42 protein-coding genes and 1 pseudogene (2 of these 43 cut by a window edge) are annotated in these 57,671 nt (G+C 45.3%); 22 read left to right on the forward strand and 21 right to left on the reverse strand.

Annotated elements, in window-relative coordinates:
* Window positions 1–1,081: pseudogene (locus L3V31_RS11445) on the forward strand (HAMP domain-containing sensor histidine kinase); it begins 200 nt to the left of the window's first position.
* Window positions 1,082–1,198: 117 nt separating this feature from the next.
* The gene (locus L3V31_RS11450) at window positions 1,199–2,095 is read left to right on the forward strand and encodes a 1-aminocyclopropane-1-carboxylate deaminase/D-cysteine desulfhydrase (protein ID WP_237316177.1); all 897 of its coding nucleotides are present in this window, start codon (window positions 1,199–1,201) and stop codon (window positions 2,093–2,095) included.
* A gap of 25 nt (window positions 2,096–2,120) precedes the next feature.
* Here the strand turns inward: L3V31_RS11450 and L3V31_RS11455 are convergent, their stop codons facing one another.
* Window positions 2,121–2,663: an isochorismatase family protein gene (locus L3V31_RS11455; RefSeq protein ID WP_237316178.1), complete on the reverse strand. Its 543-nt coding sequence runs from the start codon at window positions 2,661–2,663 to the stop codon at window positions 2,121–2,123.
* A gap of 543 nt (window positions 2,664–3,206) precedes the next feature.
* Between L3V31_RS11455 and L3V31_RS11460 the strand changes: the two genes are divergently transcribed.
* A complete protein-coding gene (locus L3V31_RS11460) occupies window positions 3,207–3,752 on the forward strand; it encodes a hypothetical protein (RefSeq protein ID WP_237316179.1) in 546 nt (181 codons plus the stop codon).
* A gap of 55 nt (window positions 3,753–3,807) precedes the next feature.
* Here the strand turns inward: L3V31_RS11460 and L3V31_RS11465 are convergent, their stop codons facing one another.
* From L3V31_RS11465 to dalD, 7 genes are all read right to left on the reverse strand, one after another.
* A complete protein-coding gene (locus L3V31_RS11465) occupies window positions 3,808–4,323 on the reverse strand; it encodes a protein disulfide oxidoreductase (protein ID WP_237316180.1) in 516 nt (171 codons plus the stop codon).
* Window positions 4,323–6,431 carry a protein-disulfide reductase DsbD domain-containing protein gene (locus tag L3V31_RS11470; protein WP_237316181.1) on the reverse strand — a complete coding sequence of 703 codons (2,109 nt, stop codon included), beginning with the start codon at window positions 6,429–6,431 and terminating at the stop codon, window positions 4,323–4,325. The genes L3V31_RS11465 and L3V31_RS11470 overlap by 1 nt, the downstream gene beginning before the upstream one ends.
* A gap of 790 nt (window positions 6,432–7,221) precedes the next feature.
* Window positions 7,222–8,127 (reverse strand): 30S ribosomal protein S6--L-glutamate ligase, encoded by a 906-nt coding sequence (rimK, locus tag L3V31_RS11475; protein WP_237316182.1) that lies wholly within the window; start codon window positions 8,125–8,127, stop codon window positions 7,222–7,224.
* A 557-nt stretch (window positions 8,128–8,684) separates the two neighbouring features.
* Window positions 8,685–9,365, reverse strand: a complete 681-nt coding sequence (gene hxpB / locus L3V31_RS11480; RefSeq protein WP_237316183.1) for a hexitol phosphatase HxpB — start codon at window positions 9,363–9,365, stop codon at window positions 8,685–8,687.
* A gap of 59 nt (window positions 9,366–9,424) precedes the next feature.
* Entirely contained in the window at window positions 9,425–10,699 is a 1,275-nt protein-coding gene (locus L3V31_RS11485; RefSeq protein ID WP_237316184.1) for an MFS transporter, read from the reverse strand.
* 106 nt (window positions 10,700–10,805) lie between these two features.
* The gene (gene xylB, locus L3V31_RS11490; RefSeq protein WP_237316185.1) at window positions 10,806–12,266 is read right to left on the reverse strand and encodes a xylulokinase; all 1,461 of its coding nucleotides are present in this window, start codon (window positions 12,264–12,266) and stop codon (window positions 10,806–10,808) included.
* Window positions 12,267–12,275: 9 nt separating this feature from the next.
* Entirely contained in the window at window positions 12,276–13,643 is a 1,368-nt protein-coding gene (dalD, locus tag L3V31_RS11495; RefSeq protein WP_237316186.1) for a D-arabinitol 4-dehydrogenase, read from the reverse strand.
* A 234-nt stretch (window positions 13,644–13,877) separates the two neighbouring features.
* Here dalD and L3V31_RS11500 point away from each other — a divergent pair, with 234 nt between their 5' ends.
* The gene (locus L3V31_RS11500; RefSeq protein WP_237316187.1) at window positions 13,878–14,819 is read left to right on the forward strand and encodes a sugar-binding transcriptional regulator; all 942 of its coding nucleotides are present in this window, start codon (window positions 13,878–13,880) and stop codon (window positions 14,817–14,819) included.
* A 486-nt stretch (window positions 14,820–15,305) separates the two neighbouring features.
* Window positions 15,306–15,485 (forward strand): hypothetical protein, encoded by a 180-nt coding sequence (locus L3V31_RS11505; protein ID WP_237316188.1) that lies wholly within the window; start codon window positions 15,306–15,308, stop codon window positions 15,483–15,485.
* Between the two features lie 204 nt (window positions 15,486–15,689).
* Here L3V31_RS11505 and L3V31_RS11510 read toward each other — a convergent pair whose 3' ends face one another.
* The 3 genes from L3V31_RS11510 to L3V31_RS11520 form a co-directional block, all read right to left on the reverse strand.
* Window positions 15,690–17,246: a sensor domain-containing diguanylate cyclase gene (locus L3V31_RS11510; RefSeq protein ID WP_237316189.1), complete on the reverse strand. Its 1,557-nt coding sequence runs from the start codon at window positions 17,244–17,246 to the stop codon at window positions 15,690–15,692.
* A gap of 356 nt (window positions 17,247–17,602) precedes the next feature.
* A complete protein-coding gene (locus tag L3V31_RS11515; RefSeq protein ID WP_237316190.1) occupies window positions 17,603–18,211 on the reverse strand; it encodes a response regulator in 609 nt (202 codons plus the stop codon).
* A gap of 19 nt (window positions 18,212–18,230) precedes the next feature.
* On the reverse strand, window positions 18,231–20,066 hold the full coding sequence (locus tag L3V31_RS11520; protein ID WP_237316191.1) for a sensor histidine kinase: 1,836 nt from the start codon (window positions 20,064–20,066) through the stop codon (window positions 18,231–18,233).
* A 179-nt stretch (window positions 20,067–20,245) separates the two neighbouring features.
* Between L3V31_RS11520 and dsrO the strand changes: the two genes are divergently transcribed.
* The 5 genes from dsrO to L3V31_RS11545 all read left to right on the forward strand — a co-directional run bounded on the left by dsrO (window position 20,246) and on the right by L3V31_RS11545 (window position 27,102).
* Complete coding sequence (dsrO, locus tag L3V31_RS11525) at window positions 20,246–21,013, forward strand: sulfate reduction electron transfer complex DsrMKJOP subunit DsrO (protein WP_237316192.1); 768 nt, start codon at window positions 20,246–20,248, stop codon at window positions 21,011–21,013.
* Window positions 21,010–22,140 (forward strand): NrfD/PsrC family molybdoenzyme membrane anchor subunit, encoded by a 1,131-nt coding sequence (gene nrfD, locus L3V31_RS11530; RefSeq protein WP_237316193.1) that lies wholly within the window; start codon window positions 21,010–21,012, stop codon window positions 22,138–22,140. Before dsrO ends, nrfD begins: the two co-directional genes overlap by 4 nt.
* Before the next feature lie 17 nt (window positions 22,141–22,157).
* The gene (locus tag L3V31_RS11535; protein ID WP_237316194.1) at window positions 22,158–25,250 is read left to right on the forward strand and encodes a tetrathionate reductase subunit A; all 3,093 of its coding nucleotides are present in this window, start codon (window positions 22,158–22,160) and stop codon (window positions 25,248–25,250) included.
* Window positions 25,251–25,477: 227 nt separating this feature from the next.
* Window positions 25,478–26,041 (forward strand): c-type cytochrome, encoded by a 564-nt coding sequence (locus tag L3V31_RS11540; RefSeq protein ID WP_237316336.1) that lies wholly within the window; start codon window positions 25,478–25,480, stop codon window positions 26,039–26,041.
* Between the two features lie 8 nt (window positions 26,042–26,049).
* Entirely contained in the window at window positions 26,050–27,102 is a 1,053-nt protein-coding gene (locus tag L3V31_RS11545) for a c-type cytochrome (protein ID WP_237316195.1), read from the forward strand.
* 79 nt (window positions 27,103–27,181) lie between these two features.
* Here L3V31_RS11545 and melB read toward each other — a convergent pair whose 3' ends face one another.
* Window positions 27,182–28,555 carry a melibiose:sodium transporter MelB gene (melB, locus tag L3V31_RS11550; RefSeq protein WP_237316196.1) on the reverse strand — a complete coding sequence of 458 codons (1,374 nt, stop codon included), beginning with the start codon at window positions 28,553–28,555 and terminating at the stop codon, window positions 27,182–27,184.
* Window positions 28,556–28,916: 361 nt separating this feature from the next.
* Window positions 28,917–31,037, reverse strand: a complete 2,121-nt coding sequence (locus L3V31_RS11555) for an alpha-galactosidase (protein ID WP_237316197.1) — start codon at window positions 31,035–31,037, stop codon at window positions 28,917–28,919.
* Window positions 31,038–31,832: 795 nt separating this feature from the next.
* Here L3V31_RS11555 and L3V31_RS11560 point away from each other — a divergent pair.
* The 8 genes from L3V31_RS11560 (at window position 31,833) to L3V31_RS11595 (ending at window position 42,757) form a co-directional block, all read left to right on the forward strand.
* The gene (locus L3V31_RS11560; RefSeq protein ID WP_237316198.1) at window positions 31,833–33,074 is read left to right on the forward strand and encodes a carbohydrate porin; all 1,242 of its coding nucleotides are present in this window, start codon (window positions 31,833–31,835) and stop codon (window positions 33,072–33,074) included.
* A gap of 70 nt (window positions 33,075–33,144) precedes the next feature.
* Window positions 33,145–34,020 carry a MalM family protein gene (locus L3V31_RS11565; protein WP_237316199.1) on the forward strand — a complete coding sequence of 292 codons (876 nt, stop codon included), beginning with the start codon at window positions 33,145–33,147 and terminating at the stop codon, window positions 34,018–34,020.
* A gap of 82 nt (window positions 34,021–34,102) precedes the next feature.
* Complete coding sequence (locus L3V31_RS11570; protein WP_237316200.1) at window positions 34,103–37,195, forward strand: beta-galactosidase; 3,093 nt, start codon at window positions 34,103–34,105, stop codon at window positions 37,193–37,195.
* A gap of 187 nt (window positions 37,196–37,382) precedes the next feature.
* On the forward strand, window positions 37,383–38,387 hold the full coding sequence (locus L3V31_RS11575) for a substrate-binding domain-containing protein (RefSeq protein ID WP_237316201.1): 1,005 nt from the start codon (window positions 37,383–37,385) through the stop codon (window positions 38,385–38,387).
* A 214-nt stretch (window positions 38,388–38,601) separates the two neighbouring features.
* A complete protein-coding gene (locus L3V31_RS11580) occupies window positions 38,602–39,942 on the forward strand; it encodes a paraquat-inducible protein A (protein ID WP_237316202.1) in 1,341 nt (446 codons plus the stop codon).
* The gene (gene pqiB, locus L3V31_RS11585) at window positions 39,935–41,581 is read left to right on the forward strand and encodes an intermembrane transport protein PqiB (protein WP_237316203.1); all 1,647 of its coding nucleotides are present in this window, start codon (window positions 39,935–39,937) and stop codon (window positions 41,579–41,581) included. The genes L3V31_RS11580 and pqiB overlap by 8 nt, the downstream gene beginning before the upstream one ends.
* Window positions 41,581–42,150 carry an ABC-type transport auxiliary lipoprotein family protein gene (locus L3V31_RS11590; RefSeq protein WP_237316204.1) on the forward strand — a complete coding sequence of 190 codons (570 nt, stop codon included), beginning with the start codon at window positions 41,581–41,583 and terminating at the stop codon, window positions 42,148–42,150. Before pqiB ends, L3V31_RS11590 begins: the two co-directional genes overlap by 1 nt.
* Before the next feature lie 367 nt (window positions 42,151–42,517).
* On the forward strand, window positions 42,518–42,757 hold the full coding sequence (locus L3V31_RS11595) for a hypothetical protein (RefSeq protein ID WP_237316205.1): 240 nt from the start codon (window positions 42,518–42,520) through the stop codon (window positions 42,755–42,757).
* Window positions 42,758–42,829: 72 nt separating this feature from the next.
* Here the strand turns inward: L3V31_RS11595 and L3V31_RS11600 are convergent, their stop codons facing one another.
* From L3V31_RS11600 to sohB, 8 genes are all read right to left on the reverse strand, one after another.
* Window positions 42,830–44,668, reverse strand: a complete 1,839-nt coding sequence (locus L3V31_RS11600) for an extracellular solute-binding protein (protein WP_237316206.1) — start codon at window positions 44,666–44,668, stop codon at window positions 42,830–42,832.
* 595 nt (window positions 44,669–45,263) lie between these two features.
* On the reverse strand, window positions 45,264–45,965 hold the full coding sequence (gene pyrF / locus L3V31_RS11605) for an orotidine-5'-phosphate decarboxylase (RefSeq protein WP_237316207.1): 702 nt from the start codon (window positions 45,963–45,965) through the stop codon (window positions 45,264–45,266).
* 98 nt (window positions 45,966–46,063) lie between these two features.
* Complete coding sequence (gene lapB / locus L3V31_RS11610; protein ID WP_237316208.1) at window positions 46,064–47,239, reverse strand: lipopolysaccharide assembly protein LapB; 1,176 nt, start codon at window positions 47,237–47,239, stop codon at window positions 46,064–46,066.
* 18 nt (window positions 47,240–47,257) lie between these two features.
* Window positions 47,258–47,551, reverse strand: a complete 294-nt coding sequence (locus L3V31_RS11615; RefSeq protein WP_237316209.1) for a lipopolysaccharide assembly protein LapA domain-containing protein — start codon at window positions 47,549–47,551, stop codon at window positions 47,258–47,260.
* 274 nt (window positions 47,552–47,825) lie between these two features.
* Window positions 47,826–48,107 carry an integration host factor subunit beta gene (ihfB, locus tag L3V31_RS11620; RefSeq protein WP_014232466.1) on the reverse strand — a complete coding sequence of 94 codons (282 nt, stop codon included), beginning with the start codon at window positions 48,105–48,107 and terminating at the stop codon, window positions 47,826–47,828.
* Between the two features lie 213 nt (window positions 48,108–48,320).
* A complete protein-coding gene (gene rpsA, locus L3V31_RS11625) occupies window positions 48,321–49,991 on the reverse strand; it encodes a 30S ribosomal protein S1 (protein WP_237316210.1) in 1,671 nt (556 codons plus the stop codon).
* Between the two features lie 110 nt (window positions 49,992–50,101).
* On the reverse strand, window positions 50,102–50,782 hold the full coding sequence (gene cmk / locus L3V31_RS11630) for a (d)CMP kinase (protein ID WP_237316211.1): 681 nt from the start codon (window positions 50,780–50,782) through the stop codon (window positions 50,102–50,104).
* A 210-nt stretch (window positions 50,783–50,992) separates the two neighbouring features.
* On the reverse strand, window positions 50,993–52,054 hold the full coding sequence (gene sohB / locus L3V31_RS11635; RefSeq protein ID WP_237316212.1) for a protease SohB: 1,062 nt from the start codon (window positions 52,052–52,054) through the stop codon (window positions 50,993–50,995).
* Window positions 52,055–52,309: 255 nt separating this feature from the next.
* Between sohB and L3V31_RS11640 the strand changes: the two genes are divergently transcribed.
* The 4 genes from L3V31_RS11640 to L3V31_RS11655 all read left to right on the forward strand — a co-directional run.
* On the forward strand, window positions 52,310–53,056 hold the full coding sequence (locus L3V31_RS11640) for a YciK family oxidoreductase (protein WP_237316213.1): 747 nt from the start codon (window positions 52,310–52,312) through the stop codon (window positions 53,054–53,056).
* 130 nt (window positions 53,057–53,186) lie between these two features.
* Window positions 53,187–53,879 (forward strand): translesion DNA synthesis-associated protein ImuA, encoded by a 693-nt coding sequence (imuA, locus tag L3V31_RS11645; protein ID WP_237316214.1) that lies wholly within the window; start codon window positions 53,187–53,189, stop codon window positions 53,877–53,879.
* A gap of 4 nt (window positions 53,880–53,883) precedes the next feature.
* Complete coding sequence (locus L3V31_RS11650; RefSeq protein ID WP_237316215.1) at window positions 53,884–55,287, forward strand: DNA polymerase Y family protein; 1,404 nt, start codon at window positions 53,884–53,886, stop codon at window positions 55,285–55,287.
* 3 nt (window positions 55,288–55,290) lie between these two features.
* Window positions 55,291–57,671: the 5' portion of an error-prone DNA polymerase gene (locus tag L3V31_RS11655; protein ID WP_237316216.1), read on the forward strand. 697 nt of this gene lie beyond the right edge of the window; 2,381 of the gene's 3,078 nt are visible here — the first part of the coding sequence; its start codon is at window positions 55,291–55,293; the stop codon falls past the right edge of the window.

Genomic DNA, 57,671 nt, shown 5'->3' on the forward strand with positions numbered 1-57,671 from the left:
TAAGGGTGAAGTAAAGCTGGATCTTCTGACGACGGCGTACAATGACATCAATCTGGTCCCTTCCTTTTACCGCCCTTTCCTACAAGATAAACACTATTTTTTAGGTGAAGTGGGCGAAGAACCCTACACTCGCATGATTTACATGAGTACCTACACGCAAGATGGTGAGGCGCACCTCATCATCTTGATTTCGTTAATTGATGAAATCGAGATTACATGGAGCGAGTTTTTCTACGTTATCGGATTAGTACTGGCAGTTGTTCTTGTTCTGATGTTGGTATTTGGCAGTTTATTACTTCGTTTGTCTCAACGATTAATTGAGCCGGTTAACACCCTGAAAACTCAACTGGATGAGCACCAAGGTGACACAACGAAGAAGTTTGTTGTTCCCCAAGGCTCTGCGCAAGAGTTCGAAGCCCTTGCCACTCAGCTTAATGAGTATCGCTACGAAGTAGATCAAGTCATCAAGCGTGAACAGGCCTTTGCGCGCTACGCCAGTCACGAGCTCAGAACTCCGCTGACGGTCATGAAAGGCTCCAGTAGCTTATTAGCCAGAAACTCCAGCACGCCATTTCAGGAACGCCAGATTAGTCGTATCCAAGACGCCACACAGCAAATGTCTACCATGGTCGACGCATTACTTGGTTTAGTTCGTTATTAGCGAAATACGGATGATAGCCCCGTACGTCGAATTTCTGAGCAGGAGTTACGTCACATTGTTTCGCTTAGCCAGGCACAGGCTAATGAAAAATCTCTTGAGTTTGAAGTTACCGTGACAGGCAGTCCACTTACGAGAGCAACAACCGCTGTGCTTAATATCATTCTGAGTAATCTGATACGGAATAGTATTGCCGCGACTTCCAAAGGCAAAATATACGTTGAAATGAGCGACGATGCTTTGTCTGTCCGAGATGAAGGAGAAGGCTTTTCTTCTGTACCAGACTCTGACGGACACGGCTTGGGCCTCATGATCGTGGATGACTTATGCCGCCGATATGGCTGGCAGTTTTCGATCAATACACTCCCAGAAGGGGGATGCGAAGCTTTGATTAATTTAGCAGCCGCACATACAAACGAATAACCCCTAAAAATTAAAGGTAATTTCAAGTCTTGCCACTTTTGTTCTCGTAGCGATAACGGTAAACTGTGCCACCTTTTTAAATGACCAGGTGACACGGTTTATTCCGTCAGGCATCACATGAAACTCTCTGAAAGCCCAATCACTCAACACAGCTTTAACGGTCAGAAATTTTTTCTAAAACGCGATGACTTACTGCACTCCCACTTTTCCGGGAACAAAGCGCGTAAATTCATGATGCTTTTGGAAGAGCAGGATCCAAACATTACGACTCTGATTAGCTATGGCTCAGCCCAGTCTAATGCGATGTATTCTCTGGCTGCACTCGCAAAAGTCAAAGGATGGGCATTCGAGTTTTATGTCAGTCATATCCCGGAGTGGTTAAAAAGCACGCCCATTGGTAATTATCGGGGAGCACTCGATTTAGGGATGCAGATAACAGCGATGAAAGACGTTGGCAGCGAACTTCACCCTAGCCAATACATCACGGATATACGTGGATTGGATGATACCACGCTGTTTATGCCTGAAGGCGGACGCTCTCAAATCGCAGAAGGTGGCGTGAAACAACTCGCACGTGAGATTCTTGACTGGACTCGCTTCAGAGCAAAAGAACAGTTTGCGGTAGCTCTTCCTTCCGGCACTGGCACCACAGCATTGTATCTGCACAAGTATCTCAGCCCTCATGGAATAGACATCTTAACCTGCCCGTGTGTGGGAGATGAAAGCTATCTAACTGAGCAGTTCAATATGCTGGGAGAAACGAGTCATCCGCAGGTTTTATCGCTACGGAAAAAACACCATTTCGGCCGCCTATATAAAGAAGATTACGAGACATGGAAAAACTTGTACGAACAAACGGATCTGGAATTTGATCTCCTTTACGACCCCTATATGTGGCAATGTCTGGCTCCATGGCGAAAAGAGAACCCAGACAAGACACTGATCTACGTTCATCAAGGTGGGATACTTGGCAACGAGTCAATGCTGCCAAGATATCAACGAGAATTTGACTAAACACACTCGGTGGCTTGTTCAACGCCTATTTAATCAACGCCAGAATATCTTTAAACTCTGGCGCTCGACAATCTTCCACCATTTCGTAAAGGCACATTTCCAGACCCGTTAATACGACACCGTTGGCGGTTAGCTTCGCCAGAGCGAGCGCTTTGTTCGCAGCCGTACGCGACGATACACAATCGGTGACAAGTTCAACTCGGTAGCCAGATTGACACAAAGAAAGCGCAGTTTGATACACACAAATGTGGGACTCGATACCACAGACGAGCCATGTATCTACTTTGGCATTTTCTACCGCCAGCTTAAACCGTTCCTCTTTGCAGCCATCAAATGTGTACTTAGTCATCGGCAAGTATGTTTTCTCTAGCTCTTTTCGAATGGGCTCAGAGGTTGGCCCTAGCCTTTCTGGGTTCTGCTCCAGCCAAAGAATTGGCAAGTTCAGTGCCTTAGCACCTTTGACCAACTTAGTGACATTTTCAATGAGCTGGTCACTTTCATGCACTAATGTCGCGAGCTTGCCTTGTACATCCACGACGACCAAGCCTGTGTTGCCTTTATCGAGCATTCCTATCTCCTTTACTTAACGCTGACTAGTAATGAAACCAACTGAATATTGATAATGGCTTAATATTCACTTCTGTTGGAGCGTCTAATTTTGAAAGATAAGGCTTGCTCACACTATTTACCTTCAGCCTGAATTTACGTTTCACCTGAGAAGTACCGCTTAGATGATCAGACAGACAACATTTCTGCAATCAGCTAGCACTAATTGTACCAAAAGATCCTGCATTGGTTTTTGTTATATCGAGGCGTTGTCAGAAAATAGATCGTAAATAACTCATAGTGGTGATTAATAAATGTATTTTTAGACATTAGTCTAGATAAAAACACAATCAAAATCTCGTAGTAAATATTTACTACAAATAATATAGAATGATGATTTTAATAATAAACATGATATTTCATATGTATATATGTACAATATTTAAATTTACATAATAAACTCGTTACTTATAAATACGTTTTAAAATTATGTCACCAATATCTAATATTAATCTATAATTAAGTCACTCTCATTCTCATGTTGTATTAACTTGAGGCCATTTTTATGAAGTCAGCTATTTATATTTCCACTCTTATTTCGGTAAGCTGCTCCTTTGGCGTATTTGCAGCTGTTGATTCACAAGCACTATTGGAAGATGCACTGAGTGCCGCTCCTCCATCACTTCGCGATAAAGTGACGGTGATGGACTGGGACAAAAACGTTCTTCAAGAAGGTTCCAGTCAATATACCTGCTTCCCTACTCCTCCTCAACTTGAAGGTGAAGGTGTCGCAGCACCAATGTGTATGGATGGTCCTTGGATGGAATGGGCAGATGCCTGGATGAATAAGAAGCCTTTCCAAGCTAAATCGTTGGGTATTTCTTATATGCTGGGTGGCGATGGCGCCGGAGCAAGTAATACAGACCCGTATGCAGAAGGTAAAACCGATGATAATCAGTGGATTATCGAAGGTACGCACTTGATGATAATTACCCCTGATCAAGCGTTACTCGATTCATTGCCAACCGATCCCGATTATGGTGGTCCATATGTCATGTGGAAAGGTACACCGTATGCTCATATTATGATTCCTGTTGGAGCCAGACCATAAATCTATAATTAAACCCGATATTTCCAAAATGAAATATCGGGTTTCTTTGAAAGAATTAACTGGCTAGCCAAAGTCTGGCTAATATTCCCACCGGTGTTGAGATACCAGTAGTAATAGAAGAAATTTCACCATCTTTAATAATATAGATGGTTGGCGTTACACCTACTTTCCACGCTTTCATTATCTGGCTTTTTGGATCATTGATATTATCAAATTTATAATCTTTCGAACGCATAAACTGTTCAACTCGCTCATTATTTCCTGAAGAACCAGAAACGCCAATTACCGAGTAGTGTTCACTCAGCCAGTTCACACTTGGGCTAACAAATTTACATGCCGGGCACCATGTCGCCCAAAAGTATACAGCGACAGGTTCTTTATGGCTTTTCTCTATTACATCAACATATTGACCATTGCTCATGAGCGCACTCAACGCTGGCGCATTTTGTTTGGGGATATCTTTGGTACGGAACCAATCCATACCAACTGAAACGACCGTAACAATGATCACAATTTGTAGGAGTTGGATTAGCCAATGTTGCCACGATTTACGATGGCTCCTAGCGCTCATTAACTGTTTCCCCCACTCGCTTGTTTGATAGCATTGACAACGACATCCTCAGTAAGAATGACGGGCAGCGGGATGCCTTGGGGTGCAGCAGGCCCATAGACTATGTTAAAAGGCACACCGTAACGTCCATACAGACGTAGGAAATCCGTTACGGAACTCTCAGGATGAGTCCAGTCGCCCTTCAATGTCGCGATACTTGGACTTTGTAATAACGAATACACCGGTTCTTGCCAGATCACCCCAATCTTGTTGGCTTTACAGGTGATACACCAATCTGCGGTGACATCCACAAATACGACTCTTCCATTTGCAACATGAGAATCAATCGCGGTGCTCGACAGTCTCTGCCATGCAAGGTCTTGTGGAAGTGGTGTTGCCCACTTACTGGCGGTCACACTACCAAGAAGCAACCCACCCGCAATCAAAAATACCGAGATGGAACCCGTTATCGCCAGCACTCTTGCACCGTAAACGGTTTTAACTCTCGCCATCATAAAAATAAACCCGATCAAGCCAACCAGAATGACCCAGAACAGCGGTAAGTGATTAGCAATCAAGGTCAGTAACCAAATACTAGTTGCCAGCATCATCACACCAAAACCAACTTTAACCACATTCATCCACTTACCTGGCTTTGGCAATTTAAGCGCAATACTCGGAAACGCCGCGACCAGAATCCAGGGTAGCGCCATACCTATCGCCAACGCAGTAAAGACTGCAAACAGCGTTAACACATCAGCGCCGAGTGCAAAGGCTACAGCGGTCCCAAGGAATGGTGCAGAGCAAGGCGTCGCAAGTAAAGTCGCAAACATACCCTGAACATAGTGGCCAATAAGAGTGTTATTCCCTTTGGAAGCCAGCCAAGTATTCGTGCTTGATGAAAGACGGATTTGAAATAGCCCAAGCATATTGGCACCAAACAACCCAGTGACCAGCACCATCAGGCCAAGAAACCAAGCACTCTGGAACTGTACGCCCCACCCGATCGCATTGCCTGTCATTTTAAGCGCGGTGATAAAACCCGCCAGAATCCAGAACGACGTCAAAATACCGAATGAAGAAGCGATGAACTGCGCGCGAATCTGACGACGTTCGATCCCATGGGCAGAGACGATACTGCTCAGCTTCATTCCAAGCACTGGCAGAACACAAGGCATAATATTAAGAATCAAACCACCAAGCAGAGCGAAAACAAACACGCTGGTTAAAGACGTATTTGGCAACGAATCCACAATCGCTGCTGCTTGCGCTTGGGTTACCTCTTCCGCCAATAAATTATCATCCTTTATCGAGACAAACAGCGGCTGGTTATTAAGGTCAACCTCTCCCAACCAAGTATTCACTTTATAGCTAGCCGTCAGAACATTGCCTTCTAGATAAGTCCCCTTTAACTTGAAACTGTAATCTCGCGTGGAGTCATCGACACCATCTACTAATACCTGTGGATGATTCCAACCTTGGGCATTTGTCAGTTGTATTTGCAGTGTCGATCGATTGGCATCCCAATCTGCCTGCGTGACTTCAATAAATGGCGAAGGTTGAGGGACATTACTCAGTGCTTGTGCATAACGAAACATCACGTCTTCATCAACCTGTAAATCTGCAGGCAAAAACGTCAGTTGAATCGGATAGTCCGTCAAAACACAAATCGTCGTACAGGAAGACAAAGTTAAAACCGCATCAATAATGACTGGCTTTGACATATCTTCGATGTGCAGCGTGATCGGAAATAAAGTATCGCCTTTGTAACCCTGCGTCTCTATGCCCAGCAGTTCGAACTTTTGTGGGTATGGCCAGAGCCAATCCACTTTGCTCAAATTTTGCGACGCTTTCCAATCAATCGAGGGGGCAACGCCACCTTCACCCGGTGAGCGCCAATAGGTTTTCCAATCTCCTGACAAATTTACATCCAAATAACCCGTGACCGTTTTGGCTTTAGCGTCTTGCAAGCCAGTCAGTACGAATCGCGTTTGTACAGGCGGATGTTGAGGATTGGTCATCCAGCCCGTATCGGGTGTCTGGGCGGAAAGTTGGAGAGAAAACAAACTTAACAACAGCGTCATGATGAGCATCGACACCGCGTGAGTCATTTTAGTCATATCGTTCATAGTGATTCCTGATTAAAAACAAGTGTAAAAGTTCACTGGCCACGTAAGCCAGAAACCACTTGTCATTCACGGAAAACACAAAACGTAAGATGAGCCCGATGTTTATACGGTATTGGTTCGGTCCATTGCCTTAACTGCGCAAACGCACCAGGTCGACAAACAGCCACCAGCGCAATACCGACAAACAAAACGACAATGAACAACCCGCAATGATGTTTGGCAAACTGAATAAGCTTCTCAGATAACTCACACTTGTTGGTACTTTTGGCCTCAATATCATGAGATTTTTCTGCTGAGACGAATGAGCTCTCGGTCTGTTCTCCACTCATAGAGCACGATGATACAAAGCCGGAGTTTTGCATCAGGCACACGACAATAACCCAAGCAACTACAGCTAGGAGCCATTTCACCTGCTTTTGCGGTGCGCGATGTCGTGAACCCAATAAGATCATAAAAAGTAGAATGACAACAGAAACGCTGAAAATAATACGCGAGTCGAGCCAAAGCTCAAGTTAAACTGAGTCATCTTCATCAGGCAACTAATCTGTCTCAACTTAGCCTGACGACTTTGCTAACAAAAATGCCGCTATATTAAAGCGGCATTGTTAAAGCTAGTAACTCAGAAATTATGCGATATCGAGTTGGCCTTAATAGATCGGGGAACCGATATAGCCTTTTCGTCACCAGCATAAAAGTGTTCACGCTGAGCTTCCATTTCCATTTGAGGGATTTTTAAGGACACCCATGCGTAGACTATATCCATTGTTGATCCGTCACGAGATAAACAAAATTAACCTTTGCCTAACGTTCTCGTTCTGTAAGGTTTCGCGTTTTTTTCGATAAACTGAAAAATCATATCCGCGACATCTTTTTTTGTAGCTGTCTCGATGCCTTCAAGTCCAGGTGAAGAATTGACTTCCATCACAACAGGCCCTCGTTCCGCTCTTAAAATGTCAACACCACACACCTTGAGTCCCATAACTTTAGCTGCAGCGACCGCAGTAGAACGTTCTTCTTTAGACAGTTTTACTAACGTCGCTGATCCGCCTCGGTGTAGATTTGATCGAAACTCGCCTTCTGCACCTTGTCGTTTCATTGCGGCGACAACTCTTTCACCGATAACAAAACAGCGTATATCGGCACCACCCGCTTCTTTGATAAATTCTTGTATAAGGATATCTGCTTTCAACCCCATGAATGCCTCAACGATAGCCTCAGCAGATTTAGCGGTATCAGCTAACACAACGCCAATGCCTTGAGTCCCCTCTAAAAGTTTTATAACACATGGGGCACCACCAACGTTTCTGATTAAATCTTTAACATTGTCCGGTCGGTTAGCGAACCCTGTCCGCGGTAACCCTATACCTTTGCGAGAAAGTAGCTGCATAGAGCGCAATTTATCTCGTGAGCGGCTGATAGCGACAGACTCATTGACACTAAAGCTGCCCATCATCTCAAACTGCCTGACAACAGATGTGCCGTAAAACGAAATACTCGCACCGATTCGAGGAATAATCGCGTCGTAATGCGGTAACTGTTCACCTTTAAACCTCACCGCGGGTTTACTGCTGGTGATATCCATGTAGCAGTGCAATGTGTCTATGATGTCTACTTCGTGGCCGCGCGCTTCGCCCGCTTCCTTTAATCTACGCGTGGAGTAAAGGTTCTTATTCCTTGATAAAATGGCAATTTTCACTTTTACATCCTTCTTATTGTAGAAATTGATGATTCTATGTCGATTCCAGTCAACCTATAATTAAACACCCTTTAAACTTTCCAAAACTAAGTATGTTCAGCATACCCGACGAACAAACTTAAAAGGTTATATTAAACAATAGTCCACCCAGAGAAGCATACAACATCGTTGAACTTTATGAGACTAAAGTATTCCCTCTATGCCACTGACTTAGCGAGAATTTATATTGTTGCAAATTAGTATGAAGCAATTGTGCCTGACTTCGACAACCTGCAACTAACCTTTCAGGCTTCTCACTTTACGTTAGCAAGTTATAAACCAGCAGAATATAGGATTATGACACGCTTATATTAGAGGTTCTTTTAAAAGCTAAAAACGCGAAGAAAATAAAATTAACAGGCGGGAATAGTGCAAAGGTAAATGAGAAAATAGCGCCTAGCTTGCCATTGTTCACTTTACTTTTTCCCAGGCGATAGCCAATAACTCGTTAACAAATAAAAACAGTCCGTTCCTAATAAAACTTAATACCGTCTGGGAGTTGAAAAGAGAGTTCTCGATCATTGGGGGAAAGCTAAAAGAGTCGATTCTGAAACCAGGCTTGCATAGTTTTGTACAACACAATCTAAATTGACATAACGTCCATCTGCGATAGAGAACTTACTTTGTTCACAATATGGAGAAACCAAGTAAGTCCTCATGTTCGCTCTCTTCGCAGCAGTCAAGCCAGTAAAACTGTCTTCAATCACTAAGCATTCAGTCGTAACGATTTGCAGCTTACGAGCCGCAGTTAAGTAAACATCTGGATGGGGTTTGCCATACTCTTCATCTTCGGCGCTGCAAACAACACTGAATTTTTCCCACAACTGTAGGCGATCGAAGACCGCTTTAATCACTACGTGGTTAGACGATGTAGCTAATGCAATCTTTAACCCTTGGCTGGAAAAATAATCTAACGCTTCGTAAACGCCGATCATCGCCGCTCCATCAGTGGAAATACGCTGACACAGCTTAGTCAGAATCATGGTTTCCAAAGCTTGGACTGAAACGGACAAAGAATAAGCCTCACACCAAGTTCGCGCTATTTCATCGACACGCTTCCCCATCGTCATCTGTTCACAATCTTGACGGGTTATCCCAACACCGAAACTGGCGAGTGATTCGATCTGTGCCTCTTGCCACATTGGCTCAGAGTCTATGAGTACCCCATCCATATCAAAAATAACTGCTTTTATATTCATACTTACCTCAAGACTAGAAAAGGTATGGCAACCAAAACCATTGCCATACCCTAAATTTGTTACACTACGGTCGCTTTATCTGCATCAACAAATGTCGGTTCAAATCCTGGTTGCTCTACCTTAATTAAATAGGTGAAGAAAAAGGCCAGTACGTACAGCACTGTATAGGCAACGACCACACCTATTGTGCTGAAATACGGTAGCAAGACCACCGCAATGGCTGGCGCAAGGAAGTTAGACAATCCGGCCGACAAGTTATAAACCGAAATCGCCGCACCTTTGTGGTTTGGCTCTAGCGCAGGAAATACCGCCGCCATCGGAACAAAGGCCGCCACAAAGATCCCCAAAGCAATAGCCGGTATCAACGCCATATAAAAGTTATTACCGAAATGCTGAGGAATGTAATAGAACGCCAGACTAGAGAGTGCCATTCCTATACAGCCAAACCAGCGCACCACTTTCATCCAGCCCAGTTTTTCACCCATGATGCCCCAGAAAACGTTAGAGAAAATGGTGGTGAAGAAGAACACAGCCCACACCTGAAGCCAGTCGGATGTGGTAAAGCCGAGATCATCAACAAACATCATTGGCATTATGACCGCAAAACCAAAAAGTGACAGAGTGTTAATGATGCGTACAAAACATGAATAGAGTACGTTTTTGTTGGTATAGAGCAACGTCACTGCACGGCTCAGTTCGGTTAGCTTCTGCTTTGTGGTCAGGTTATGCATGTGCGTCGGCGTTTTTACATTACGCAAAGCAATCATCGCGATTAGACCGCCCGCAGCACAAAATGCCAGCGATAACCATAAGGTACCAAACTCTCCAATCCAAGGAATGGTAAAGCTAGGGATGTAACTACCCGCAACACCGATACCGATCGAATACACGGTCCAGAACCAACCAAGTGCCGAGCTTACACCATCACTGCGAACGTTATGTACTATCACCACGATAAACGAATAGAGGAACAGTGGATAAGCAAGGCCACGAATACCGTAAAATAGCAAAATCAGCCCATAGTTTGACTGGCTTAATCCAAGCGTTAAGAACAGTACGTGGAAAATACACCAGAGCATAAAACCAATTTTCATCGTTTTCTGTGGTGTAATGATTTCCGCTACGACACCGGATACCCAGGCGGCCAAGGCTGCAGCTAGCCCGTAGAGTGTGAACGCGAAAGACGACTGAGCCGGAGTAAAACCAAGCTCGGTAATGTAGTGCGACAGGAATGCCAGTTCAAAACCATCACCCGTCATAAAGATAGCGATAGCGATGTATCCCCATATCAGATTAAGCGGCAATCCAAGCCACTGCTTACTTGCGTTTTCCATATATTCCTCGTTTCGTAGGGTAAAGGAATCCCACGCCCCCTTTTTGGGGGGCGTAGTCCATTTTTAGTCGTGATTATCTTTCTAAGGAGGCTCTTAACGGCCGCTGTTACGAGCGCAGAGCCAAATCGTTTTGGTAAAGGGCGCGAAAACGTGAATATCGCTCGGAGAGTCCTGATTCACGATCGACATTAGGTTGATAAACGCGGTGAATTTCAGGCTTTTTACATACTTCGTCCACCGATTTTCCTGAGGCCAGGCAAGCCAGTCGAGCCGCTCCTAACGCGCCACCCGTTTCACCACCTTTGTGAGTAACAGTTGGTAAGCGAAGAATATCGGCGAGTAACTGTGCCCAGAACGAACTTCGGGCACCGCCCCCCACCAAGGAACACTGCTCAATGTGAGTACCACTTTCCTGCAGCACACGCAGACCATCCGCAATGCCAAAGCTCACCCCTTCGATCACCGCATAGCCTAGTAAGGCGCGGTTGGTGGAATGGGTCATGCTGTGGAACATCCCCATGGCATCCGGATCATTATGCGGTGTGCGCTCACCAGACAGATACGGTAAGAAAAGCGGCGCTTTGGCTTTATCTTCTTCACTGAGCTGTTCAATCTCAGCCAGCAGCTCTACTTCCGTTACACCGACTATGCGGCAGAACCATTGAAGGCAACTGGCAGCACTTAACATCACACTCATTTGATGCCATCGTTGTGGCAATACATGACAGAACGCATGCACTGCAGACTCAGGTGCAGGACGATACTGGTCGTTGACCACAAACAGCACACCGGAAGTACCGAGAGAAATAAACGCATCCCCCGGACTCACTGCGCCAACACCGATAGCACTTACCGCATTATCACCACCGCCACCAGCGACGATGACTGATGGGCTTAGCCCCCATTTGTGGGCTATCTCTGCGGACAGCGAAGCCGACACCTCACAGCCCTCGACCAGTTGCGGCATTTGCTCCCGGGTTAACTGGCACTTGTCGAGCAAAGAATCTGACCAATCACGCTTAGCGACATCCAACCACAAGGTGCCTGCGGAATCCGACATATCGGAGACCTTTCGTCCGGTCATTTTGAAACGCAGATAATCTTTAGGCAGCAACACCGTGCTAATGCGGGAAAAGTTTTCCGGTTCATGCTTACGAACCCAAATTAACTTGGGTGCCGTAAATCCCGGCATCGCTAGGTTTCCCGCAATTTCATGCAGATCCGGTGCTGCTGCTTCAAGTTCGGTGCACTCTTCGTGACAACGAGTGTCGTTCCACAAAATAGCAGGACGAATCACATCATCCCCCTCATCCAGAAGCACTGCGCCGTGCATTTGCCCAGACAAACCAATCGCTTTAATTGCCCCCCAGTGCTCAGTGCATTTCTCACGAAGTGCCCCGATCAGATAGTTCGTTGCTTCCCACCACTCCTGCGGCGCCTGTTCAGACCAATGAAGATGCGGACGTTGAATCGTCAGTGGCGCGCTGTGAGTAGCAATAGTTTCACCCTGTTCATCAATCACCAGCGCTTTCACTTCTGAGGTGCCAAGATCTATACCTAGATACATGCTCACTCCTTATTGAATCATTGAGTAAGCGGCTGCAATTTTCTCTCGCAGCAGTGCTTCAAAATCCGTACGACTTGCCAGTTCACCAAACAAGGCAGTATCCTGCGCGTAGACAGCGATTGGGTCTTCAGAATCAAACATGCTATGCACGGCATTTTCATCAAGAATGCCATCCTGATACTCATAAGGCAGCAGACCTTTGTGCCACTGATGCATAAACACAAAGAACAGTGCTGGCAGCATCGCGGTCGCATCAGGCGTAACACCACGCTGATAACATTCAATCATCGTCGGTGTGATCATGGCCGGAATTTTAGAGAATCCATCCGCTGCCACTCGTTGGTTGGTGTCTTTGATGTATGGGTTGGTGAAACGCTCTAAGACCACCTCAAGATAGTTCGGAAGGTCAATACCATTGTCACCCAAGCAAGGAATCACATCCTGACTCACGTAATCATGGGCAATCTTGTAGATATAATCCGTCAACGTACTCTCGTGGATAAACGATTGACCAACTAATGTTCCGGCCCAGGCGATGCAGCTGTGCGAAGCGTTCAAGATGCGGATTTTCGCTTCTTCGTAAGGGATGACCGACTCCACCATTTCCACACCCACGCTTTCCAGCGCAGGTCGAACGTCTTTGAAACCATCTTCAATTACCCACTGAATGAAAGTTTCACCCATCACAGGCGCGTTGTCTTCAATGCCGGTTTGTGCTTTAACGCGATATGGAAGATCGTCAGCTGGACGAGGTGTAATGCGATCAACCATAGTGTTTGGACACGTTGTGTTTTCCTTTACCCACTGCAAGACTTCCGCTTTATCGGTCAAAGTCAGAAATTCCATCAGGCCATCTCGGAATCGCTCACCATTGTGGCGCACGTTGTCACAGTTCAGCAGTGTTACCGGTCCAGCGTTGTCCGCCATACGGCGTTCAAGTATTTTCGTCACCGTACCGTAAATAGTTTGGTTACCACCGCACAGGTCTGCTTTTAGTACTTCATTATCGACATCCAGAGTGTGATCGGTTTTCAAGTAGTACCCACCTTCAGTAACAGTAAAGGCGATCACTTTCGTCTGCGCTTTCGCACCTTCATTAATCAGTGGTGCCAAATCTTCCTGCCACGGGAGTAACGTCTGAATCGACTTGATGACTTCATATTCACGCTCACCCGCAGGACTGACCGTCTCTAACACATACTCACCATTCTGCGCACTCAGAGTTTCAACGGTTGATTCTGCATCATTGCGAATGTTACCGGCCGCGATATGCCAGCTTTGGTCACCCGTTTCTAGCAATTTGTGTAGGTACCAGGCTTGGTGTGCGCGGTGAAATGAACCCAGACCGATGTGAAGCCACGTATATTGATTTTTCATTATATTTCCTCGTTTTTGTTTGATGTAGCTACTCTATTCAATCAAAACATCAAATAAAGAGCTATAGATCACAAATGAACAAAAGACCATAAAATGGTTTTTTATTCATTTGTGGATAATTGATTGCTATTGCACTAAGGAAGAGTTAGAGAGAAGATAGGTGTTCCAGATGTGAAGGCGAGCTAAATGACGCCCTTTATATAAGTACAACAAGCTGAATAATAAGGAATAAATGTGGCTAGAGACGATAGCTTTAAAACCGATCAGATGGTTCGTGCCGCCTGGATGTATTACATCTCTGGCCGTAATCAGCGAGATATAGCGTCTGAACTTGGCTTATCACGTCCTGTTGTCCAGCGCCTAATTGCAGCAGCTAAAGAAGAAGGCATTGTCTCTGTCGGTCTGCACCATCCGATCTCTACTTGTTTGGACTACGCGGAACTGCTTAAAGAAAAGTATCAATTGGTGGAGTGTAATATCGTGCCAACCACCAGCGATGATGAGACACTTGATAACGTTTCTTTTGGCTGTTTTCAATTAATGTCAAAATATGTGAAAGACCAGCAGGATCAAATCATTGGTATAGGCTCTGGTCTGACACTCAAAAAAGCCATTAAACGAATTGATTTTGAATCACCGAACAGTAAATGTGTCGCCTTAATAAGTGCTATGGGCATCGATGGTCAGTGTAACTACTATGATGATGTACCACTGATTCTGGCGCGAAAAATTCAGGCAAACTATTACCAATTACCCGCTCCACGCTACGCTACCTCTACCGATGAGCTTAAAATTTGGACAGGCATGCGTGTATTCAAAGAAGTTTCCAGCGTTGCCGACAGTGCAAACGTGATTTTCCTTGGTATCGGTTCATTGAGTAAAGCGAGTCCTATCATCAAAGACGGCTTCATTTCTTCTGATAAGGCCGATGAGCTCAATCAGCAAGGCGCTGTAGGCGAAATCCTTGGCCGCTTTATCAATGCGAAAGGTGAGATAATTGAGTGCGCAATCAACACCTTCATAACCAGTTACGACATACGTAATAACGACTGTCCTCGAATTGGTGCAGCTTGTGGTGAAGATAAACGCCAAGCTATTCTCGCCGCACTGAGAGGACACTGGGTGAATGGTTTAGTCACTGACGAAGCGACAGCGAGATGGCTTTTAACTCAATAAGTTAAACTAATGTCCTACACCTTGTCTTAAGGCCGCAATTGTTCCTAATCGCTTGGTCTCACTGATGTTATGCCGCTTGTAACGCATCCCTATCCATAGTGAGCGTAATAATCACCAATAACTTAGGAGAGCGTGAGTAAATAAACAAAACTTCGTTCCCAGCCCATATAATGAGCATTGTTTATTATTTAATCTAGCTACGAAGCAGTTGTCAGAAGGATGGACTCAGTTAGCCAGAACGAAACGGTGATCGCATAGTGTTATAAGTAATCGTACTAATTTATAGCACTATGAAATGTAAACGATTTCAATCCTCATTGACACACAGTTAAGTGTTAAGACAAACTAATAGTGAAACTATTGGCATACACTTAATTTGCATATAAATTATAAGGCTATAAATGATTTTTTTTGTTATGGACATGAGTCTTTATAGCTCTACTCGCTGTGTATGAACTACTTATTTATACAAAAAAGTTCAAGGATATGAAAAAAACAAAAGATACAGTTGGTCAAGGTAACGGCAGCCGTCATCAAGAGAGACTACCCGAGATTGAAGGAGAAATGAGAAGAGCTAACTTACTTGAAACCATTCAAAGAAAGCGTAGAACACAACTACTAAAAATAATCGAAGAAAAACAGAAGCGCTATCAGAGCCCACAATAAAAATGAGTCCTCGTTTCGCATAAACAGCCACAATCTACAACTTAGTTGTATTAAACCATGAACATGACGAGTTACCATTGCAACCAAACTCAAAAACTGTAGCGTTTAATGCAACACGCAATGTCCGCTTCTTACGGACATTGCACCTACACTTTGACTACCTTTTCGAAAAGCATACTGACAACTCAATAGGAAGACGTTAAATCAGTATTGAACTGCCGTTTGGTTCCTACCATTGTGCTTCGCTTGATACAGAGCATCGTCAGCATGTTTAAGAACCGCGTTAATAGGTTCATCAGTTGCGTCCCAATAAGATACACCCACTGAAATCGTTACGTTCCCAACGGTGGAAAACTCATGTAATTCAATCGATTTCCTTACTCTCTCCGCGACCACAAATGCCTGATCCAGATCGGTTTTGGTTAGAAAGACAATGAATTCTTCTCCACCAGAGCGACACACCACATCTCCCTTTCTTGCTTGGTCCTGAATCAAAGTCGCGACACGCTTTAATAACGCGTCTCCTGCATCATGGCCGAAGGTATCATTTACTTTCTTAAAGTAATCAACATCCAATGCAAGTACAGAAAAGGGGGTATTTTGCTCACGGAGACTTTCTACCGCCTTATCTAACCCTCTGCGATTCAATAACCCCGTCATCGCATCAGTCAAGGTGTCCTGGTGAAGTTGATCAATGGTGTTAGAAACAATGTTCATTGCACTCAAAAAACTATGTTTCAAATAACTGGCTTCAAAATACCATGGTTTAATCTGCGTAAAGTCACTCTCGCTCGACGTATGGCTCTCGAAGTTCTTTACCGCGCTCGCCAATTGCCACAATGGTTTAGATATAAAAACAGAAGAGACCCAAATGAGTAACAGAGTTAACGCGCCAATAGGAAGCGTCTCAAGAAAGACCTTCCACATTTGGTCATCGAGCGAGGATAATGTCAGGTTTTTAGGCCTCTGTGCAACAATCCCCCACCCTGAATGTTTTACTGGTGCGTATCCGGCAAGCATCTCAACTCCCTGAGAATTTACGATATCCTGTTGCCCAGGTCTTCCCTCAATTACAGCGTTGATTGCATTATTGGTGACAATTTTCTGCCCTACTCTACGTTTGTCGGGGTGATAAATCAGCGTGCGGTGTTGGTCGACAACATAAAGATAAGAGCCATCTTTGTGGCTATGCTGTCCTAGCAAAGTCATCAGTATATTTTTTTGTTCGAGATAAATGGTGCCGGCAACGTATCCCAGATATTCCCCACTTTCAGAGAAAATGGGATACGAAAGACTGGTTAAATAATTTCCTGCCGGAGAGACAAACGGGTCGGTAATTTTGGGCGCTTGCGCGTGAAGAGATTGCAAGAAACGCTTGCCGCTTAAACGCATGCCTTTCACTTGTAGCGTTTCTGGAGAAACAGAAACTATCACCCCTTCTGCATTGACGATGAGCACTGAGTTAAAGTAATCGGTCTGGGCTCTTAAGCGATCAACTTCTTGTTCCAAGACATTCGGATCATCCATTTTCGTACGGAGGGAATTTGCGCTGTATTCAAGCTGAGACATTGCAGAATCAATAAAAGCATCCGTCATTTCCGACATTTTCTCAGCGTAAACACGGTTGGACTCCATTGTATTGCTGATAATCAGGTTATGCTGCACTCGATAGATTGAGTAAAAAGAATTGAGTAATGTGACTACAACGCTGAACACACATAGGATCAGGATTAGCTTTCTTAAATTCAATTTGTCCCACATCAGCCTACCCTCAACCACGTTTTCTAATACTGTTTTGGGTAATCTAAACGTTCAAGGCAGGCGCTGCAACTTATAATCACAAAAGAATCAGTACCTTACTTTTGCATTGAAAACTAAAAGCTGTGAACAGCCCTAGAGAATTTTTACGATGAGGGAATTTGCTCGATTAACTTTTCCCATATCGACTCAGCTCAGTTTAGAAAAATAAATCCTCCATGATTCCCGAAACTACCATCTACTATTTAATTCTGGTCTAACTCTAATTTAGTCGAAACTTTTTCTAGTTCGGACGCAATGCCGAATGTGTTGCATCTTTTACTACGTGCTCGTATGTGCTTGAGCTTCTCTGACCCTAATTACTTAAGCGCTAATTTGCCGTAGATGTACGCCAGCTCTGCTACCGTTTTGGCTGAGAACTTTTTCAACAAACTGGCACGGTGTACCTCTACGGTTCTCATCGCAATACACAGTTCATCGGCAATTCGGATATTGCGCTTACCTTCGATAATTAAACGCAAAATATCCTTTTCACGAGGCGTGAGTGACTCATACGCTAATTTAGCTTCAGCCATATCAAGGCTAGCGGCGGACTGCACCTGACCTTGCAAAATGGCTTGCGCCAGTTCATCGCCTTTGACAGGTTTTTGGAAGAAGTTCACCGCCCCAGCTTGCAAGGCATCAACAGCCATCGGCACATCCCCGTGACCGGTCAGATAAATCACGGCGAGTGGGCTATTGGCATCGTTAAGAATTTGATGCACTTGCTGACCACGCAGGTTGGGCATTCGGCTATCGAGAATCACACATCCTGCCTGATAAATGTCCACCTCATCAAGAAAGGACTGTCCGTCTGCAAAGGCGGAGACATTGAAATCATGTTCCTCAAGCATAAAAGCCAGCGAATCACGTACCGATTCATCATCATCGACCACATAAACAGGCAGTTGTTTTTCGCTGTTGCTCATTAAATTATCCTATTCCTAGTTACTGTCGATATGGGAACACAAGCTCAACCACACAGCCGTGCGGCGTAGTCGAATAGATAAGAAACTCACCACCGTGTAATTCCATTACATCACGACAAATTGCCAGCCCCAATCCAAGCCCTTCCGCTTTATTACTCACAAATGCTTGAGTAGGGTTTTCTTGCTGTAACCCAGTGCCATTATCCAGTACACGAATGGAGAGCTGATTCGCCTGATAGTCACAATGCAGAACAATTTTACCTTGATAACTGGAAGAGTGATATTTCTCCTCAAACAAAGCACAAGCATCAATCGCGTTGTTGATCACATTAACAAAAACCTGTTGCACGCCCACAGCATCTGCCAGTATGGGATGCGTCTCTCCTTCCGAACTGGTTACGATGGATACATTCTGCTTTTGCAGTCGGAAGTGAAGCAGCTCAATCGTGTCATCAATTAACGCTTGAATATCACACGGCGCTTTATCGACACTGCGTTTACGAATTAAGGTTCTCAAGCGCTGAATGATCGCATCGGCTCTTTCTACTTGTCCCTGTATTTTCTCCAGTACAGGAACAATATCTTCATGCGGACGCTTCTTAGCCAAGCGAAGTAGCCCACCCTCGCTATAATTACGAATCGCCGCCAACGGCTGGTTCAGCTCATGGGCCAGACTGCTGCCAATTTCTCCGACAATCGCCACTCTCTGCGAATGCTCTAACTGCTCGCTTTTTTCTTTTAGCCTTAGCAACGTCTGCTCCAACGCCTGTTTGCTTTTACTGAAACGATACTCAAGCCAAAAATGGTAAGCGTTCAGCACTATCACGAAAATAAATAGTGCCCACGCCCATTCCTGATGGTTCCGCAACCAGCGCAGCGCATCCTGCCACCATGGCTGTTGTAACGGATGAAGATCTAATGCCTGGTAGAGTTTATCAATGCTCAACAAACTCACTGGTGACGTCCAACCAGACGCGCCAGCAGCAACAATGGCAGGATGTTCTGGCGGCATAGCAAGCAACTCCTGAGCGACTTTTTTCGCCAGAAGAGAGGAGACTCGCTCTGTTTTGGCAAATGACCAATTGGGATAAAGTGGAGTCGAAACCGCACAGGAAGAATGGTCATTCGGCTGTTGATTTAAAACTCGGAAATCGCCTTGCTGTAACAGACCTTCATGTTGCATCTTCTCAAGTAAACACGAGGGGACGACCGCCGCTTCCACATTGCCATCACGCAATTGGTAGAGGTTAGCGTCAATAGGAAAACCGAGATAGCGAACATCAGCAAAAAAGTCATTCGGATCCAACCCCATTTCCACAATTTGGTAGCGCAGCGTTAAGTAACCACCAAAGGCTTTTTCTGATACCGCTGCTACTGGTAAACCCGATACATCTTGCAATGTTTGATAGCTTGAAGCGGCACGAACCACCAGCGCTGATCCAATACCGTAGTTCGAGTTTTGTGGAGCGCGGCTGGTCAGTGTTGCCATCCAGGAAAGCTCGTATTGCCTGGCTAATCGTACCGCTTGGCCGGGGTTGGTTACGATGAAATCCATAGTCTGAAATTTCACCGCCCCTCCCATTTCATCTAAGTTCAGAGGGTGAAGGACAAAGTGGACATCAGAGATGTGTTTATTCAACCAATCAACAGTCGGTTGCCACCTCTGCTTCGCATAAAGATGACCACGTATCGCCAAAACACCAACGTCAACTTTCTGCATAACTTCATTCTGCGTCCCATCCGGCTGTTTAACGCCTTGTTGCTCAGTTTGTAACAAGGAAGTTGCCTGAACAAAAGAGGAGAATAAAGCCAAGAAAAGAATCCTAAAATGACACAAAAGCGACGTTTTTTTCATGATGTGGTCGAATCTTCCCTTAGCAAATGATGGAACAAGAATAACAGCTACATTCCCTAAACCGCATTTGTTTTAGATCAAGTTTGATCTGGGTATGTGGAAATCCACTATATCGGCCTCTCGATGCATTTCTCACAATGGAATCAGTCAGTTCAAACACAACAAAAAGCAGGTGAGTTATGGATTCCACCAAACGTCGCTTTCTCAGCGCAGTTACTGCTGGTGCTGCGCTAATCCCAATTGCTGGCATTGGCACTGCCACGGCGGAAAATGTCATTCGAAATAACCAATCCCCCGACCGAAAGGGACAAGTCGGTAAGCGTTACGCCATGGTGATTGATTTACGTAAATGTGTTGGCTGCCAAGCGTGTACCGTTGGTTGCAGTATTGAAAACCAAGCGCCTATCGGTCAGTTTCGTACCACAGTGAAACAGTATGAAGTCACGCTCGATGATAGCTCAACAGCCACTCGAGAATCTAAAGCCTTTATGCTTCCTCGGCTTTGTAACCACTGTGACAATCCGCCGTGCGTGGCGGTTTGCCCGGTTCAGGCCACCTTTCAACGTGAAGATGGGATCGTTATGGTGGATAACAGCCGCTGCGTCGCCTGTGCCTATTGCGTACAAGCCTGCCCTTATGACGCTCGCTTCATTAATGAAGACACTCTGACTGCAGATAAATGCACCCTCTGCGCTCATCGTCTAGAACAAGGCTTGCTGCCTGCTTGCGTAGAAACCTGTGTGGGCGGCGCTCGTATAATTGGCGATTTAAATGACCCATCCAGTGAAATCCGCCGCTTAGTCTCGGAACATCAACAAGATATGAAAGTGCTTAAACCCAACCAAAGTACCAAACCACACGTGTTTTATATCAGCATGGATGAACGCTTTACTCATCACATAGACGGACAACCTGCCATTTATGACCCACAAGGAGAACACGTATGAACATAACTGAAGTGTTGGTCCAACCTCAAACGATGGCTTGGCTCCCGTGGGCAGTACAGTATTTCTTCTATATTGGTTCTGCTTATGCAGCAGCCATTTTGTTCTTGATCGCTTTACTATTTGAGCAGTACACCAGCCATCAGCTCCGTGCTGCATTGGTACTAACGTTGGCGATCGGCGCTATCGTCGGACCGCTGGCGTTAACTGGCGATCTTCATCAACCAGGCCGCGCATGGCAATTTTACGCGCACATTACACCGTGGTCATGGATGTCGTTAGGCTCACTTTTCCTGCCTATTTTTTCTGGTTTAGCCGTGATGACAGCATGGCTGTATCTGCGTCAGGATCTGATCGCTTTGCGCGAACGACCAGGTAAAGTCTTGTCGTTGCTGTCTAAACTGTCGCTTGGCGAATGGGCGATCTCACGCAGAGCTATGCTGACGATATCTATGATCACTGTGTTTTCTGGCTTAACCATCGCGCTATACACAGGGGCTGAAATCGCCGTGGTTCAATCCCGCTCTTTATGGCACCAACCTGCTTCATCCATCCTTTGGTTCGTCACGTCGTTCATGGGGGCGGTTGGTTTTGCTCTACTGATTTGGTTGCTACTACCAAGCCACTCAAAAGTCCTCACTTCCGGAGATAGCAACTTACTGAAAAAGTCATTGGTAACGAGCGGCGGCTTAACGCTGATCCTGCTGCCAATTTGGGCATCCAATAACTCGGCATTCTCGCTCTATTCAAGCAACCAGTGGGTACAAAGCATTGCCCTGCTTACGTTGGTGATTCTAGGCAATGTTTTGAGCACGTTCATTACGCTGCGAGACAGCAACAGATCAACAATGTCTCACTTTCGCCAAATGACAGCGCTGCTGTGCCTTTCGCTGATAACTCTGGCAAGCGCGTGGTTGGTTCGTTGGTTCACGATTATGGAAGTGCAGACCATCGCTAAATTCGATGCTGGTCTGTACCCGTATCAATTGACCATGGATGGAAATGGCTGGCTAGGCATTATTGGCATGCTCGGATTGTGGCTAGCACTCGCATTACTCGGCTCAGAACTTGTTCAGCCGAAGCAAAATACCAAAAACCAAACGACTTCACTCACCTTAACCGAACGCTAATTAAAGAGGATTTCACTATGGATAACAAACGCCGTCAGTTTTTGAAATCAGGCCTAGCAGTAGGCGGACTTAGCGCATTCGCTGCGGGTTATGCCACCACCACTAAACATATGGTTGAAGGTGTGCTTGAAGGAACAGCGGGTAAAAAAACTCGCGATAGTCACCACGGCAACTCTCTGGAACCTGAATACACAGTCAGTGACAACGGCAACTTGGTCCCAAACTCGAATCAACGCGTTGCGCCGTCTATGTGCTTTGGCTGCTGGTCCTTGTGTGGGTTACGCGTTCGCATTGATAACCGCACTGACGAGATTTTACGTATCAGTGGCAACCCTTATCACCCACTTTCCCAACAGCACCCAACTCCTTTCGAGACTCCGGTAAAAGACGCCTATTTAAACTTGACGGGAGAAGCTGGTCTTGAAGGTCGTTCAACGGCGTGTGCGCGTGGCAATGGGATGCTAGAAATTCGTAACAGCCCGTACCGCATCACCCAGCCCCTCAAACGAGTAGGAAAACGAGGCGAAGGGAAATGGATGCCGATTAGCTATGAACAGTTGATTGAAGAAGTCGTCGAAGGAGGTGACCTATTTGGTGAAGGCCATGTCGATGGTCTGCGTGCAATTCGAGATTTAAAGACGCCAGTGGATCCTAACAATCCAGAATATGGTCCAAAAGCCAATCAATTATTGATGACCAATGCGGGAAACGAAGGGAGAGACGACATCTTCAAACGTTTCGCTTTCAACAGTTATGGGACACGTAACTTCGGTCACCACGGTTCATATTGTGGCTACGCTTTCCGTGCAGGCAGCGGCGCATTCATGAATGATTTAGATAAGTTCGCCCATTTGAAGCCAGATTTTGACAACGCGGAATACATTATCTTCATCGGTATGTCGCCCGCTCAAGCCGGTAATCCATTTAAACGTCAGGCTAGCCAACTCGCTAATGCTCGAACCAATGGTAATTTGGAGTACACCATCATCACCCCAAGTTTGCCTGCGGGATCATCAAGTTTAGCTGCCGGTGACAATAACCACTGGATTCCGATCAAACCGGGTAGTGACTCCGCATTGGTACTTGGCATGATCCAGTGGATTATTGAAAACCAACGTTACAATAAAACCTTTTTAGCACAACCCGGGGCTAAAGCGATGAAACGTGCTGAAACCGCACACTGGTGTAATGCAACGCACCTGGTGATCAGCGATGAGCAACACCCTAGAAACGGGACTTTTTTACGCGCATCAGACCTAGGCTTGCCTTTCGAAGGGGGCACACTGTCAGAGTCCGACCCGTATGTCATTATCGATTCCCAAAGCGGTGAATTTGGTGTTCACATCCAAACGGATGAAGCCGCTCTGTTTGTCGATAAAACTGTGGCACTGGAATCGGGTGAGGTCCGCGTAAAGTCTTCTTTGCAAAGACTCAAAGAAGAGGCCTTTAAATACAACCTTGAGTTCTACAGCCAGCAATGTGAAATCCCTGTGGAGCAAATTGTAAAGTTGGCGAAGCGCTTCACTAGTCACGGAACAAAAGCCGTCGTCGATACCCACGGTGGCAACATGCACACTAACGGGTTCTATAACGCTTTCACCATCATGATGCTTAACGCACTGATTGGTAATATCAACATGAAAGGCGGCGCGATGGCGAAAGCAGGTGGCTACCCAACATCCGCTAACGGGCCGCGCTATGACTTTACCCAATTTCCCGGCAAGGTCGCTCCAAAAGGTGTTTTTCTCTCTCGCAGTAAATTTCCGTACCACAAGACCAGTGAGTATAAACGCCGCGTTGAAGCGGGTGAGTCCCCTTACCCAACTCGCGCGCCTTGGTATCCATTCGCGGCACCATTGCTGACTGAACACCTGTCTGCTGCAATCGATGGGTACCCATACCGAGTCAAAGCCTGGGTCAACCATATGGCGAACCCGATGTATGGCGTACCTGGTTTAAAAACGCTATTGGAAGACAAGCTCAAAGATCCGCAGCAACTTGGCTTGATAGTCTCTGTCGATGCGTTTATCAACGAAACCACCGCGCTGTCGGACTATATTGTGCCAGACACCGTCACCTATGAAAGCTGGGGTATGGCGACACCGTGGCATGGCGTGCAAGTGAAAGCCATCACAGCTCGCTGGCCGATTGTGGTGGGGCGTACGGATAAAACGGTCGATGGTCGCTCGATTTGCTTAGAGAACTTTTTGATCGATATCGCCAAGAAAATGCAACTGGGCGGATTTGGTGACAAAGCAATTCCGGACGCACAAGGCAATTGGCACAGTCTGCATAGCGCCGAAGATTTTTACCTACGATCTGCGGCAAACTTAGCCTACGTAAAAGGCGGCGTACCTGACGTTTCAGCGGAAGATATTGCTTGGTCAGGGTTAGAGCGTTTGATGCCAACGATGCAAAAAACGTTAACAGCAGATGAGATGAAACGCGTGGCCTTTATTTTTGCTCGTGGCGGGCGCTTTGAAAATGCGACTGAAGCCTATCAAGGCGAACAAATGAAACATAAGTGGACACGTCCAGTCGCGATATGGAATGAGCGTGTCGGCAGCGCAAGAAACACCATGACTGGTGATTTCTACACAGGCTGTCCGACATGGCATCCGCAAAAACTGGCGGACGGTACGCCTTTGGAGGAACAGTACCCTAGATCTGAGTGGCCATTCCGTCTGATGAATTTTAAATCCAACATTCATAGTGCCGTATCCAATTTATCACCCAGGTTGAACTCCATCAAAGGGGTGAATCCGGTGTACATCCACCCTATCGATGCTGAACGAGCTGGGATTAAAACCGGAGACGAGTTTATTATCCAAACCCCATCAGCCAGTAGTAAAGCACTCGCGATGGTGGTCAGTGGCATTCGCCAGGGGACTCTCGGATTTGAGCATGGGTTTGGCCATACAGAGCTGGGACAACGCGCGCACTGGATTGGCGATAAGCAGCAACCAATTCAAACTCGCAGACAGGACGGAGTCAACATCAACGACATCGGTTTAATTGACCCAACCCGAGAAGGGAAAGGCGTTTTGCTGGATTGGGTCGTTGGCGCTGCGGCACGTCAATCCCTGCCCGCTAAGATTGTAAAAGCTTAACCAACGAGGGCTGTCCTTTGGGGCAGTCCGTTCACATTTTAATACTATGCCGCATACGGCATAGACCATTCTAGTGTTATCTCACGCTCTCAAAGTCAAATATGTGGAAATCCACAATACCGCCATTTATTGATAAAGAAGACAATATTGTGATTATAAAAACGACAAAGTGAGTCAGCATGTCAAAAGTTATTTCAGTGGTCACAGCCTGTTTGCTGGCCACTACAATGGGCGCTAACGCCTCGTCTATTCCCGAAAAGGTCGGCGTATGTAGCGGCTGCCATGGTCAAGATGGTATGGGCCAGGCCAATATCGCGCCTATGATTGCCGGTTTAAACGAAAATTACCTCAACACTCAAATAGAACTCTTCCTTAGTGGCGAGCGACAAAATGTAGTCATGCAAGGTATGGCTCAAGAGCTAAACGATCCTAGTGTTCGTAAAGAGGTACTTGAATACTACGCGAGCCTGCCAAGTTATGAGTTCTCAAACCCAGAGAAACGCGGTGACCAAGCCAACATTCGCAGCCCTTATCGTAAGCTAATCTTTCAGGGAGATTGGGATCGCAACATTCCCGCTTGTGCAACTTGTCATGGTGCCAGCGGTATGGGGGTCGACAAGTTCCCTCGCCTAGCTAGTCAACATGCCGACTATTTAAAAGCACAATTAATGGCGTGGAAAAATGGCACTCGTAATGGTGACCCGCTCAATATGATGAGCTCCATTGCAAAGAATCTCACCAATAAAGAGATTGAAAATCTTTCCCACTACTTTGCCTCGTTACGTTATTAGGAGCAGACATGAAACGTTTCTATTCTTTATTTGTGTTACCTGTCATTTCTGCAGCTGCGATAGCGAACGAGCCATTACCTGATCGCCAAAAAGAGCTGCCGGCAGTTGAAAAAGAAGCCCCGAGTGAGTATCTGAAGCCACGCGACCTCAGCACCATAGCCAATACGGAATTTGGTCAGCAAGTAAAACGCGGCTATTCGCTGTTTGTGAACTCTCAGCAAATGCGCGGAAAGTACGTGGGCAATGAGCAAAATTGTGTGAACTGCCATATGGAGGCAGGACGTAAACCCAATGCAGCACCATTATGGGCGGCCTATATGGCGTACCCTGCTTATCGTAAGAAAAACGATCGTGTAAACAGTTACGCCGACCGTATCCAAGGTTGCTTCGAATACTCGATGAACGGCAAAGCGCCAGCTTATGACTCACCAGAAATCATCGCCCTAAGTGCTTACGCTTACTGGTTAGCAATGGGGGGCTTGCTTGACCAGCATGGTATGACCGATGAGCCGATTCCCGAGATAGATGCCAAAACACTACAAACGGGCGGAAAGGCACCAGATTTTCCTATGCCAGAAGCGATTGCTCTGGCGTTACCTGTAGAAGAACGCGGCAAGCTTGCCGGACGTGGCTACCCTAAAATCCCTGCGCCAGAGCAAGCACCATCACCTGAGCGAGGCGCATTGGTTTACGCAAAGAACTGCGAAACCTGCCATAGCGTTGATGGTTCAGGCATTAAAGACAACGACGGTCACTCTTACATCCCACCACTGTGGGGGGCAAACGCCTATAACTGGGGCGCTGGCATGCACCGTATCAACACCGCAGCCTACTTTATTTACGAGAATATGCCGCTTGGCAAGAGCGTACAGCTGACAGAACAGGAAGCTTGGGATGTGGCTGCGTACGTCAATAGTCATGAGCGTCCTCAAGACCCTCGTTTTAAAGGCAGTGTCGCCGCGAACGCTGAAAAGTACCACCAGCATCAAGGCTACTACGGAAAAACACTGAGCAGTAAACAAATGGGCGCCAATGCGTTTGAAAGCACTACTGTTAAATAAAAAAGAGTGCTGAATAAAACAAAGGGGAGCGTCCAATTCTGGACACTCCCCTTGTAGTTTTTACTTAAAACTTGAGCTATTAAGCTTCAGCTGGAGAACGTTGTGTCAACGTCTCCTGCTCAGCGTCTTCTTTATTAAAGCCTTCGTGCAAACGGTAGTAACGTCGGTAAATAATACCGCTGATGATCATCATGATTGCAGGTAGACCAATCATCATAAATTCAAGGCCCATAATCGTGCTTTCTGATTGTTCGACGTTTGGTACATAACCAACAACCGACAGGCCCACACCCACAACGAAACCACCAGCTGCACCAGCGAATTTCACCAGCATGGTTTGTACAGAGAAAATGACACTTTCGCTGCGGCGACCTGTTTTATGCTCACCATAGTCAACGACGTCAGCTAGCATTACTGTTTGCAAGGCATTGGCAATACCCACGCCAAACTTAATTGCAGCGCCTGCCATACCAATCATTAGCGCATTTGCCGGCGCAACGAACCCCATAACGAACAGAACCACACAAGAAATAACAGGGAAACCACAAGCAATTAACCATAGGTTTTTACGTGGAAGTGCTGCCGCGATACGAGGAAATAAGAAGACACCAGCCACTTCCGCAGCGCCTGCAACCATCATGTACACAGGGAATAATTCCGCATCGCCCAATGCGTAAGAGAAGTAGTAAATCGCAAATCCACCAACCAAAAGGTTTGCAATTTGGAACGAAAGAACCGTGCCAATCAATGCTTTTAGCTGATCGTTTTTACCAATAATTACTAGCACATCTTTGAAGTTAAATTTCTCAGCGGTTTTTGTGCTTAAAGGTTCAACTTTCTCTTTTACGTTGCGCGCAATCAAGAACGCACTCATAACAAACAGAACGGCAATCAGCATTGCGACGTTAAAGAAGCCATCACCTTGATTTCCGTTACCTAGCTCTCCAACAATGTGTAAGCCATAAGTACCAGTGACGAACCATGCTAAGCTAGCGAATAAACGCGGCCAAACCACTAACTTTTCGCGTTCCTCGCGAGAGCTCGATAGCGCTGGAATCATTGACCAGTAAGGAATGTCCATGATGGTATAAGTCAGACCCCATAAGATGTAGGCCGCCGCCGCATAAACGTACAGTGCCGTACCTTCAAACATATGAGTACTGAATAGACCAACCAATACAACCGCGTTTAATAGCGTACCAATCACAATCCATGGGCGGAATTTACCAAATCGTGATCGCGTGTTATCAACGATCACCCCCATCATAGGGTCAGTGACCGCATCTAAGATACGAGCCGCCAGGAAGATGGTACCAACAAATGCCGCAGACAAGCCTGCCACATCGGTAAAGTAAAACATTAAGAAGATATAGATAGGAGCACAGGCAAAGTCTTTACCAAGCGCACCAAGACCGTATGAAACCTTGGTCTGTAGAGTAATTTTATTAGACATAATCGTTCCTTAGTGCCGTACTGCTATGTATTCCCCTAACTAGAATCCATAACGTCGACGTATTGTATTTATATTTCGATGATAATGTTACTCACACGCCTAATGCCTTACTGTGATCCACAACCACTTCATGGAAACGTTTACAGTTAGATTTTAAAAATGAGATATAGAACAATATTTTTGGTTTTTTATTTGAGTGAACATTTAAATTACTCATTATTTTTCAAATATTTAAATCAAATACCAACAAAACGAGTTCATGAATACGTTTTTAAACACACGCAAAAAACCGCACAAACTTTACGTCTGCACGGCTTGGATAAATCAACGCTGGAATCGATTAAGATCTGACTATGCGGAGCTATTCGTTGACGAGATCAAACTTCACCAGCATCGCTGTCTCAGGGTCTAAAATTGGCATAGTTAAACCCACTTCTGCACACCACGCACCGGAAAGCTCACATTCAGATTCTGTCCATGGAGGCTGATAATTGACGATATCGTCGTAGTTAGAAGGTTTATCTAACACAGACACACGGTATACCCCTTCTGGAGCCAACCCCGGAACGCGCAAGTGACCGCTGAGTGAATTGGTCGGCATCGCGAGCTGAGCGATCATTAGCACTGCCTCGGACTGATCCTCAGAGACCACTGCATGAATCTGATGTGCTTTATCATCTGTAGGAACTCGCCATGTTCTTCCAGTATGTAACAATGGACGCAGCCTTTTGTGAAGCCTGATGTAGCGCTCAAAGCCCTGCTTTTCTTGTTGCTCTTCTTTTACTGGGTCCAGCTCTATACCCATGTGACCAAACAGCGCCGTTACCCCACGAAACTCAATACTGTGGCGACGACGCGTGCTGTGACAATGACTGGCTCCGACATGGCTCCCCATCACTTCAGGTGGAAAGAAGTAGCTCATGCCTCGTTGAATCGTTTGACGTTCAAGTGCATCGTTATTATCCGAAGCCCAGAAACGATGGGTACGTTTTAATACTTCGTAATCAATACGACCACCACCCGCCGCACACGATTCGATCTCAACTTGGGGATGTTTTTCACGCACTTTATCCACTAATTCGTAGTAGCGTTGAGTTTGATTGTGTGCTGCCGCCCGGCCTAAGTGACCAGGCTGAACGACTTCACGGTTCATATCCCACTTGATGTAAGCAATATTGTAAGTCGACAGAAAGTGATCCAATCTTTTGAACAAGAAGTGAAAGGCTTCATCATTTTGCAGGTTAATGACATACTGGTTGCGGCCGGTCGGCTGATCGTAGCCATCGACTGCAAGTAACCAATCTGGGTGCATGCGGTATAAGTCAGAATCTTTGTTGATCATTTCTGGCTCAAACCACAAACCAAACTCCATACCTAGTTTGTTTACGTGATCGACAATCGGCTGTAAACCATTTGGATACTTGGATTCACATAAGAACCAGTCCCCTAATCCGGCTTTGTCACCATTGCGACCTTTGAACCAACCGTCATCAATAATAAACCGCTCTACACCCATTTCTGCCGATTGAGTAGCCATCAACATGATGTATTGTGGATCGTGGTCGAAGTATATGCCTTCCCAGGTATTCAAATGAATCGGACGAGGTTTATCACTAACGTTGCCTGGCAAAATCGCTTCGCGAACATGAGAATGGAAGTGATGACTCATGCCATTCAAACCTGCACTGCTGTGGCTTGCGTATAACCAAGGTGTGCTAAGGCTTTCACCTTCTTCTAGTGCTACTTCACCGGGTAGATAAACCACTTCGGCCTGCATATAGCGGCGTCCATCAGCTTTCACATCCACTCGCAATCTGTGGTTTCCACTCCAGGCAAAGTGGAATCCCCATACGTCACCATTCATTTCATCAAAGTGAGTAGTACCAGCAACAAATGCAGGGTAATGCTCATGAGATGTGCGACCACGACGGTTTTCTTGTTGGTAACCCCCCTGAGTTAAAGGTTGACGGACCGTCTGGAATTCATGGACCCAACGTCCGTAATACGTCATCAATTCGTTTGCTCTTGCGGGCAACGGAAGTGTATTTGCAAGGCGACTGACGTGATACGTCCCCGTTTTAGTGTTCGTTAGCGTGTGACGGGTCTTGACCACATCATGCTCATCCATTTCCAAAATGGTATTTAAGCGCAGACCAGAAATAGTGTCTTCGCTGTCGATAATAATGCCGTTTGTACTCTTTTCGATTCGACTAATGACGAATACAGGCGCCCAATCCTGCCCATCGCGATGACCTTCCAACCCAGGGCTACTAAACACACCTCGACCCAGCTCAGGATGCAGAGTCATGGATACATCTTTATCTAAACGCCCATAAGGCACCGGGCGTTGCAGAGTGAGACGATAACCTTCGAGATCACCACTAACCTTCAGCCCCCAATGCAAGATCTCCGCATACTCACCCAGCTCTACGATCAGTTGAGTCTCTTTACCAGCTAACTCAATCAGTGTTTTGTCCGTCATCTTGTCTTACCTTTAAACTGGAAATTACGTCGCATCATAATGCAAAGAACAAAATAATCTGTGAGCTGCGCCAAAATCATGGAAACGTTTACAGATTAATTTCTCATACTGAGGTGAGCGTCTTTTGCTCTAACTCCCTCTTATATTTAACTCAAGTCTGAAAGAAAACGTACGACTTTACTGTTGTAACACTGGCCAGAAAAAAGAATAACCATTTGTAATTATTAAATTAAAATACAAAACCTTGAGGTAAAGAGTACAAACAAGGCTAAACACCGTGCAGTTAAAACGTCAAACTCTTGCAGTAATTAACCGACACTCGTATTCTTAATGCTTCGAGATTCATCATGAAGTGTCTCTCTTGGGTCCTAACTTTATACCCCAGCTTGACAATTCAGCACGCCGCCGTGTGCATTGCGCCCGCGAGCGACATGTTGTTTATACTTCCTTGTCTCATACGCCCAATTGAGTTCAGTTGGGCTCTTTTTCCAATTCCCTTCTCGATCAAACCCAATAATTTCAAAAACTTACTCGCCACTGGTAACATTCCTTCTATCAGTATCCCTTCACCAAAAAGTAAACGATTCCAATCCTTCACCAGAAAAACAACCTTAAAAACCGCAAACAAACCTCAAATTAAGAGATCAAAATCACACCAAATAGTAATAAACGCATCATTGTGGCAAAAATGCCAATCCGATCATGTAAACGTTTCCAGACTTTCTTTACACTCCTCGGTGAGTTAGGACTCAAATAAAAAATAAATCCATAAATAAAATAGAATGGAGACACTTCATGAAACAAAAGACGCTTGTAAGAGCGCTTGGGTTAACCCTTGCCCTAGCACCGCTTGCTAGTACGGCCGCAGTGGAGAACGTGACCTACTTTGGCTACGCCAAATGGGGCAATATCTACACAGATAATGACGAACACAACGATGGCAAAGGCGAACGTAACGACGTGATTCGCGCAGGCCAAGGTTATGGTAATTACCGTTTGGGTAACGAGTTGAACTGGTGGGAAGCGGGTGTAAAAGCTGACGTATGGCAGCAAGGCGATGCGTACTTTGACACCACCCTTTACCTGGGAAGTGGCGAAAGCTGGGGGGACGTTAGCTTGATCCAAATGTGGTCAGCCGGTTACGGACTCTTCAAAGGCCAAGAAGATGCTTCTGTCTGGGCGGGTGAACGCTTCTACCGCCGACATGAAGTGCACATGATCGACATTAAATACTGGGATACCTCGAGCACCGGTATCGGTATTGAGAACTGGGACCTCGGCTTTGCTAAAGGCCATTTTGCCTGGATGGCGCCAAATTCGAGTGCTGATGGACGTAGCTTACACAACTTGGATGCACGTTTAAGCGATATTGAATTAAGCGACAGTGCAGATCTTACCGTTGGTTTGAACTATGTTCTCGCCCAAAACTCAAGCTACGACGAAAGTGACATCACCACCTCTGGCGCCATGTTTTCTGCCCTTTATCGTCAAGCCTGGAGCTATGGTTCAAACACGTTTGCATTCCAATACGGTACCGATGCGCTTGCGGGTGGCTTAATGAGTGCAGAGGGCGGTTCTAATCGTAAATACAGCACAGGCGTAGAGCACGATGGTTACAGCTGGCGAATCTTTAACTCTGGTGACTTAAACGTCAATGAAGATTTCCAAGTAATGTACTCCATCGCCTATCAAGACAAAAACCTGGATAACAACGAAGGTGAAAAGTGGTTTAGCGTGGGTGCGCGACCTCAATACAGCTGGACAGAATACATAGCGACCTCTCTGGAAGTGGGTTACGAGTCAGTAGAAGCACAAAGTGATGCCGGCACTAATGATATGTACCAAGTCACGCTGGCGCAGATGTTCCAGGCAGGCAAAGGGGTTTGGGCCCGTCCATCACTGCGCTTATTCGCAACATACTCTGAAAAAGCCGATGAATGGAACCGCGGTGGGGACGTTTATGGCGCGTCACAAAACATAAGTAAGCGCGACGTAGATGAAGTGACGTTTGGCTTTAACGTCGAAACATGGTGGTAATACACCAAAGCTACTATTTTTGAACGCAATGGGGTGAGGAATGCACTCGCCCCACAAAAGGACAAAACCGATGAAATTAAAACCGTTGGCGACTTTACTCATGGCACTGTCTCTTGGTGCGTGCAGTAGCTTACCAGAACCAACTTTCAATACTGACTTCAACACGCAGACTTGTTGCTCAACATTAAATGCCCTCCCTCTGACGGCTTTGTCGACGCCTTTCCACCAGCAAGTGGTTATGGACGCCAATTTGCCAACATTGAGTGCCGAGGCTTTATCGGGTTCAGAAATAGCTTCATCACAAGCACTTCCTGTAACGGGCTACCGAATCACCGTAGATACACCTTTCTCACTGTTAGTTCGGTCGTATATCGATAACAATGCACTATTTGCTGCAAACATTCGCATTTATGACGGAAATTGGCAGCTAATTTCTGACTACTCAGCCGAAACGTTTGACTACCAAACGACCGGAATGCGCGGATTAGAACGCATTGAAAGCGTCGTCACTATCAATCCACAACTCAATGGCGCGAAATACATTGTTATTGCGTCCGATACTGCGTTACTGGGTAAGGAGTTAACCCGCATTCATCCTGAACAAGTCTACGCAGATTTACAAAATGTAATCGGCAATAAACAATTACCTCTCACAGCCGAATACCAACCGTTTGGCGTGATTGACGTCACCACAAGTGCTTCAGACAACAATGCTGTACTGACACTATTAGCAGAACTCAGCACAAACCCTGACTCTCAACGACAATTGACAGTGCCACATACATCATTAACAACGTCGCCAGAAGAGTGGCCACAGTACCGCGAACAAATTGATGCGGCTCTGGAAAAGAACAACGTAAAACAAGCAGCAGAAATCGCAAATAAAGCCGAAAAACAAGGCATCACCCAAGCAAAAGACTACCTCGTGCAACAGTTAGCTCAATAACGATACACATACAGAGATTTACTCATTACGGACGCAATGGACGTAGTGAAGCAAGATTAGAAATAAAAATTAAGTAGGAAACATGATGGCATTTTCAGATATTATTCAACGACGCGATTGGGAAAATCCACAATCAGTGAACATTCACTGCCTGAAAGCACATAGCCCGCTTTCTAGTTATCGCAATATTGACCATGCCCGTGACGATATTCATGCTCAGCGACAATCTCTAAATGGTCAGTGGAAGTTTAAGCTTTTCGAAGCACCAGAGCAGGTCAACGGCGAGTTCATTGCAACGAACTTCAATGATACCTATTGGGACGAAATTACTGTTCCTTCAAACTGGCAGATGCAAGGTTATGACAAGCCTATTTACGCCAACGTTAAATATCCATTTAAGGTGAACCCTCCGTTTGTACCAGCAGACAACCCTACCGGATGTTACCGCACAACGATTACTCTCACCGAAGAAGCCCTTGCAAATACACAACGCATCATTTTTGACGGCGTTAATTCGGCTTTCCATTTGTGGTGTAACGGCAACTGGGTCGGCTATAGCCAAGACAGTCGCCTTCCAGCTGAATTCGACCTCACACCTCATTTGATCGCAGGAGAGAATAGTCTCGCAGTAATGGTAATTCGCTGGAGTGATGGCAGTTACCTAGAAGATCAGGACATGTGGTGGTTAAGCGGTATTTTCCGCGATGTGACGTTATTGTCTAAACCACAACACTGTCTTGAAGATGTATTCATCACTCCAGATCTTGACGCCTGCTATCGCGATGGTTCTTTATCTATCGTGACCCATATTTCAGCGCCAGACACATACCAAGTTCAGGTCCAGCTATTTGATGGTGAGGAGGCGGTAACGAGACCTCGTATAGACAAGCCGAACAACCGCCGTATTGACGAACGCGGTTCATGGAATGACGTTGTGTTTCAAACCCTGCACGTGAATGACCCGAAAAAGTGGACGGCAGAAACACCAAACCTATATCGCCTTGTGGTATCGCTACTAGACGAAAACGGCACACACCTGGAAAGCGAAGCCTATCAAGTTGGTTTCCGTAAAGTTGAGATAACCGATGGCCAACTGAAGTTAAATGGTCAGCCGCTGTTGATTCGTGGTGTGAACCGTCATGAGCATCACCCTGAGCTCGGACATGTGATGACCGAAGAAGACATGATTCGTGATATCTGTTTAATGAAACAACACAACTTTAATGCAGTACGTACTTCCCACTACCCGAACCACCCTCGTTGGTACGAGTTGTGTGATCAATACGGCTTATATGTGTGTGATGAAGCCAACATTGAGACGCATGGCATGCAGCCGATGAACCGTTTATCGAGCGATCCTCAATGGTCAAACGCCTACATGAGTCGCTACACGCAAATGGTCATGCGCGATAAGAACCACCCTTCTATCATTATCTGGTCTTTAGGTAACGAGTCTGGTCACGGCAGTAACCACAACGCGATGTACGCTTGGTCGAAAGACTATGATCCGTCACGCCCGATCCAGTACGAAGGTGGCGGCTCAAACACTAGTGCTACCGATATCATTGCACCTATGTATGCACGCGTAAATACGGTCATTGAAGACGAAGCCGTACCGAAGTGGCCAATCAAAAAATGGATTTCATTACCAAATGAAACGCGCCCTCTTATTCTGTGTGAATACGCGCATGCGATGGGTAACAGCTTGGGTAGCTTTAACGAATATTGGGATGCTTTCCGTGAGTTCCCTCGTCTACAAGGTGGCTTCATCTGGGATTGGGTTGACCAAGGTTTGAGTCAATGGGATGAAAATGGCGAACACTTCTGGGCATATGGCGGTGACTTCGGCGATGAAATTAATGACCGTCAGTTTTGTATCAACGGGCTAATATTTCCTGATCGCACCGTGCATCCAACTTTAGAAGAAGCAAAATATTGCCAGCGCATGATCACCGTATCACTACAAGAGCAAACGAAACAGCGCTGTACTCTACTCGTGAACAATGAAAACCTTTTCCGGTCAACGGATAATGAGCAGCTGAACTGGTCACTCTTGGAAAATGGCAAAGTGGTTCAGTCTGGTTCAACACAACTGGATATCGAAGCCAACAGCCAAGCCCTGCTAGAAATCAAGCTGAGCTTCGAAGCAAAAGCAGAAGCTGTGTATCACTTAAACACGGACATCACCTTAATCAAAGAGACACCTTGGGCGCCTGCGGGTCATGTTTGCGCGACAGAGCAACTTTCTCTGCTTAACCGCTCTGGCCTGGTGATACCGAAACTGGAAGTACAACCAATCCCTTCTTTGATTCAACAAGATGACGCTATTTTGGTCTCAAGCTTAAACGAGAAATATCAATGGCGTTGGGATCGACACACTGGCTTACTGGTTGATTGGCAAGTAGAAGGAAAAGCGCAGACACTGGCGGCACCGCAAGACAACTTCTATCGTGCTCCGTTGGATAACGACATTGGCGTGAGTGAAGTTGACAACGTCGACCCGAACGCTTGGATATGCCGCTGGGACATGGCTGGTATCGGCAAGTGGGAACGTGAATGTGTCGCTTGCCAAAGCGAGACGCTTGAACAGGCAGTACAAGTGACCTCTATCTATGCTTACCACTTCAGTGGCGATGTGCAGGCTATCACGACTTGGGTCCATACCCTGTACAATGATGGCAAAATGCAACTAGACGTTGATGTGAAATTAGCCGATAGCTTACCACCGATGCCACGTATTGGTTTAGAAATGCAATTGCCTCTACAAGAGCAAAATACCACAGTCACATGGCAAGGTTTAGGTCCGTTTGAAAACTATCCGGACCGTTTATCTGCTGCACGCTTTGGACTGCATACCCAAACGCTGGAACAAATGCACACACCTTACATCTTCCCTACCGACAGTGGTCTACGCTGTGGTACACGGAAATTGGAAATGAACAACCTGATCATTTCTGGCGATTTCCAATTCAGCGTTAACCAATTTGCGCAAGACGCTCTGGCTAAAGCGAAGCATACCAATGAGCTCGTCAAAGAAGAAAAGGTATATCTGCGTCTGGATCATAAACATATGGGTGTCGGTGGTGATGACTCTTGGAGCCCAAGCGTACATAAGGAATTCCAGCTTACCGATAATCACTATGCGTACCGGGTATCGTTTCAGCCTGCTCACTAAGGTTTTCAATAAAGCGCTCTAGATACTTTGTCGATTCAATCCCCAAACTCCGATTTGGGGATTTTTTATGCCATTCAACCCATAATTAGTACAAAACCTTGAAACACAGCCACTATTCTTATTTCACTAATTGAGTTCCTACTGCCTTCATAGTTAAATAGCTGAAATTAAAGATTCTGAGTTCCTTATGGCTACCATCAAAGACGTCGCAAAAGAAGCAGGAGTATCGATTGCTACCGCATCACGCGTGATCAATAACGCCCCTCACACCAGTGAAGCTGCCATTGCGGCAGTAAAAGAAGCAATGGAAAACCTGGGCTATCGCCCTAACGCCAATGCTCGAGCTTTGGTCAGTAAATCTTCGAACGCGATCGGTGTGTTAGTCAACGATGTTTCTGCGCCTTTTTTTGGCACTATGGTTAAAGCCATCGATACCATAGCCAGCGAGCAAGAAAAACAACTGCTTATCGGAAGTGGATATCACGATGCAACCAAAGAGCGTAACGCAATAAACTTGCTAATTAACAGCCAGTGCGAATCTTTAGTCGTTCACAGTAAAGGGATGAGTGACTCAGAGCTTAGCAAGCTAGCAAAGGAAATTCCGGGGATGGTGTTAATCAACCGCATTGTTCCGGAGATTGCATCACGCTGTATCGCCTTAGATAACCGTAAAGGTTCTTATATCGCTACCGAGCACTTGATTCGTAATGGACACAAGCACATCGGCTATATTTGCTCAAGCCATCATATCGAAGATGCGCGAGACCGACGAGAAGGTTATCTGGACGCCTTACGTGACAACGGTATCGACATTCGTGAAGAGTATATCGAGTACGGTGAACCTGATGAAACCGGTGGTGAGCAAGCCATGGTAAATCTATTAGCAAAGAACATCCCTATCACAGCAGTGGCAACCTACAACGACTACATGGCTGCGGGTTGTATGACCCTGTTACAAGAAAATGGCATTAGAATTCCCGAAGATATGTCAGTGATGGGTTTCGATGATGCTCACATCGCGCGTTATATATACCCTCGCCTCACGACTATTCGCTACCCGATTCAAGTTATGGCCAACGAGGCAGTAAAGCTCTCTTTGCAATTGGTTAACGCGGAAGAAACAGAACGAACTGAACATAAGCTCTTTATGCCGATTTTAGTCAGGCGCTCTTCCGTAGGCAGTATTAAATAAGCTGACCCCGCCCCTAAACACGCACAATAAGAATGGCCATCACCCTTGATTTGCACTCAAACTATTTGCGCGCAAAATAAATAACAATATGAAAATCACCTACACCAATTGGTTACTATAATGCAAGTATAATTTGTGTTAAAAGCTTTGCCTTATATAAGTATCTGCTGTAAAACAGAGCCTTGTTTGGACAAATGATTTACAATCCTATTCCATGAGTACTCAACCAAATTCAAGTCAGTTAATTTCATGTGAAGAATGTGGTCTCGTTGTCCGTATTCCTGAGATAGAGCAAGGACAAAAAGCCCAATGCCCTCGCTGTTCTCATTCGCTGACTAAAGTGAACGCGAAACCCTATCAAAGTGTCATTGCTATCTCGTCAGCATGCTTGATCATGCTGGTGCTCAGCATCTCGTTTCCTTTTATGTCTTTCAGTGTGCAAGGCTTATCTCAAGAGATCACTTTGCTACACGCCGCCAAAATGCTGGCCGAGTTCAAAAACGTCTTGCTCGGCATACTGCTATTAGCGACTGTTGTTATCCTGCCGACCATCTACGTAGGCTTAATTCTTTTTCTCCACCTTGAAGCATTGAAAACACTTAAACGCTCACCCTCTAAAAAGCAAAAAAGAATGGCAAAAGTCTTGTGCCGAATTTTATTTAAGGTCGAACCCTGGCTGATGGTCGATGTGTTTTTGATTGGTGTGTTAGTCAGCTTAATCAAAATCGCTTCGCTTGCTGATATCGGTATGGGAACCTCTTTCTGGGCTTTCTGCGTTTATACTGTTTTGGTCGTCAAGTGCATTTCGATGGTCGACAAAAGCTGGTTATGGGGTCACTTTATTCCAGCCGAAGAGGTGCCTGGAGTAGCTGAAGGCGATACCCACCACAATCACAATCATATTGGCTGTCATACTTGTCATCAGATAAATCGTATTGAAGATAAAGCCTGCATTCGCTGTAAAAGCCCGCTTCACCGATATAACCCAGCAGACAACTTACAAAAAGCGTGGGCTTTACTATTTGCGTCGATCGTCTTTTATATTCCGGCGAACCTTTACCCGATGATGTACACCGTTAGCCTTGGTCACTCAGAAGGCTCAACCATTATGGAGGGGGTAATACTGCTCTGGCACTTGGGCTCCTACCCTATTGCGATGGTGATTTTCTTTGCTAGCGTTTTCATTCCGATGGCGAAAATGTTTGCACTGGCGTGGTTGTACACTCAAGCTCAAAAAGCGAGATATCTTCCACCGGAAGAAAGTATTTCACGCTTGAAGATATATCGCTTAACTGAGTTTATTGGCCGTTGGTCAATGATTGATATTTTTGTCGTCGCTATTTTGGTTGCACTGGTTCAGTTGCAAAACCTAATGGCGATCTATCCCGGCCCTGCTGCGTTATCATTTGCTGCAGTGGTTATTTTCACCATGCTCTCTGCCATGATTTTTGACTCACGCTTATTGTGGCAATCGCCACAAAGTGATGGGCAAGAGCCACAAAGTGATGGGCAAGAGCCAACGTCTGACTTAAAAGAGAAAGCCAAATATGAGTGATGAGAACAACACAACCGCTCAAATAAAACCGCAAAAGCAGGTTTCTGCTATTTGGGTCGTTCCAATCCTTGCGCTCGTTATGGGGGCGTGGATGCTGTTTCAATACATCAACAGTACCGGCCCACAGATCACATTACAGCTACCGACAGCCGATGGCATTGAAGCAGGCAAGACCGAGATCAGAGCGCTCAACGTAAAAGTTGGCGTTATTACCGAAGTCACACTCAGCGAAGATTATGATCACATCATCGCTAAAGCACAGATGAACAAAGACGCGGCTCGTATGCTTAGGGACGACACGATGTTTTGGGTCGTCAAACCTCGTATTGGCCGTGAAGGCGTATCGGGATTAGAGACATTACTTTCTGGCGCTTACATTCAGCTACAGCCTGGTAAGTCAGATGAAGAAAAAGAAAGGTTTAGCGTACTTGATATACCACCTGTTGCCGCTCCCGACGCTGAAGGTCTGAGACTAGTATTAACTCACCGCGAAGCTGGAAAACTGGGGGTTGGCGATCCGGTGATCTTTAAAGGCTTTACCGTTGGCCGCGTAGAGAAAACCAGTTTTGATGTTGACTCCCGTCAGGCGCTTTATCAGCTATTTATTTTTAAGCCGTACGATAACTTAGTCCGTACCCGCACCAAGTTTTGGCTCAATTCCGGTGTGGATTTACAACTCAATACCGAGGGCTTTGAACTAAAGTTTGGCTCTCTTGAAAGCTTGCTGACAGGTGGTGTAACGTTCGACTCCATTCCTGGTATGGATTCCGGTGAACCACTAACGGAAGAGTTGGCAAGTTTCCGACTATACGATGATGCTAAACAGCTTCGTGAAGGCATGTACGACGAGTACATTGAGTTTGTTATGTTGTTTGATGAATCGGTCCGTGGCCTCAAAGCGAAGGCACCCGTCGAGTACCGAGGTCTGCGAATTGGTACCGTAATGAGAGTACCGCTACGCTTCCCGACTCAAGCAGAAAGTTTCTCAGTAAAAAGAATTCCAGTACTAGTGCGCATTGAATTAGGTCGCTTATTCGAGCACTTCCACACGGATTCAATGTCTGACTACAGCGAGAAATTAAAACTGGAGTTTGCCAAAGGTCTTCGTGGTACGTTGAAAACTGGTAGCTTGATAACCGGAGCTTTATACATCGACACTGATTTCTATCCAGATGCAGAGAAATACGTACCAGATGAATTCTTGGGCTTAGAGGTATTCCCGACCATGCGTGGTGGATTTGCTCAGGTTCAAAAACAAGTGAATGACTTTCTAAACAAGATCAACAATTTACCAATGGAAGATACTCTCAACTCGTTAAACGAGACACTGAAAACCTCAGAACGAACTTTAGCGTCCGCTGAGCGAGTAGCAAGCAATATCGATAAGCTGTTAAGTCAGAACGATACCCAGAAAATCCCGTCGGATATTCGTCAAAGCCTGCAACAACTACAAAAAACACTCGATGGTTACGGGCCTAACTCGACCATGTACAGCGAAATGGAATCCACGCTCAAAGAGCTCGAAAGTGTCATGACAGAGTTTAAGCCTGTCCTTAAACAACTAAACGAAAAACCAAACTCACTCGTGTTTGGAGAAGACGAAACCAGCGATCCGGTACCTGTGAGAGGGCAAAAATAATGAAACGTGTATTTCTTTTAATTTCTGCGCTATTAGCAGGCTGTAGCAGCGCACCAGAAACAACAGGCTCACTGTATCTCTTACCACAGGCAGAGTCTCAGGTATCGCGTAGCACAGTAATGACCGAGCGTCCTCTTTTAGTAGTTCGCTCAGTTGAACTCGCCAGTTACCTTAATGACAGTGGTATTGTCTATCGCACGTCTGAGTCACAAATTATTCAGGCGAAACACAATCAGTGGGCGCAAAACATTTCAGAGCAAATTACGCAGCGAATCATCGCCGACCTGCGCCACAAGCAAAGTCATTACTGGCCAGTGAAAGTGCATAGCCTCATGGACCAAAGTAGAGAAAACAAGCTGCAACTGAGTTTGAATAAGTTCAATGGCAATTACCAAGGTAATGCTGAGCTTGAAGGCGAGTGGATGCTGATTGACGCCGACGGCAAAGTCAAACTTCGTTCTCAGGTAAATATCTTAATACCCTTGCAGGATGACGGGTACGATGCCTTGGTCAAGGCTTTATCAACCGGCCTGAATAACCTTACCGATAATATTGCCAAGCAACTTTAAGCCGCTAGATCTGAATAACTGAGTAAGGGGAGCTAAATGCTCCCCTTCTGATTTTAATTTGCATCAATATCGAAAATAAGTTGGTTCTAATACTGCTAACTCAATACCTCATAACACGAAACCGAAAAACGAGCTTTAAAAGCCAGTAACAAAGAACAAGCTCGTGTGACAAAAAGACACCCATCATAAAAATCATTATTATTCAATAAGATGATAATAGATATCACTACCAATTAAGGTAAATTCAGTAAATCGAACACATTGATCTTCGTCAGTTCATTATCTAAGCACTGATGCTACTCTAGCGGAAAATATGGCACGAGCGCCAACGCCCAGTGTTGATTCAAAGATAAATTTCAGAGTAGCAATGTCAATCACCATTTCAGACCTAACCAGTGCACTAAGTAAGGTTGAGAGCATTCATAAAGTGCAACTAGAAAATGTGCATCGCTTTTTTAATGCAAACGAATCTTTCTCGATTACAACGTTTGCTAACATCACCTCTAGTGATTCAATTGATGAACGCTTTAAAGCCATCGACAAAGCATTTTCTTCTTTAGGCGATGTAAAAACCTATCTTCTCGAAGCTTCTTATTTGGTTAAATAGCCGAAATAGTAACGAGAAAACAAAAAGCCCTATCTCTTTGAGATAGGGCTTACATTTTAGTAGAAGCTAAAACTACAACTTGTAACGGTCATCAATGACACTTACTTCAGGGAAAGTTTTTCCATCGTCCATAGCCTTTTCCGTTTCTTTTTTCACGTCAGGATCAATCCAGAAGTTACCCATATCCATTGGGTGAAGGATCCATTCTGTCGCTTTCGTCATGCCATCTTTTGGGATTTTTACCCAACGCCAATGTGCAACACGTGAATAAGGCACCATGTAACCAGGGACAATAATGTTTACTTTGGTCACATAATCTTGAATCTGGTGAGACAATTCATAACGTTTTTGCTGATCAAACTCAGAGTCGTACGCCTCTATCAGCTTATCTAATTCAGCGCTGCTGAAGTTGGTGTGTGCGTTAGTCTGAGGTTTGTTCGCATTATCTGAGTGGAGATATTCCCAATATGCTGGAATTTCGCCGGACCCCATATTCAAGAAGGCTAATTGATGTTTCTTCTCCAGAATATATTTAAACGCAGATGAACCGTCGACTAGGTTAAGTGTAAACTCCAGACCCGCTAACTTAGCTTGCTCTTTGAGGTAAGCTATTCGTGGTGTCCAGGAGTTATAACCGTAGGTAATCGCGAAGCTTAAGCGTTGGCCTTTGTCGTTCACTCGAATACCATCCGCCCCAACGGTATCAAACCCGGCTTTCTCAAAATGTTTAACGGCTGCAGCAACATCAAACTTTGGTGGCGTGTTGTTCGGATCGTCGTACTCACCATGCCCAAAACCAAGGCCATGTGGCTTACGCGAGTAATCGCCACGCATGATATTCTCAATCATACCGTCAAAATCGGTCGCAACCATGATCCCTTTGCGCACTTCAAGGTTATCAAGCAAAGGCATCGCTGTGTTCATCCAAACACCACCAGCCCCTTGTGGTGATTGGTTGAAGCCCCAATATTTCTCGATATAACCGTTTTTATAAACATCTGTGTTCGTTTTATCGTGCCAATAGTTTGGCAACACCATTTCAAAGTAATCCAGGTTTCCTTTTTCAAAGTGCTTAAGCGCTATGTCAGGATCACGAATGACAGTAATACGTACTTTGTCTACGTTGTAACGGTTTTTGTAGTAACGGTTGTTGTAACCCCACCAATCTTCACCAACGTGCTTAAACGTAACGCTTTTGCCTTTTTTCACTTTATCTAAATAGTATGGAGCTGCTGTAGGTTCCGCTTTGAAGTTAAACTTACGTACAAAGTTATCCGGCATGCCATCATTATTTTCGTCTTTTTCACCTTCGAAGAAATGTTTCGGACGAGGCTGGAAGCCATTACTCGGCATGTTGATCATCACCATCAGGGAATCATGGCTTTGAGCAACAGCAAGGTTCACTTGAATAGTGTAGTCATCAATCTTTTCGACACTAACAATACTGTTGGTGAAGAAGTCGTTGTACCAAGGGTCAATAATGTCTTTCGATGTGTAGTACTGCATCATAAAGACGTAATCGTCGGCAGTAATCTTCTCACCATCAGACCATTTTGCGGTTTCATCTAGCTTAAAATAAACCGTTTTATTGTCTTCACCAAACGCCCATGACTTAGCAAGTTGCGGAATCCATTTACCAGTGTTTGGATGGCGTTGAGCCATTTTTGGCGTGCCATCCATTAGGTATTGGCGTAATCCTGAGTTTGCATCAGGACCAACACTACGTAATGTCTGTGGGAAGCTTTGAATATAAGTACGATACGTGCCGCCGTGAACCGCTTCTTCTGAAGCAAACAGTGGCTCGTTGTTGTTTGAGGTCCATTCAATATCGGCTGGTAATTCAGCCGCATTCAGCTGAAAACTGGTCGCGGTTAATATTGCGAGTACTGAAAATGGCAGTTTATTGGTCATTTTTCTTCCTTGTTATGATTTGCGATCTAAGGCAGATACAAGGAAGACCGTGAGTGAAGCTCACAAAATCTACGAAAACAGTCTCACGCAGATAGGAAAGTAAGAGAAGTATAATATGAAGCGACTTCCTGCCAACTTCTATACTATACCAATCACAGTAAATAAATGATCAGGAATAGCGTAGGAAAAATGCTTGAGAACAAGGCAAAAATTTTCGATAAGTAGTTATTCTACAATCAAAGTTTTTAACGAAGTTATCGAGTATTTTAACAAGCTAGTACGACCAGTTGTTTACTACGATTGGTATTAATATCAAAGAGATTCACCAGGTCATCCTAGACCTTACAACGCAGTAAATGCATCTCTGTCATAGTATTCGTAACCTATTTGTAACGCAACCCATCAATAACACCTGCTTGCATTTTCTGATTCTAACAGCGATTTATGTCATGAAATTGTGACCGATATAGTGTTATGCCCTGGTTAAAAGACGATTGGCCATAGAGCATTAAACCTAAAACTTCCCCGCTTTAATAAAAAAGGTGAAGTATTGCTACTTCACCTTTATAGGCAACAAAACAATGAGTTACGTTTATTACATCTTCGCCAAGCTATCGTTAATTGACTTCAATACAGCGGCTGGGTCAGTAGCCTGTGTAATAGGACGACCAATAACCAAGTAGTCTGATCCAGCCTGGATTGCATCAACGGGCGTCATGATGCGGCGCTGATCACCTTGCTCAGATCCTGCTGGACGAATACCAGGCGTCACCAGTTTAAATTCTTTACCAAGCTCGCCTTTCAAAAGCGACGATTCTTGCGCAGAACATACTACGCCATCAAGGCCTGAGTTTTTCGTTAGTGTCGCCAGACGAATCACTTGCTCTTGAGGAGCAACATCCAAGCCTATTCCTGCCAAATCACTCTGTTCCATGCTGGTTAGTACAGTGACACCAATCAGCAATGGGCGATCTTTGCCATATGGTTCCAGAATCTCACGAGATGCTGTCATCATACGTTCACCGCCACTTGCATGAACATTCACCATCCAAACACCCAGTTCCGCTGCTGCACGCACGGCTTTCGAACAAGTATTTGGGATATCATGAAATTTTAAATCCAAAAATACAGAGAAACCACGTTTGTGTAACTCACGTACGAAATCAGGACCAAATAGTGTAAACATCTCTTTGCCGACTTTTAAACGGCATGACGCAGGATCAATGCGATCTACAAACGCAAGCGCATCTGCTTGGTTATCATAATCCAGTGCGACAATAACTTTTTGGTCGATCATTTCATCTCCTAATTATTTCTGTTCTTGTTACTTTTTTACTTATTAAACATAAGGCTAAAAAAATGCAGCGGACAGAAAACCTGTCAGCTGCACTAAAATTACTCACCATCCAATCCACGGATTGGTTTGATCGTCCCCCACCCCTTACAAGATGGACAATGCCAATAAAGAGAATGGGTAGAAAAACCACATTTTCGGCATCGATAGTGTGGTTTCACTTTTAACTGTTCACCAACCATAGCCTGTAAGGTTGAAAGACTGTCTTTTGCACGACCATCTTCCGCCTCTGCAATATGGTAATCAATCAGACGATAGAAGCCTTTCATGGTCGGATTTTTCAGTAGCTGCTTCGTCAACAGCTCCTGTGCTGCTCCTACGTTTTCGTGATGAGCAACCAGCTGTGCCAGCATTAACTCTGCTGATACCCCAGCTTTCTTATCGATACAAGCCCGGAGGAATTCCACCAGCTCATCTTCTTGCCCTAGGTGGTGGAAGCACTCTGCAATCGTAGGCAAAACATCGCTAATAAAGTCTTTGTCTTGCTCCAAGATAGAAGTTAAGTATTTAATAGTTTGTTTGTAATCTTCTGACTCTAAATACATACGACCTAAAGCAATACTAGCACGCACACATTTTGGGTCTTCAGAGAGTGCTTTTTTGAAATGCTGAACCGCTTTGCTCTTATTGCCATCAGCTTGATCTAGCATGGCAATTTCACACCAGTAGTGAGCGATATTTGCTCGCATTCGAGAGCGCTTATTACTCACTTTTGCCAGTTGGTTGGCGTAGTGAATCGCTTTTTCCCATTCACGTGTTTGCTGGTAAATGGTCACAAGCTGTTGAAGTGCACCTTCTCGATGCTCCGGCTCTTCTACTAACTGTTCAAATATCTTTTCCGCACGGTCCAGAAAGCCAGAAACCATGTAGTCTTTCGCGAGCTGCTGAAGGGCGAGGTTTTTCTGGTCAAGAGTCAGACCCGAGCGGGAAATAAGATTTTGGTGAATACGAATAGCGCGGTCTACTTCTCCACGAGAACGAAAAAGATTACCCAGCGCAAGGTGGGTATCTATAGTTTCGTTGTCAACTTGGAGCAATTCAATAAAGTGGTCTACGGCTTTATCTGATTGATCAGAAAGCAGTAAGTTCAGACCCGTCATGTATTGACGAGAAATTTGATGTGATTGCTTCTGCTTGTCTTGTTGAGCGCTGCGATGCCCCATGTACCAGCCATATGCAGCAGCTATAGGCAATAACAAGAAGAGTAGTTCAAGCATTAAAGTGAAGCCTTATCCTTATACCTGCTTGTCAATAGCAGGCTTAGCAGTGGTTTCTGCTTGAGCTGGCTCGTACTTTTTTAGTTTCTTTTTAAGACGTCGAACTTGAAGTTGAGTCTTTAACTGGATGCTAGCGAAGATTACCCATGCTAAAGCAAAGCCAACAACAAATACCACGCCTAGAAGCGTTGATAAATGGAACTCTCCTTTTGCTAAAAGATAATTAAAAGCCACAACTTCTTGGTTTTGTGAGCCTAATGCTAATGCAATTAAAAAGAGAGCAAAAATAGCAGCGATTTTTATAATTTTCATATTACATCACCCTTAGAGGAGTAAGTAGGTCAGATTATGCAGTAAAATGTTTCTTCAGACCACGTATATTAGCAATAATCTATACCCAAGTAACCTCAAGAAAACCGGTTTGTAGCCACACAATTGAAGTTAATACCAATCTAGATCAGTAAATTGCTCAACTTAACGCACCAGAAAATCGCGTAGGCAAGGTAGATTGGTAAACGACCTAGGTATATTACAAAAAAGCGGCATACAAAAAAGTATGCCGCTTTTTCAAACTAATCAGAGAGCATTAGCCAATATTTACGCGCTCACGAAGTTCTTTACCTGGTTTAAAGTGTGGGACGAATTTACCGTCTAGCTCCACTTTATCACCAGTTTTCGGGTTACGACCTACGCGAGGCTCACGGTAATGAAGAGAAAAACTACCAAAGCCGCGGATCTCGATACGGTCACCACTCTCTAATGTAGAGGCCATGTGCTCTAGAATATCTTTTACAGCATCCTCTACCTCTTTCGCTGATAAATGCGTTTGCTCAGCGCAGAGTCTTTCAATCAGTTCAGACTTAGTCATAGTTGCCCTCTTTGAGTATCTTTCTCACTCATTATAGTAAGTAATACTAATTCCAACAAACACTTGCTCGTAATTCTAGACAATTTTTACGCAAAGTATACATTGAAGAAATGTCTTTTATTAAGATAGTTTACCGATATTAGTATTACTACTTTTATTACAATAAATATAAAAAAGGAGCCTTGCGGCCCCTTTTTTGCTTAAGCGAGTATATTATTCGCCTTTAGCTGCTTTGAAAGCGTCAGCCATTGCGTTACCGAATGCATTGTCATCTTGCTTGTTGATAGATGCCATTGCTTCTTGCTCTTCAGCTTCGTCTTTAGCTTTGATAGATAGGTTGATTACGCGGTTCTTACGGTCTACACCTGTGAACTTAGCTTCAACAACATCACCAGCGCTTAGGATTAGAGAAGCATCTTCTACGCGATCGCGAGATGCTTCAGAAGCACGGATGTAACCTTCAACGCCTTCTGCGATTTCAACAGTAGCACCTTTAGCGTCAACAGCAGTTACAGTAGCGTTAACTAGAGTACCTTTCTTGTTGTCAGCAACGTAAGCATTGAATGGGTCGTTTTCCATTTGCTTAACGCCTAGAGAGATACGCTCACGCTCTGCATCTACTGCTAGAACAACTGCAGAGATCTCGTCGCCTTTCTTGTACTCACGTACAGCTTCTTCGCCAGCAACATTCCAAGAAATGTCAGATAGGTGAACTAGACCGTCGATGCCGCCTTCTAGACCGATGAAGATACCGAAGTCAGTGATAGACTTGATCTTACCAGTAACTTTGTCGCCTTTAGCTTGTGCTTCAGCGAATGACTGCCATGGGTTAGCTTTACACTGTTTCAGACCTAGAGAGATACGACGACGCTCTTCGTCGATTTCAAGAACCATAACCTCAACTTCGTCGCCAACATTAACAACTTTAGATGGGTGGATGTTCTTGTTAGTCCAATCCATTTCTGAAACGTGAACTAGACCTTCAACGCCTTCTTCGATTTCAACGAAGCAGCCGTAATCAGTTAGGTTAGTTACGCGACCAGTTAGTTTGTGACCTTCTGGGTAACGCTTAGCGATTGCTACCCATGGATCTTCGCCTAGTTGCTTAAGACCTAGTGATACGCGAGTACGCTCACGATCGAACTTAAGAACTTTAACTTGGATCTCGTCACCAACGTTAACGATTTCAGATGGGTGCTTAACGCGCTTCCAAGCCATATCAGTGATATGTAGAAGACCGTCAACGCCACCTAGGTCAACGAACGCACCGTAGTCAGTAAGGTTCTTAACGATACCTTTAACTTCAGAACCTTCTTGTAGAGTTTCTAGAAGCTCGTCACGCTCAACACTGTTTTCAGATTCGATAACAGCACGACGTGAAACAACTACGTTGTTACGTTTTTGGTCAAGTTTGATAACTTTGAACTCTAGCTCTTTGTTTTCTAGGTGAGCAGTGTCGCGGATTGGGCGTACGTCTACTAGAGAGCCAGGAAGGAAAGCACGGATACCGTTTAGTTCAACAGTGAAACCGCCTTTAACTTTACCGTTGATGATACCAACAACAGTTTCAGCTTCTTCGTAAGCTTTCTCAAGTACGATCCAAGCTTCGTGACGCTTAGCTTTCTCACGAGAAAGTTGAGTTTCACCGAAACCATCTTCAACAGCGTCTAGAGCTACGTCTACTTCAGCGCCAACTTCAACTTCAAGTTCGCCAGCAGCGTTCTTGAACTGTTCAGCAGGGATAGCAGATTCAGACTTAAGACCAGCGTCAACAAGAACGAAACCGTTCTCGATAGCTACTACAGTACCTTTAACGATGCTGCCTTGTTGGAATTCTGTTTCGTTTAGAAACTCTTCAAAGAGTTGAGCAAAAGATTCAGTCATTTATTTAATCTTCAATAAATTAAACGTCCACGGGTATCCTACCGCATGGGGTTATTAAATTCGCCGGTCATCATCCTTGCGACCAACGCTCTTAGCCTAGTAGAGTATCGTTACTCAACTAGCTTCGATTCGATATATTGTAGTGCCTTTTCTACCACTTCGTCGATAGACAACGATGTAGAATCTAGCACAAGCGCATCCTCTGCAGGGCGTAGTGGCGCCACTGGGCGGTTACGATCGCGATCGTCACGCTCTTGGATCTCGCTTAAAAGGTCAGCAAACTTAACATCTAACCCTTTATCTTGCAACTGTTTAAGGCGTCTATTTGCACGCTCTTCTGCGCTCGCATCAAGGAAAATTTTCGCTTGTGCATGTGGAAATACAACGGTTCCCATATCACGGCCATCGGCAACCAAACCTGGCGCCGCTTCAAAGGCACGCTGACGACGCAATAACGCTTCACGAACACGTGGTAGCGCAGCGACTTTAGATGCAGCCATACCCGTTTCTTCTTTACGAAGCTCACCGGAGACATCTTCGCCTTCTAAGATAACCTTAACCAAGTCACCTTCAGCGATAAATTGAACATCTAGGTGTGTAGCCAGTGGGACAAGTGCGTCCTCAGACTCAGTATCAACACCATGGTGAATAGCAGCCAGTGCAAGTACTCGATAAATCGCGCCAGAGTCTAAGAGTTGGAAACCCAACTTTTTTGCTAGCAACATACACAAAGTGCCTTTACCTGCACCACTCGGTCCATCTACGGTTACAACCGGAGTTTGAGAGGACATGTTCTTCTCCACCTATTATTTCTTTTAGCAATTTGCTCGGTTTTCGAGGCGCGCATTATAAGGGAAATTGCCCTTTCGGGCGAGGAAAAATGTCATTCCATGCATCACACTGCATGAGCAGCCTGATTTATAAGTAAATTTAAAAACTCAAATAAAAATGGCGAGAGCTTTCACCCTCGCCATGTTCAAATTGGATATCACTTTTCGTGGTTACACGATTGGCTTTTGACCACGCTCAGCCAACTTTAAGATGACACTGTCTGCCACTTTGCTCGCAACACCCGCTAGCTTATCAGCCAGTTTTTTCTTCGGTACGTAGTGAACGGCTAACACTGTCTTGTCTTTGCATGCCGCAACAACGAGATCATCAGACGTGCATATTTCGTCGACCAGACCGCGCTCTTTTGCCTGAGTACCAAACCAGTGTTCGCCAGTTGCGACTTTTTCTAACTCTAAGCTTGGGCGACGCTCTCGAATAAAGTCTTTGAACAGTACATGAGTTTCTTCTAGCTCTTGCTTGAATTTATCACGGGCTTTATCGGTGTTCTCTCCAAACATAGTCAGGGTACGTTTGTACTCACCTGCGGTAAGTTGTTCGTACTCAATATCATGCTTCTTCAATAACTTATTGAAGTTTGGAATTTGTGCGATCACGCCAATTGAGCCGACAATGGCAAATGGTGCAGAGACAATTTTGTCTGCCACACAGGCCATCATATAACCACCACTTGCCGCAACTTTATCCACGGCGATAGTTAATGGAAAACCAGCAGATTTAATGCGATCAAGCTGAGAAGACGCCAAGCCGTAGCCGTGAACCATGCCACCACCAGACTCTAAACGCAGTAAGATTTCATCCCCTTCACGAGCCACCGCCAAAATCGTGGTGATCTCTTCACGTAATGAGTTTACTTCTTTGGCATCAATACTGCCTTTGAAGTCAAGAACAAACAAGTGTGGTTCGCGTTTGCTATCTAACTCACCTTCTTTACTTGCTTGTTTAATCTCTTTCTCGCGGGATTTATTTTTTTCTTTTTCTTCTTTCTTGATCGCTTTGTCACGAGCTTTGATGAAAGCCTCATCGTGTAAATGATGCTCTAGTTGCTCAACAGACTGCTTATGCTGCTCAGAAAGGTTTGTGATCTCAAGTTCACCTTTTGCAGCACCTGATTTACCGCCTACCGATTTAACAAGGATTAGAATGACAATGATCGCAGCGACAACCGTCACAATCTTGGCCAAGAATAAACCGTAATCTAATAAAAATTCCAATGAGAGCTCCTTTATCTCACTCCAGCGAATATGTCGCTATGCTACACCGAAAAATCAGAGAGAAGGCAACTTGGTTTGTAACCAGTTGTTCTGATTGATAGCATACCTAACGGACGTTCTGGAATTGGTATAACATATGAATTGGTGTATTGTAACCATCTTGTCACGATTACCAAGATTTTCCATTAAGAAAGCGGCGTAATTAACGCCAATTAACTATCATGGACCCACTTACAATAATAAGGATTAAACACCGTGGACTACTCCGTTTCAGCAGATGCCTTAAAAGATAAAGTCATTCTTGTTACCGGCGCAGGTAATGGTATTGGCCGTCAAGCCGCACTTTCATACGCAAAGCACGGTGCAACGGTGATCTTATTGGGCAGAAACGTTCAAAACCTTGAATCCATTTACGACGAAATTGAAGCCGCTGGTTACCCACAAGCCGCAATTATTCCTCTTGATTTAAAAGGGGCAACAAAGCAGAACTACATTGATATGGCAGAGACGATCGAAGGCCAATTCGGACGCCTTGATGGTCTGCTGCACAACGCGGGTGTTTTGAGCACACTGTGTCCATTCGAACAGATCAAAGAAGAAGACTTCGACGACATCATGCAAATCAACGTGAAAGCCGAAGTTCTGATGACTCAGGCGCTGCTCCCTGCGATGAAAAAAGCTGAAGCAGGCCGTATTATCTTTACCTCTTCTACCGTTGGCCACTCTGGCCGTGCTTTCTGGGGCCCATACGCGATCTCAAAATTCGCGGTAGAAGGCATGATGCAAACCCTGGCTGATGAGCTAAGTGATACGCCAATGCGCGTTAATGCGATCAACCCAGGTGCCACACGTACTCGCATGCGTGAAAAAGCGTACCCAGGTGAAGATGCCAATCTGCTGAAAACACCACAGGATCTGATGCCGTTGTATCTACACCTGATGGACCCAAGTGTGACTGATGTGAATGGTCAGTGTATTGACGCACAACCGAAGCGTAAGTGATTACGTTTTCACTCCTTCACATAACTGATTGAAAAGGCAGCCAACGCTGCCTTTTTTATTTCTCTCGCCACAAAAATCTTGCTACTTTTCACCATAGAAATATACTGTATATATATACAGGTATTTAGTTATGCAAGATATTATTCAGCACTTAAAAAGCCAACATCTTGTTTGGCAGGCAAATTTAACCAAAGCGGACTCACATCAGTTCCTCAATAGCTCCGGCTTTCCAGAACTGGACACGCTGCTGGGTGGAGGCTTTCCACCGCATGGAGTGATCGAGATGGAGTCTATAGGCAGTGTCGGTGAATTACGTTTATTGGCGCCTTATTTGAAATCATCGCTAACCAGAGGCGTCACCGCCTTTATTCAGCCGCCAGCGTTAATGAATCCACTCTTTCTGCACAGTATCGGCTTAGATATTAATCAAGTCTGGGTCATCACACCGGAGCATCAGCGTGATGCACTCTGGGCCGCGGAGCAGTGCCTAAAAAGTAGTGTGTGTAGCAATGTATTACTGTGGCAAGACGAGCTTGAGATCCATCAAGTCAAGCGTCTACAAGTCGCCAGTGAGCAAGGATCTTGCCCTCTATTTATGTTGAAGCCAATCAGAGCGAACCGTCTATCCCTGCCTGTCTCACTTAGCCTCAAAGTACAAGGGAGTGAGCAAGGCGTCAGCGTTGAGGTATTAAAGCGTAAAGGTGGCTGGAGCAAAGGTCGGGTCGAAATTAACTACCACCATCATTACCCACGACTGGTCGTGCCGACTAAGACTCATATTCCATCGACAGTCGTGAATTTCCCGATGTTAAATCAAGGGTAATACTATGCCTTTATGGATTTACTTACACTTCCCTCGCCTGCAATTGGACACACTCTTTCGTGGCAACCAAGAACAGCCAGTGGTGATAGTCGAAAGCCAGCGTTGTCGCATCATTCAATACAACGATATTGCAAAACAACATGGCATTAAACCCAATATGGGACTTGGGAGTGCGGCGTCTTTATGTCGTGACTTACAGGTACACCCTTATCATCCACAAACCGAACTGAAGAAATTACAGGAAGTTGCCCAGTGGTTATATCTGATCACGTCTGATGTCGTTCTGATGCCAAATCAGGGAATCCTGCTACGCGCAACACCTATGCTCAGCCTCTATGATGGGCTGCAAAACTACTGGCACAAAGTCTCTACTCACCTCGCCACACTAAAACTGAGTGTTCAGTTTGGCTGTGGGTTTTCCCCATTGTCAGCCAAACTCATGGCATTGTCTGGAAGTAACCTATTGATTGAAGACAAAGCGTCTATTCAACAATCACTCTCCTCTTTGCCATTAACACTGACTGATTTATCCACTGTAACGGTTGATAAATTGCAGCGTGTCGGCGTAAGTACTCTACAAAACCTACTTGAGTTGCCGCTGCAAGATATCGCTCGCCGTTTTGATATTGATTTAGTGAACTACGTGGGTCGTCTGACAGGCCAATTTAAGCACCCTGTCGATTTTTATCATCCAACAGAATCATTCCAGGTGTATTTGGAGTTGTTGTTTGAGCTCGAAAATGTTCAATGGCTCGAGAGGCCGCTCGTGAAGTTACTTCGTCAACTCGAAACCTTTTTAAAGTTAAGAGACAAAGTGGCTTTCGAGCTTTGCTTAACGCTCCACCAGCGAGATAAACACCAGCAATCTGTTCAACTCACTTCAGCACAAGGCGATTACTTATGTCATCGTTGGCAGCAGCTCGCCAGTTTGAGCCTAGAATCTCTAACACTCAATGGCCCTGTGATTGGCCTGACTTTACAGATCATTCGTCAAGGTGAACCTATCAGCAGTGCTTGCGACCTCTTTTCTGGTCAGAAAGGCCAAATGAATCCGTTAGATCTGCTCTCTTTGTTGCAAGCCAAAATGGGAAAACACTCCGTACTCAAGCCCGATATTGCTTATGACCCAAGACCAGAAAAAACCTGTCAATATCGTTCGGCCGACGAACCCGACATCGCGCTTTCATCCATTCCTCAACTGCTGCGTCCGGCGATGCAGTTACCGAGCCCCATGCCACTCCAAGAACAGGTTTCTCTGGTACACGGACCGGAACGAATTGTGTCAGGATGGTGGGATGGCGATGAGATCATGCGCGATTACTACATTGCACACACCAGACAAGGCCGCTGGTTATGGGTGTTTCGCGATCAATATAAACATTGGTTTCTTCACGGGTATTTTTGTTAAGTCATGACGAGTTACGCAGAACTGTTTTGTCAGTCCAATTTTTCTTTTCTTACCGGAGCTTCTCATGCAGAAGAACTGGTGCTGCAAGCTGCTTTTTACCGTTACCAAGCCATTGCGATCACCGATGAATGCTCCGTCGCAGGTGTCGTAAAAGCACATACAACGATCCAGCAGCATAAGCTCGATATCAAACAAATCGTAGGAAGCATGTTTTGGCTCAATGATGAATGCCAGGTTGTCTTATTGTGTCCATGCCGTAAAGCTTATGCAGAACTTTGCCGTATCATCACCAACGCAAGGCGGCGCAGTGAAAAAGGCAACTATCAACTCTCTGAATGGGATTTGATGACCATTCGTCATTGTTTGGTTCTATGGCTCCCCACCCACCAAAACAGCGACCATTACTGGGGACGCTGGTTAAACCAACATCATGCAAACCGCTTATGGGTTGCCATCCAACGTCACCTTGGGGGTGATGATTCGGCATATACCAACCATTGTGAAGAGCTCGCCCATGAACTCCAGTTACCAATCACCGCTTGTGGTGGTGTACTCATGCACTCGGTCGAACGTCTACCACTACAACACGTCCTAACCGCAGTAAAACACGGTTGCAGCGTTGAAAATCTTGGGTTTGAACGACTTTCTAATGCAGAGCGTGCACTACGCCCACTGAACAAGATAGCCCGAGTCTACAAACCGAAATGGCTTGCAGAAAGCCAACACATCGCTAATTTGTGTGAATTTAAGCTGAGCGACCTGAAATACGAATATCCTGCCGAATTAATCCCCGACGGTTATACACCCGATTCTTACTTGCGTATGTTAGTTGAACGCGGCAAGAAAAGACGTTTTCCTGAAGGTGTTCCAGAAGCCATCCAGCAAACTATAGAGAATGAACTTGCCTTAATTAAGGATCTGAAATACCACTATTACTTTTTAACCATTCACGACATTGTGATGTTTGCAAAAAAGCAAGGCATTCTCTATCAAGGACGTGGCTCTGCGGCAAACTCTGTCGTGTGCTATTGCCTGGAAATCACCTCCGTGGACCCAAGGCAAATCGCTGTACTATTCGAGCGGTTTATCAGCAAAGAACGAGATGAGCCGCCCGATATTGATGTCGACTTTGAGCATGAACGCCGAGAAGAAGTCATTCAATACATCTATAAAAAATACGGTCGTGAACGAGCAGCTCTGGCTGCAACCGTGATCAGTTATCGCTTCAAAAGCGCCGTCAGAGAAGTCGGTAAGGCATTGGGGATAGAAGAAACTCAGTTAGACTTTTTTATTAAGAACGTCAATCGCCGCGATCGTAGCCAAGGCTGGCAAGCGCAGATTGTCGAGCTCGGATTGCATCCAGAGTCACTCAAAGGGCAACAATTTATTCAACTGGTGAACGAGATCATCGGTTTTCCTCGTCACCTGTCTCAGCACGTCGGTGGCTTTGTGATTTCTTCCGGACCGTTATACGAGTTAGTTCCGGTGGAAAACGCGGCGATGGAAGATCGCACCATCATTCAGTGGGATAAAGACGATTTAGAAAGCTTAAAACTGCTCAAGGTCGATGTACTCGCATTAGGCATGCTGAATGCGATCAGAAAGTGCTTTCAACTGGTCGAAAAGCACCACCAGCGATCACTGTCCATTGCAGAGATCACCCGACTTCAGGATGATCCCAACGTTTACCGTATGATCCAGAAAGCAGACACCGTCGGGGTATTTCAGATCGAATCCAGGGCACAAATGAGCATGCTCCCTCGCTTGAAGCCTGCCTGTTATTACGACTTGGTGATTCAAATTGCGATTGTACGCCCTGGGCCAATTCAAGGTGATATGGTTCACCCCTTCCTCAAAAGACGCAATGATGAAGAACCTGTCAGCTACCCATCAGAAGCAGTGAAAAGTGTCTTAGAGCGAACCATGGGCGTTCCGATATTTCAGGAACAGGTCATCAAGCTCGCAATGGTTGCAGCTGGCTTTAGTGGCGGTGAAGCCGACCAGCTACGCCGGGCGATGGCTGCCTGGAAAAAGAATGGCGATCTTGCCAAATTCAGGCCTAAGCTTATCGATGGTATGCGTGAGCGAGGCTACGATTTAGCCTTTGCGGAACGTATCTTCGAGCAAATTTGTGGTTTTGGTGAATACGGCTTCCCGGAAAGTCATTCCGCTTCATTTGCGGTTCTGGCGTATTGTTCATCTTGGCTGAAATACTACTATCCTGCTGAGTTTTATACGGCGCTTTTAAACAGCCAACCCATGGGGTTCTACAGCCCTTCCCAATTGGTGCAGGATGCTCGCCGCCATGGCATCGAAGTTTTGCCAGTCTGTATCAATCTTTCACGCTATCAGCACCACCTTATCCCACGTCCTAATGGTCGGTT

This window comes from Vibrio sp. J1-1 (genome assembly GCF_021728395.1).
Taxonomy (GTDB): Bacteria; Pseudomonadota; Gammaproteobacteria; order Enterobacterales; family Vibrionaceae; genus Vibrio.

What these genes read in the sequence shown, in the direction of transcription:
- L3V31_RS11560 (WP_237316198.1), top strand. Translation starts at nt 31,833, where the DNA reads ATGAAACAAAAGACGCTTGTAAGAGCGCTTGGGTTAACCCTTGCCCTA.
- L3V31_RS11545 (WP_237316195.1), top strand. Translation starts at nt 26,050, where the DNA reads ATGAAACGTTTCTATTCTTTATTTGTGTTACCTGTCATTTCTGCAGCT.
- L3V31_RS11520 (WP_237316191.1), bottom strand. Translation starts at nt 20,066, where the DNA reads ATGAAAAAAACGTCGCTTTTGTGTCATTTTAGGATTCTTTTCTTGGCT.
- L3V31_RS11460 (WP_237316179.1), top strand. Translation starts at nt 3,207, where the DNA reads ATGAAGTCAGCTATTTATATTTCCACTCTTATTTCGGTAAGCTGCTCC.
- xylB (WP_237316185.1), bottom strand. Translation starts at nt 12,266, where the DNA reads ATGTATCTAGGTATAGATCTTGGCACCTCAGAAGTGAAAGCGCTGGTG.
- ihfB (WP_014232466.1), bottom strand. Translation starts at nt 48,107, where the DNA reads ATGACTAAGTCTGAACTGATTGAAAGACTCTGCGCTGAGCAAACGCAT.
- lapB (WP_237316208.1), bottom strand. Translation starts at nt 47,239, where the DNA reads ATGCTTGAACTACTCTTCTTGTTATTGCCTATAGCTGCTGCATATGGC.
- L3V31_RS11450 (WP_237316177.1), top strand. Translation starts at nt 1,199, where the DNA reads ATGAAACTCTCTGAAAGCCCAATCACTCAACACAGCTTTAACGGTCAG.
- L3V31_RS11455 (WP_237316178.1), bottom strand. Translation starts at nt 2,663, where the DNA reads ATGCTCGATAAAGGCAACACAGGCTTGGTCGTCGTGGATGTACAAGGC.
- dalD (WP_237316186.1), bottom strand. Translation starts at nt 13,643, where the DNA reads ATGAAAAATCAATATACGTGGCTTCACATCGGTCTGGGTTCATTTCAC.
- L3V31_RS11515 (WP_237316190.1), bottom strand. Translation starts at nt 18,211, where the DNA reads ATGAGCAACAGCGAAAAACAACTGCCTGTTTATGTGGTCGATGATGAT.
- L3V31_RS11510 (WP_237316189.1), bottom strand. Translation starts at nt 17,246, where the DNA reads ATGTGGGACAAATTGAATTTAAGAAAGCTAATCCTGATCCTATGTGTG.
- L3V31_RS11555 (WP_237316197.1), bottom strand. Translation starts at nt 31,037, where the DNA reads ATGACGGACAAAACACTGATTGAGTTAGCTGGTAAAGAGACTCAACTG.
- L3V31_RS11615 (WP_237316209.1), bottom strand. Translation starts at nt 47,551, where the DNA reads ATGAAAATTATAAAAATCGCTGCTATTTTTGCTCTCTTTTTAATTGCA.
- L3V31_RS11465 (WP_237316180.1), bottom strand. Translation starts at nt 4,323, where the DNA reads ATGAGCGCTAGGAGCCATCGTAAATCGTGGCAACATTGGCTAATCCAA.
- L3V31_RS11590 (WP_237316204.1), top strand. Translation starts at nt 41,581, where the DNA reads ATGAAACGTGTATTTCTTTTAATTTCTGCGCTATTAGCAGGCTGTAGC.
- L3V31_RS11570 (WP_237316200.1), top strand. Translation starts at nt 34,103, where the DNA reads ATGATGGCATTTTCAGATATTATTCAACGACGCGATTGGGAAAATCCA.
- L3V31_RS11535 (WP_237316194.1), top strand. Translation starts at nt 22,158, where the DNA reads ATGGATAACAAACGCCGTCAGTTTTTGAAATCAGGCCTAGCAGTAGGC.
- L3V31_RS11650 (WP_237316215.1), top strand. Translation starts at nt 53,884, where the DNA reads ATGCCTTTATGGATTTACTTACACTTCCCTCGCCTGCAATTGGACACA.
- L3V31_RS11575 (WP_237316201.1), top strand. Translation starts at nt 37,383, where the DNA reads ATGGCTACCATCAAAGACGTCGCAAAAGAAGCAGGAGTATCGATTGCT.
- dsrO (WP_237316192.1), top strand. Translation starts at nt 20,246, where the DNA reads ATGGATTCCACCAAACGTCGCTTTCTCAGCGCAGTTACTGCTGGTGCT.
- L3V31_RS11595 (WP_237316205.1), top strand. Translation starts at nt 42,518, where the DNA reads ATGTCAATCACCATTTCAGACCTAACCAGTGCACTAAGTAAGGTTGAG.
- pyrF (WP_237316207.1), bottom strand. Translation starts at nt 45,965, where the DNA reads ATGATCGACCAAAAAGTTATTGTCGCACTGGATTATGATAACCAAGCA.
- L3V31_RS11600 (WP_237316206.1), bottom strand. Translation starts at nt 44,668, where the DNA reads ATGACCAATAAACTGCCATTTTCAGTACTCGCAATATTAACCGCGACC.
- L3V31_RS11540 (WP_237316336.1), top strand. Translation starts at nt 25,478, where the DNA reads ATGGGCGCTAACGCCTCGTCTATTCCCGAAAAGGTCGGCGTATGTAGC.
- L3V31_RS11580 (WP_237316202.1), top strand. Translation starts at nt 38,602, where the DNA reads ATGAGTACTCAACCAAATTCAAGTCAGTTAATTTCATGTGAAGAATGT.
- imuA (WP_237316214.1), top strand. Translation starts at nt 53,187, where the DNA reads ATGCAAGATATTATTCAGCACTTAAAAAGCCAACATCTTGTTTGGCAG.
- L3V31_RS11485 (WP_237316184.1), bottom strand. Translation starts at nt 10,699, where the DNA reads ATGGAAAACGCAAGTAAGCAGTGGCTTGGATTGCCGCTTAATCTGATA.
- pqiB (WP_237316203.1), top strand. Translation starts at nt 39,935, where the DNA reads ATGAGTGATGAGAACAACACAACCGCTCAAATAAAACCGCAAAAGCAG.
- cmk (WP_237316211.1), bottom strand. Translation starts at nt 50,782, where the DNA reads ATGTCCTCTCAAACTCCGGTTGTAACCGTAGATGGACCGAGTGGTGCA.
- L3V31_RS11565 (WP_237316199.1), top strand. Translation starts at nt 33,145, where the DNA reads ATGAAATTAAAACCGTTGGCGACTTTACTCATGGCACTGTCTCTTGGT.
- melB (WP_237316196.1), bottom strand. Translation starts at nt 28,555, where the DNA reads ATGTCTAATAAAATTACTCTACAGACCAAGGTTTCATACGGTCTTGGT.
- rpsA (WP_237316210.1), bottom strand. Translation starts at nt 49,991, where the DNA reads ATGACTGAATCTTTTGCTCAACTCTTTGAAGAGTTTCTAAACGAAACA.
- nrfD (WP_237316193.1), top strand. Translation starts at nt 21,010, where the DNA reads ATGAACATAACTGAAGTGTTGGTCCAACCTCAAACGATGGCTTGGCTC.
- hxpB (WP_237316183.1), bottom strand. Translation starts at nt 9,365, where the DNA reads ATGAATATAAAAGCAGTTATTTTTGATATGGATGGGGTACTCATAGAC.
- L3V31_RS11505 (WP_237316188.1), top strand. Translation starts at nt 15,306, where the DNA reads ATGAAAAAAACAAAAGATACAGTTGGTCAAGGTAACGGCAGCCGTCAT.
- L3V31_RS11470 (WP_237316181.1), bottom strand. Translation starts at nt 6,431, where the DNA reads ATGAACGATATGACTAAAATGACTCACGCGGTGTCGATGCTCATCATG.